This is a genomic window from Streptococcus cristatus, assembly GCF_003943815.1.
Classification (GTDB): Bacteria; Bacillota; Bacilli; order Lactobacillales; family Streptococcaceae; genus Streptococcus; species Streptococcus cristatus_F.
The window spans coordinates 173015-213867 of record NZ_RJNA01000002.1; the positions used below are offsets into that span (position 1 = coordinate 173015).

A 40853-nucleotide genomic window follows, 5' to 3' on the forward strand; every position below is an offset into this window, starting at 1 on the left:
GCCTTGTCCATGTAGGCAGGACCGATTCCCTTGATCGTCGTTCCGATTTTATTGTCGCCTTTAGCTTCCTCTTGCAGGCGATCCAGCTCGATATGGTAAGGCAGAATGACATGGGCACGGTCTGAAATGCGTAAATTATCTGTGGTAACACCTTCTTGGTGCAGATAAGCCAACTCCTTGACCAGAGATTTAGGATTGACCACCATCCCATTTCCGATCACTGAGATTTTTTCTGGGAAGAAAATTCCTGACGGAATCAAGTGCAATTTATATTTTTTCCCGTCAATCACAATCGTATGTCCAGCATTGTCACCGCCTTGGTAGCGGGCAATCACTTCAGCATTGGCCGAAAGGAAATCCGTAATTTTCCCTTTTCCTTCATCTCCCCACTGGGTTCCTACAACAACAACTGATGTCATAATTTCGTCTGAGCTACAAGAGCTCTTCCTTTCTTAATCTACAAGGCAGGAGTTTCACCTGCAAACGTATCTTACACCTTATTATAAGAAAATTTTGAATTTTTTTCAAGATCAGGTGTCTTTTAAATTTGGATTTTCACTTTTGAAAGCGAATAATTCTTTTTGAAATTTTCTATTTTCACGAAATATATCCAACAAATGGCGATAAAAGTTCGGGAATTCATAAAAAACGTAGTGAATAGTTGTTTTCTGGCCTTTTTTATAATAGACTGAAAGTACTATACTAAGGACGGAAAAACATGATGACTATTGATCGTTTACTTGAAAAGCTAGACCCTGCAAGCCCGATCTTACAGGCGACTTTTGGACTGGAGAGAGAATCCCTGCGCGTGACAGAGGCAGGTACACTGGCTTCAACTCCCCATCCCAGTTCTCTGGGTTCTCGGAGTTTTCATCCCTATATCCAGACGGATTTTAGCGAGCAACAGCTCGAATTAATTACGCCCATCGCCTCTTCAACTCAGGAGGCCCGTCGCCTACTGGGTGCCATCACCGATGTAGCTGGGCGCTCCATTCCCCAAGATGAACTCATGTGGCCCTTGTCCATGCCTCCCCAGCTCCGAGAAGACGAGATTGAAATTGCCCACCTCGAAAATGCCTACGAACTCCATTATCGGCAAGGTTTAGCAGAAAAATACGGCAAACGGCTCCAGACCATTTCCGGCATTCATTACAATATCGAGTTAGGAAAAGATTTGATGACGGCTCTCTTTGAGGCTAGCGACTTTTCTTCCTTCAAGGATTTCAAAAATGCTCTCTATCTCAAATTGGCTCGTAATTTCCTCCGTTTCCGCTGGTTCTTGACCTATCTTTATGGTGCAGCTCCACTGGCAGAAGCTGGCTTTTACGATGAGGCGGTTGAGGCTCCTGTCCGTTCACTCCGCAATAGCCATCATGGCTACGTCAATGACGAGCATGTCCATGTGTCATTTAGCTCGCTGGAAAGCTATGTCTCAGATATCGAGGCCTATGTCGAGTCTGGCGACTTAAGTGCGGAAAAGGAATTTTACTCGCCCGTACGCTTTCGCGGGCAAAAACGAAATCGAGATTACCTAGAACAAGGCATTACTTACTTGGAACTGCGCTGTTTCGATCTCAATCCTTTCGACGTTCTGGGCATCAGTCAAAAAACCTTGGACACAGTCCATCTCTTTCTCTTGGCTCTATTGTGGCTGGATGATGTGACAGATAGTGATGCGCAGCTACAAGCGGCTCATGCTCTCAACGATGCCGTTGCTCTGGCTCACCCCTTGACGCCTCTATCTCCAGAGGCCGACAGCTCTGCTATTCTCCAAGCTATGGAAAATGTGATCCAGCATTTCAATCTCCCTGACGCCTACCGTCAATTGCTAGCGCAAGTCAGAGCTACGCTGGCTGAACCCAAGCTGACTCTGGCAGGGCAATTATTGCCTCATATTGAAAAAAATTCCCTCTCAACATTTGGACTGGCAAAAGCACGGAAATATCGAGATTACGCCTGGACTGCACCCTACGCCCTCAAGGGCTATGAAAAGATGGAGCTTTCCACTCAAATGCTGATGTTTGACGCTCTCCAGAAAGGCCTCCATCTCGAAATACTAGATGAAAATGACCAATTTCTCAAGCTCTGGCATGATCACCATGTGGAGTATGTCAAAAACGGCAATATGACCTCCAAGGATAACTATGTCATCCCTCTGGCTATGGCCAATAAAACAGTCACCAAAAAGATTTTGGCCACAGCTGATTTTCCCGTTCCGGCTGGAGCAGAGTTTTCTTCCCTGGAGGATGGACTGGCCTATTACCCTTTGATTAAGGACCGACAAATTGTCGTCAAACCCAAGTCAACCAACTTCGGACTGGGCATCTCTATCTTTCAAGAACCAGCTAGTCTGGAAGCCTACCACAAAGCCTTGGAGATTGCTTTTTCAGAAGACGCCGCCGTCTTAGTAGAGGAATTTATCGCTGGAACGGAATACCGCTTCTTTGTCTTAGACGGTCAATGTGAGGCGGTTCTCTTGCGCGTGGCCGCTAATGTGGTCGGAGACGGCCAGCATACCGTGAGAGAATTGGTTGCCATCAAAAATGACAATCCCCTGCGTGGCCGAGATCATCGGTCACCGCTTGAAATCATTGAACTGGGCGACATTGAACTGCTCATGCTGGACCAACAAGGCTATGGACCAGATGATATCCTGCCTGCTGGAGTCAAGGTTGACTTGCGGCGCAATTCCAACATTTCTACTGGCGGCGACTCGATTGATGTGACTGAAAGTATGCACCCATCTTATAAGGAACTCGCTGCGAACATGGCACGAGCTATGGGAGCTTGGGCCTGTGGCGTTGATCTAATCATCCCTGACAGCTCTGCTATTTCCACCAAGAAAAATCCCAACTGCACCTGCATTGAGCTCAACTTCAACCCCTCTATGTATATGCACACCTATTGTGCTGAGGGGCCGGGACAAAGCATCACCCCGAAAATACTGGCCAAACTTTTCCCAGAAATGGACTGATAAAACGAGAATCGCAAGGAACACCCTGCGATTTTTGCTTGTCTACTTGCTATAAACAAAGAATCTTTCGCTTTCCAAACAAGGATCGCTTTCAGAAAAGAAAGCAAAGTTCTTTCTTGATGAGGCAAGCATTCTCAATAAATCTAAAAACATATCTGAATATAGAAAATCATTGCACTCTTTATCCTTCAAAAATCAGCTTTTATGTTAAAATAGAAATATCACATTGAGAAGAAAGAGAAAGTCCATGTCGAGAAGAAGGAATAATTCGAAGCAGCAGCCGGAATGGTTTAGCTGGATTTGGATACTTGCAATTATTTTTGGTTCTGGAGTGGTAGCCAGCTACCTGATCCCCATTGCTATTTTGGGAGGTATTGGCTACGGAATCTATCGCTACCAAAAGCAGAAAAAAGTTCGTATTGAAGCTAAGCAAGCCAGCATCGGCCGCATTGAAGATTTAAAGGCAGAGATTGGTCAGGCTGACCGCCGTATTAGAGAATTGGAAAGCTACCAAGAATACGGCAAGAAGGAGGCCTATCAGACTTTAGCTCTGCAAATTCTTCCCCAGCTCTCCTATATCAAAAGTGTTGCCGACAACCTTCAAGGGGAAATCCCTGCCTCTGTCTATCAGCGCATTCAGACTAAAATTACTACTGTAACCGAGGAAATTGATAAACAACTGCAAAAGATTGAACAAGAGAAAAGACAAAAAGAAGCACAGCCGAAGAAAACTAGCCTAGAAGAGCTAGCTCCAGAATTGGTCGCTACGGTTCGCAATATTCAGATTGACCACGAGGCCATTCTGCAAAAAATCTCTCAATCCGAAAGCAACAATAAGGAAGAGCTGACTGCCATTCATCAGTCCCAGATGGAGCACTACGAAGATATTTTAGAAGGCTACCTCAAAATCAAAGCTTCTCCCAAAGATTTTTACAATGCTGAGGAGCGGCTAGCCAAGGCCAAAGCAGCCATCGAGCAGTTTGACTTGGACCTAGACGAAGCGCTGCGCCAGTTAAACGAAGCTGATTTGAGGGATTTTGACATTAGCCTGCGTATCTTAGACAAAGAAAAGCAAACAGACACTGGCTTTTAAGCTAGATAAACCAAAGGAGAAACTATGAGCCAAGAATTTAATTTTGACATTGATAAAATTGCCAACAATGCCATTAGCAAAAGCGACAAAACAACGGAAATCATCGAGGCCAACACGACTCAAGGAAATGGTCAGCTAACTTTTCTGGAAAAGCTGACTCCTGAGCAACAGAGTGCGATTACGGCTAAAGCCCCGCAGCTTGTCGATAATTTCGTATCAGACCAGAATGCCTTGCTGGACTTTGGCCAATCTGCTGTCGAAGAAGTCAATAGCACCGTCAATCGTATCTTAGCCGAGCAGAAAAAATTACAAATTCCTCAGGTAGATGAGCTCTTAAAAAACACCAACAAAGAACTCAATGGCTTTGTCGCAAAATACAAGGATGCTCAAGTAGCGGAACTAGACAAGAAGCCTAATTTCCTGGAAAAACTCTTCAAACAGAGCAAAAACACTCTTCAAGAATTCTATTTTGACTCACAAAATATTGAGCAGAAAATGGACGGCATGGCCGCAACCGTCGTCAAACAAGAAGATGTTCTGGCTCGCAACATCGTTTCTGCTGAAATGCTGATTGAGGATAATACCAAATCGATTGAAAACCTAGTCGGAGTTATTTCCTTTATCGAAGCGTCTCAGCGAGAAGCTGGTAATCGAGCGCTCAAACTGCAGGATGAAGTGGCCCAGTTAGATATGACAACTGTTGACTACCAAGTCAAATCGCAAGAATTAGCCCGAATGACAGAGGTGGTCAATACCCTAGAGCAGCAACACACTGAATATGTCAGCCGTCTCTATGTGGCTTGGGCAACCACTCCTCAAATGCGTAATCTGGTCAAGGTTTCCTCTGATATGCGCCAAAAGCTCGGAATGCTCCGCCGCAATACCATTCCAACTATGAAACTGTCTATCGCCCAGTTAGGCATCCTCCAGCAATCCATGAAGTCTGGTCAGGTAGCTGACGCTATTTCAAATGCCAACAACGCTGCCCTGCAAATGCTCGCTGAAACCAGCAAGGAAGTCATTCCTCAGCTGGAGCGGATTTCCCAAAGCCCTACTATCGCTGTTGAGTCTGTCACTAAGCTGGCAGAAAGCCTCGTCGCTCAAAACCAAGGTATTATCGAAGCCATTGATAAAGGACGAGAAAAACGTGCTCTGCTAGAAGCTACCGTTATCCAGTCTGCAGAAACTATCAACAACTCTGTCAAACTGCGTGATCAAAAGATTATCCAAGCCCTGCTGGATCAAGGCAAGGAAGCCCAGAAAGAATTAACTTCAGAATAAGCCAAAGAGCCATCCAGGCTCTTTCAACTCGTAGACAAACGTCAAAACTGATGTTTGTCTTTTTATATTCTCCAAATTTTTTAGTCAAGAAGACAAAAATACACTCAACTCTTATGAAGAATTAAGTGCATTTTTTGAAAAAGTATATTTCTTTACAGACTTTTGACTGCTGCAATGGCTGCATCATAATCTGGCTCGGTATTGATATTGTCCACATATTCAGCGTAGGTCACAGTGTTATCTTCATCCAGAACTAGAACTGCGCGGGCTAAAAGGTGCCATTCATTGATGAGGACGGCATAGTCGCGACCGAAAGAATGGTCAAAGTAGTCTGATAGCATAACGGCATTTTCGATGCCTTCAGCAGCACACCATTTTCCTTGAGCGAAAGGCAAATCAACTGAAACCGTGATTACAACAGTATTGTCCAAATCAGCGAGTTCTTGATTGAAACGGCGAGTCTGAGTTGAGCAGACACCAGTATCGATAGACGGTACGATGCTGAGGACTTTCTTTTTGCCAGCAAAGTCAGCCAGAGTTTTCTTTGAAAGGTCAGTAGCTGTCAGGCTAAAATCGTGGGCCGTATCGCCGACTTGAAGTTGCTGACCTGTAAAAGTTACAGGATTTCCGAGAAAGGTTGTCATTAAAAGTCTCCATTCATGTTTGATAGCTCCATTGTACTGCGAATTGTGACTTTTTTCGAATAATTTGACCGAAAATTTGAGATCGACTCCATGTGAAACTTGTTCTTCAGAAATAAAGAGGTTAGGATTTTATCTTCCCAACCTCTTATTATTATTTAGACAGACCTTCTGCGATCTTTTCTAAGTTGTATTTCATCATGCTGTAGTAGCTATCTCCTTCTTCTCCTTTTTCTGCAACAGAGTCAGTAAAGATTTTAGCGTAGATTGGGATGTTAGTGTCTTTGGAAACTGTCTTCATCGGACGGTCGTCTACACTTGATTCCACAAAGAGAGATGGCACTTTCGTCTTGCGCAATTTTTCAACCAAGCTTTTAATTTGGTCTGGAGTCCCTTCTTCTTCAGTGTTGATTTCCCAAATGTAGGCTGATGGCACATTGTAGGCCTTAGAGAAGTACTTGAAGCAGCCTTCGCTGGTTACAATCATTTTCTTTTCTTCAGGAATGTTGTTGAATTTCTCTTTGGCTTCCTTGTCCAAATTACTTAGTTTTTCCACATAAGCTTTAAGATTTTTCTCATAAGTTTCTTTATTAGCTGGGTCTTTTTCGCTCAAACGTTTGGCAATATTTTGAGCATAGATGATACCATTTTCCAAGTTGAGCCAAGCATGAGGGTCTTCCTTCCCTTTTTCACTTTGGCCTTCCAAGTAAATCACGTCCACGCCTTCGCTGACAGCATAATAGTCCTTGTTTTCTTTCTTCTTAGCATTTTCTACTAATTTTGTGAACCAAGCATTACCACCTGTTTCTAGGTTGATCCCATTGTAGAAGATCAGATCCGCTTGGGAAGTCTTTTTGACATCTTCAGGCAGAGGCTCGTATTCATGTGGGTCTTGACCGACAGGCACGATACTGTGCAAATTGATCTTATCGCCAGCGATATTCTTTGTAATATCCGCAATAATCGAGTTGGTCGCAACAACATTCAATTTTGAAGAACCAGTCTCGGTACTGCTTTTTTGACTAGAGCAGGCTGCTAGGCCGACAAAAGCCAGCAAAAGCAGAACTAAGAAACGACATTTTTTCATTGGAAATCCTCCATAAATATATTATTTTACTTTTCTTTTTAAATACCGCTGCTTTGGTGCGATAAAAAATGAAACCAAAAAGATCAGGGCAGAGGTTAGAACGATACTAGAACCTGCTGCAACATTAAAACTATAACCGATGAAGAGACCTAAAACAGATGCACCAGCCCCCAAGGCAGATGACAATAAAATCATGGTCTTGAGACTCTTGGCATAGAGATAGGCTGTCGCAGCTGGTGTAATCAGCATGGCCACAATCAGAATCGTTCCGACACTTTGCATGGCTGTGACAGATACCAGAGTCAAGAGAATCATCAGTAAATAGTGGTAAAAATTCACCTTCATTCCCATAGCTTGGGCTAAGAGCGGGTCAAAGGAGGTCAGCAAAAGTTGCTTGAAGAAAATACTAATGAGCAGTAGCACTAAAATACCCACGCCAATACTAATCCACATATCAAGGTCCTGTACCGCCAAGATATTCCCAAAGAGAATATGGAAGAGGTCGGTCGAACTCTTGGCAACGCTAATCAAAATGATCCCCAGAGCCAGGAAGGAAGAAAAAGTAATCCCGATAGCCGTGTCACTTTTTATAATAGAATTGCCCTTGATGTAGGTGATAATGATGGAAGCTAGTAAACCAAAGGTAATGGCACCGATGAAGAAATTAATCCCCAAAATATAAGACAGAGCCACACCGGGCAGCACCGCGTGAGAGATGGCATCCCCCATGAGTGACATGCCCCGCAGAATGATAAAGCATCCAACGGCACCGGCCACCACTCCAATCACAACAGCTGTAATCAAAGCATTTTGCAGGAAATGAAAGTCATGTAAGCCTTGAATAAATTCCTGAATCATCCTAGGCACCTCCATTCATAAAGAGCTGAGAGCCGTAGGTCTTCTGCATATTTTCTTTGGTGAAGGTGCTCTCAGTTGATCCGAAAGCGACGACTCTTTTATTAAGTAGCAAGACCTGATCAAAATAAGCGACCACCTTGCTCAAGTCATGGTGGACAATCAAAATCGTCTTCCCGTCTTTTCTTAGCTGGCGGAGAGTCGCCATGATAATCTCTTCGCTGACCGAGTCAATCCCAACAAAAGGCTCATCTAGGAAAATATAGTCCGCCTCCTGAACCAAGCAACGGGCAATCAGGACCCGTTGGAATTGCCCACCAGACAACTGGCTAATCTGCCGCTCAGCAAAATCTTCTAAACCAACGATTTTCAAAGCCCGAGCAACCTTTTCCCAGTCAGACGCTTTGAGGCGTTGAAAGAGCTTGATCTTAGGATACAAACCCAGAGACACACACTCCTTGACCTTGATAGGAAAATTATAATCAATGTGAATTTTTTGCTCTACATAAGCAATCTCGCTTAATTCTTGCTTCATGGGTTTTCTGTCTAGAAAGGTCTGCCCCTCACTCTCAACAATTCCTAACATACCTTTTATGAGAGTTGACTTTCCAGCCCCGTTTGGTCCGATAATCCCTGTGATAGTCGGCCCTTTTATGGTTAAAGAAGTTGGTTCTAAGGCCAGCTGGCCTTGATAACTGACACTTAAATTTTTCATTTCAATCATTGTTACACCTCTTTTGTTTTAATATACATTAAAATGAAAATTAAGTCAAGTTAATTTTTAAAAAATCCTTAAAATCAATATAGGAAATATTTGAAAAAAGGAACTAATTTTGATAAGGTTATATCAAAAGCATGAAAGCGAGAATAAGATGACACGTTTACAAGATGATTTTTATGATGCCATTAACGGTGAATGGGCCAAAACAGCGGTTATCCCAGATGATAAGCCTGTAACTGGTGGTTTTACAGATCTGTCAGATGAGATTGAAAAGCTGATGCTCTCCACTACTGATCAATGGCTGCGGGGTGAGGAAGTTCCTGATGATACTATTTTGCAAAACTTTATCAAGTACCATCGTTTAGCTGCTGACTATGACAAGCGGGAAGAACTCGGTGTCAAGCCTGTTTTGCCTTTGATTGCGGAATACCAAGCACTCAACTCCTTTGCAGAATTTACCACAAAAATTGCCGAGTTTGAGCTGGCTGGCAAGCCCAATTTCTTTCCTTTCGGTGTGGCACCTGACTTTATGGACGCCCGTATCAATGTCCTTTGGGCAGATGCGCCAGGTACTATTCTCCCAGACACAACCTACTATGCCGAAGGCCAGCCTCAAAAGGATAAGCTCTTGAAGAAATGGCGCGAATCTTCCGAAGCTTTACTACAAAAATTCGAATTTTCAGCAGAAGAAATCCAAGATTTGCTGGATAAGGTTTTAGAACTGGATGCTCGAATTGCCAAAGTTGTTCTGTCACGGGAGGAAAGCTCAGAATATGCCAAGCTTTACCACCCTTACAAGTGGGAAGACTTCAAAGCCTTAGCACCGAATCTACCTTTAGATGCTATCTTCACCCAACTCATCGGGCAAATTCCTGACCAGATTATCGTACCAGAGGAGCGTTTCTGGCAGGCTGCCGACAAATTCTACTGTGAAGAGACTTGGCCTCTGCTCAAGGCCGTGCTTATCTTTAACGCTATCGCGTCAGCTGAAGCCTACTTGACTGACGAAATCCGTGTCCTAGCAGGCGCTTATCGTCGTGCCCTATCTGGAACACCTCAAGCTCAAGACAAGAAAAAAGCTGCCTTTTACCTAGCTCAAGCGCCTTTCAATCAAGCCATCGGGCTCTGGTATGCTGGACAAAAATTCTCCCCAGAAGCCAAGGCCGATGTCGAGCAAAAAGTAGCCAACATGATCCAAGTCTACAAGGAACGCCTCGCAAGCAATGACTGGCTGACACCAGAAACACGGGACAAGGCTATTGTCAAACTCAATGTCATCAAGCCTTATATCGGCTACCCAGAGGAGCTACCTGAGCGCTACGCGGACAAGCTTGTGGATGAAAATCTCAGCCTCTTCGAAAATGCTCAAAAGCTTCGACAAGTAGAAATTAAGTATGGTTGGAGCAAGTGGAACCAGCCAGTGGATTACAAAGAATGGGGAATGCCTGCCCATATGGTCAATGCCTACTACAATCCTCAGAAAAACCTGATTGTCTTTCCAGCGGCTATCTTGCAGGCACCATTCTATGACCTGCACCAGTCCTCTTCAGCCAATTATGGCGGTATCGGAGCGGTTATTGCTCATGAAATTTCTCATGCTTTTGATACCAACGGCGCTTCCTTTGATGAAAACGGCAGCCTCAACAACTGGTGGACAGAGCATGACTACCAAGCCTTTACCGAGCGGACTCAGAAAGTCATTGACCAGTTCGAAGGTCTAGATTCCTACGGTGCCAAGGTCAATGGCAAGCTGACCGTTTCAGAAAACGTAGCGGACTTGGGCGGTATTGCAGCGGCTCTCGAAGCAGCCAAGAAAGAAACTGACTTCTCTGCGGAGGAATTCTTCACCAACTTTGCCCGTATCTGGCGGATGAAGGGACGCGAAGAGTACATGAAGCTCTTGGCCAGCGTGGATGTCCATGCACCCGCTAAACTTCGGACCAATGTCCAGCTGCCTAACTTTGACGACTTCTTTACGACCTTTGATGTCCAAGAAGGAGACGGTATGTGGCGGAGTCCAGAAGAGCGCGTGGTGATTTGGTAAAGGACTTCAATAACATTTAATCAATCACAAAAAACCTGCTCAGGAAGGGCATTAGAGCCTTCCCGAACAGGTTTTTATAGTTCTTTGATTTCTTTCATATAGCCGGCCGTGATGATACCAGCGGGCAGAGCCACAATGGCGATTCCTAAAAAGGAGGAAATCATAGTAATAATTTTTCCAGTCGTTGAAACTGCATAAATATCACCATAACCAACTGTCGTCAGGGAAATGGTTGCCCAGTAGAGGGCGTCAAAAAAATTAGGAAATGTACTGGGCTCGACATTAAAAATGATAAGGGCAGAGATGAAGATATAGCCAAGAGCCAAAAGACCCACGATAATCAAACTGTCCTTCTGCTTTTTTAAGACATTGGTCAATATTTGAACATTTTTAGAATAGCGAATAAACTTAAAGACCCGCAAGATACGAAGCATGCGCAAAATCTTAAAGAGCCGCAAACTATTATTTAACAAAAAGAGAGAAGGCAAAATGCAGAGCAGATCAGCTAGCGCCATAAAGGTGAAAGGATAAAGTAGAAAAGAAAGCTTACCTTTTTCCAATTTATAATCGGCCGTTAGAAGTCGAAGAACGTAGTCAATAATAAAAATAACCGTTGACACAAAATCCAACCACATGAAGATTCCTGTGTGACTTTTTGTGGTCAGGGGGATCAAGCTGACAATAATAGTCGGGAACATAAAGACATCATAAGCTTTTTCAATCGCATTTCCCTTTTGATGGGGCTCAATAATCTGAAATAAAGTCTTCCTTGTCATCCTCAACCTCACTTTTTTAAACTTGCTTTAATTCTATCTGTTTTTTAAATAAGTCAAGGTCAAGCCGCAAAGATTTTCCTCATTCTCCTTCGTCGGTTGCTTTCAAAATCCCTTGAAAATGGTATAATAGATAGAAACGTGTCTAGAACACGGAAAAGATCGTTGGAGAGTAAATGATTATGGCAACTTACAATCACAAAGAAATCGAGCCCAAGTGGCAGAAATACTGGGCTGAGCATCACACATTCAAGACAGGTACGGACAAGGGCAAGCCTAACTTTTATGCGCTGGACATGTTTCCTTACCCATCAGGAGCTGGTTTGCACGTAGGACACCCTGAAGGCTACACAGCGACAGATATCCTCAGCCGCTACAAGCGAGCTCAGGGCTATAACGTCCTTCATCCTATGGGCTGGGATGCCTTTGGTTTGCCGGCTGAGCAATACGCTATGGATACAGGCAATGACCCAGCTGACTTTACAGCGGAGAACATTGCTAACTTCAAACGTCAAATCAATGCGCTTGGTTTTTCTTACGACTGGGATCGGGAAGTCAATACCACTGACCCCAACTACTACAAGTGGACTCAGTGGATTTTTACCAAGCTTTACGAAAAAGGCCTGGCTTATGAAGCTGAAGTGCCAGTAAACTGGGTTGAAGAGCTGGGAACGGCTATCGCTAATGAGGAAGTTCTGCCAGACGGCACATCTGAGCGCGGTGGCTATCCAGTCGTCCGCAAGCCCATGCGTCAGTGGATGCTGAAAATCACAGCCTATGCAGAACGTTTGCTCAATGACTTAGAGGAGCTGGATTGGCCTGAGTCTATCAAGGACATGCAGCGCAACTGGATCGGCAAATCAACCGGTGCCAATGTAACCTTCAAGATTAAGGACACAGACAAGGACTTCACCGTCTTTACCACTCGTCCGGACACCCTTTTTGGTGCAACCTATGCTGTTTTGGCTCCAGAGCATGCGCTCGTTGATGCCATTACAAGTGCCGAACAAGCCCAAGCAGTTGCAGACTACAAACACGCAGCCAGCCTCAAATCAGACCTAGCTCGGACTGATTTGGCTAAGGAGAAAACTGGTGTCTGGACAGGAGCTTATGCCATAAATCCTGTCAATGGCAAGGAAATCCCAATCTGGATTGCCGACTATGTGCTTGCAAGCTACGGAACAGGAGCTATCATGGCCGTTCCTGCACACGATGAGCGCGACTGGGAGTTTGCTAAGCAGTTTGATTTGGAGATTATTCCAGTTCTAGAGGGCGGCAATGTTGCTGAAGCTGCTTATACAGAAGACGGGCCGCACATTAACTCTGGCTTCCTAGATGGCTTGGACAAGGCTGCTGCTATTGAGAAGATGGTAGCTTGGCTGGAAGCAGAAGGTGTCGGAAATGAGAAAGTCACCTATCGCCTGCGCGACTGGCTCTTTAGCCGTCAGCGCTACTGGGGTGAGCCAATTCCAATCATTCATTGGGAAGATGGTACTTCAACGGCTGTTCCTGAAAATGAATTGCCGCTAGTCTTGCCTGTAACCAAGGATATCCGCCCTTCTGGTACTGGTGAAAGCCCTCTGGCCAATCTGACTGACTGGCTGGAAGTGACTCGCGAAGACGGTCTCAAAGGACGCCGCGAAACCAATACCATGCCTCAATGGGCTGGTTCTAGCTGGTATTACCTGCGTTACATTGACCCCCACAACAATGAGAAATTAGCAGACGAAGATCTGCTCAAGGCTTGGTTGCCAGTTGATATTTATATCGGTGGCGCGGAGCACGCGGTGCTCCACCTCCTCTACGCTCGTTTCTGGCATAAATTCCTCTATGATATCGGAGTGGTGCCGACCAAGGAGCCTTTCCAAAAGCTCTTTAACCAAGGGATGATTCTGGGTACTAGCTACCGTGATCACCGCGGAGCTCTTGTGGCGACAGATAAGGTGGAAAAACGTGATGGTTCTTTCTTCAACATCGAAACGGGAGAAGAACTGGAGCAAGCACCAGCCAAGATGTCTAAATCTCTGAAGAATGTGGTCAACCCAGACGATGTGGTAGAGCAATATGGTGCTGATACGCTTCGTGTCTATGAAATGTTCATGGGGCCGCTGGATGCATCCATCGCTTGGTCAGAAGAAGGTCTGGAAGGTAGCCGCAAGTTCCTAGATCGTGTCTACCGTTTGATTACAAGCAAGGAAATCGCTTCGGATAACAATGGTGCTCTCGACAAGGTATACAACGAAACAGTCAAGTCTGTCACAGAGCAGATTGAGGAGCTCAAGTTTAACACAGCTATTGCCCAGCTCATGATCTTTGTCAATGCGGCCAACAAGGAAGAAAAACTCTATGTCGAATATGCTAAAGGTTTCATTCAATTGCTGGCGCCTTTTGCACCGCACTTGGCTGAAGAACTCTGGCAGGCAGTAGCTCAAACTGGCAAGAGCATTTCCTACGTAGCTTGGCCAACTTATGACGAAAGCAAGCTGGTTGAGGCAGAGGTCGAAATCGTCGTTCAAATCAAGGGTAAAGTTCGTGCTAAGCTTGTCGTAGCCAAAGACCTGAGCCGTGAGGAGCTGCAGGAAATCGCTCTAGCAGATGAGAAAATCAAGTCTGGAATCGCTGGTAAAGAAGTTGTGAAAGTCATCACTGTGCCGAATAAACTGGTTAATATTGTAGTGAAATAATTAGTTTGATTTAGCATTATAGTAATTATAAAAAAAGAGGCTGGGACAAAAATCCTAGCCTCTCTATTGTCTTTGGATTGTCGAGCAAGTCGCAGTGGTCGAGTGGGCTCTACTAGGCTGATTTCATCAGCTTTTACAGCCCTACGCAACTGTGCGGAGGTGGGACGACGAAATCGAATTCTAACGAATTACCGATTTCTGTCCCACTCTCTTTTTTAATAGGAATTTTCCCTTAAATCATCGGACTTTTCTCATTTTCCCACTTTCACTTGCTATCCTCATTCTTTTTATTTATAATTATTATAAATAAAGAGAAAAGAGAAAAGTTTCAGAATGGAAGAACATGAGATTGACAAAAATTTTAGCGGACGCCTGAATATTTTGCGGGCTGGAGTTTTGGGGGCCAACGACGGTATTATTTCTATCGCAGGGGTGGTCATCGGGGTGGCCAGTGCGACGGAAGATGTTTGGATTATCTTTCTGTCTGGTCTGGCTGCTGTCTTTGCAGGCGCCTTTTCTATGGCTGGCGGGGAGTACGTATCCGTCTCCACTCAGAAAGACACTGAGGAGGCTGCAGTGGCTAGAGAGCGAGAACTCTTAGAAAACCGATATCGCCAGACAGTCCCTCTACGCCTCCTACGTCCAAAATGGTGAGTGCGAGACTTCTGCCCAACTCTTGACCAATCGCGCCTTCTTGCAGGATCCGCTCAAGGCCTTGGTGGAGGAAAAGTACGGCATTGAGGTCGAAGAATTCACCAATCCTTGGCATGCAGCCATATCCAACTTTCTAGCCTTTGCCATAGGTGCAATTTCCCCTATGCTGACCATCGTTCTGCTTCCGGCTACCTATCGGATTCCAGCGACCGTCCTTGTTGTAGCTCTTTCCCTCTTGGGAACTGGCTATACTAGTGCAAAATTGAGACAGGCACCCATTAAAAATGCCATGATCCGTAACTTCACTATCGGATTTTTGACCATGACTGTCACCTATCTCGTAGGCCAGTTCTTCTCAATTTAAAAGAAAAACTATTCAGGCCAGCATAATAAAAAGATTGAAAAGAAATGATTTCTCTTCAATCTTTTTTTGTTATAAACTTAGATTAGTTTTGGCCAAGAGCAGCTGCCATTGTTGCTGCAACTTCTGATTCGAAGTCGTTAGCTGCTTTTTCAATACCTTCACCAACTTCAAAGCGAACAAACTCAACTACTGAAGCATTCACTGAATCAAGGTAGGCTTCAACTGTCTTGCTGTCATCCATGATGTAAACTTGTGCAAGAAGTGTGTAAGCTTGGTCAACTTTAGTGTTGTCAAGCAAGAAGCGATCCATTTTACCTGGGATGATCTTGTCCCAGATCTTTTCTGGTTTGCCTTCAGCAGCCAACTCAGCTTTGATGTCAGCTTCAGCTTGTGCAATCACTTCGTCAGTCAACTGAGCTTTTGAACCATATTTCAAGTGTGGAAGTGCTGGCTTGTCAACCATAGCGCGGCTTTCATTGTCTTGATCGATAGCGTGGTTCAATTGTGCCAATTCATCTTTAACAAATTGCTCATCCAATTCTTTGTATGAAAGAACAGTTGGTTTCATCGCTGCGATATGCATAGAAATTTGTTTCGCAAGAGCGTCATCGCCACCGTCAATCACTGAAACAACACCAATACGGCCACCATTGTGTTGGTATGCGCCGAAGTGTTGAGCATCAGTCTTTTCAATCAAAGCAAAACGACGGAATGAGATTTTTTCTCCGATAGTCGCAGTTGCAGATACGTATGCAGCTTCAAGAGTTTCACCTGAAGGCATTGTCAATGCAAATGCTTCTTCGTTGTTAGCTGGCTTGCCTTCTGCGATAACTTTTGCAGCAGCATTTACCAATTCAACGAATTGAGCGTTTTTCGCAACAAAGTCAGTTTCAGCGTTGACTTCAACGATAGCTGCAACGTTACCATCTACGTAAACGCCTGTTAAACCTTCAGCGGCAACACGATCAGCTTTCTTAGCTGCTTTTGCCATACCTTTTTCGCGAAGCAATTCAATCGCTTTTTCGATGTCACCATCTGTTTCAACCAATGCTTTCTTAGCGTCCATGACACCAGCACCAGATTTTTCGCGCAATTCTTTTACAAGCTTAGCTGTAATTTCTGCCATTTTTCTTCTCCTATGTTTACTATTTTTAAATAAAGGGGCCGGGCTGAGCCCCGCCCCTTTAGGTTAATTGACTTATGAAAATTATGCGTTGTCGCCTTCTACAACTTCAACGATTTCTTCGATTGAGTCTGCTTGAGTTTCAGTTGCAGCAAATTCTGCTTCAACAGTCGCTACAGCGTCCTCACCTTGACGACCTTCGATAACAGCGTCAGCCATTTTCGCAGTGATCAATTTAACGGCACGGATAGCGTCGTCGTTAGCAGGGATAATCACATCGATATCGTCTGGATCAGTGTTTGTGTCAACCATCGCAACTACTGGAATACCAAGTTTCTTAGCTTCCTTAACAGCGATTTGCTCTTTATGAGGGTCAACGATGTACATTACATCTGGGATGCGAGGCATATCTTCGATACCACCCAAGAATTTTTCAAGACGAGCACGTTGTTTGTTCAAAAGTGCTACTTCTTTCTTAGGAAGAACTTCGAAGATTCCTTCTTCTTCCATACGCTTGATTTCTTTCAAACGAGCAACACGTTTTTGGATAGTTGTCCAGTTTGTAAGAGTTCCACCCAACCAACGGTGGTTGATGTAGTATTGACCAGCTCGTTCTGCTTCTTCTTTTACAGCTTCAGCAGCTTGCTTTTTAGTACCAACAAACAAGATAACTGCATCGTTTGCAGCTGCATCACGCATGAAGTCATAAGCTTGATCTGCGTATTTTACAGTTTGTTGAAGGTCGATAACGTGGATACCGTTACGCTCAGTGAAGATGTACTTAGCCATCTTAGGGTTCCAGCGACGAGTTTGGTGACCAAAGTGAACACCAGCCTCAAGAAGTTGTTTCATTGAAATTACTGCCATGAGTAAATTCTCCTTTTTGTTTTTTCCTCTTTTAGATTTCAGCTCGCAGAGCTACCAATCGGCAACGGCTCCACAATTCATCTAGAATGAGTATTTCTGCCGTTTAAACGGCATCTACAATCATATCAAATTTTCTAGCTTTTGACAAGTCTTTAGACACTATTTTCTCGCTTTGATTCAGCCCATCTGCTAGCTATCCTTCAAGAAATTCTCACTTAAGTCGGGTCAGGCTCTTGACGAACAGGCCGTTTTAAGGTAGAATAGTAAGAGTTGTGGCGGTATAGCCAAGTGGTAAGGCACGGCTCTGCAAAAGCTTGATCGTCGGTTCAAATCCGTCTACCGCCTTTTTTATCGGTTTAAATCCGACTTTATACTAACCAAGAGGCTGGGACAAAAGTCCTAGCCTCTCAATTGTCTTTGGATTGTCGAGCAAGACGCAGTGGTTGAGTGGGCNCTACTACGCTGATTTCATCAGCTTTTACAACCCTACTCAACTGTGCGGAGGTGGGACGACGAAATCGAATTCTAACGAATTACCGATTTCTGTCCCACTCTCTTTTTTGTTTGTCTTTTTTACGTCATTGGTCAAGTTTAATGAATTTCAATGAGACCAGAATGACCAGCTTTTATCTAAAATCTCAGCGCTGCTAACAAAAGAAGAGAGGAAAATGCTTTCCGACTCCTTTTCATGCATTCAAAAATTATAATTCAGCAATTTGGCTGAGGTTGACTTCTGCAACCGTGTCATTTCCAAACATAGAGATAATCATCTTGACCTTATTATTGTCAATTTCCGTGATTTTGCCAGTATAGTTAGCAAAGGCACCGTCAATGATGCGAACTGTATCGCCCACCTTGACATCCAAGTCAAATTCTTGAACCGTTTGTCCCATAGAAATCAGAATGCTGCGGATTTCTTCTTCCAAGAGCGGAGTTGGTTTCGAACGATTTCCGTGTGAACCTACAAATCCAGTTACGTTTGGTGTATTCCGCACGACAAACCAAGCTTCGTCCGTCATGACCATCTCAACCAATACATAACCTGGGAAACGGTTTTCTTCTACTTCCTTGCTCTTGCCGTTTTTCTCTACTTGTACGGTCTGAGTAGGAATTTCCACGCGCAGGATATTTTCCAGCATATTATAGGTCTGAGCACGTTGCAAGAGATTTTCCTTTACCTTATTTTCATAGCCTGAGTAGGTTTGCAGTACAAACCAGCCTTTATCAAAACTGTCCATGTTTTGTCCTTTCCTAAATAAAAAAGCCTAGGGCTTCTGCTTGATATCTAGCCTTATTATACCATAAAATCTAAAATTACAAAGCATTTTGGTAAATATTTTACAGACAAATGAGAGTGGGACAGAAATCGGTAATTTGTTAGAATTCGATTTCGTCGTCCCACCTCCGCACAGTTGAGTAGGGCTGTAAAAGCTGATGAAATCAGCGTAGTAGNGCCCACTCAACCACTGCGTCTTGCTCGACAATCCAAAGACAATTGAGAGGCTAGGACTTTTGTCCCAGCCTCATCTTTCTTATGAAAACATGTTGATTATGCGGAAGAGACCGCTGGCAACTACCTTATCAAAAATATAGATGACAACAGCAAAGAATGCTGTGTATTCCATGACGGAAAGGAAATCAGTCCATCTTTCTTTACGGGTAGGCCAAGTTGTATCTCGTAGCAAAACGAAAACATCTTTAATGAATTTCACAACTATCTCCTATCTGGTTTCTTTATGCAGCGTATATTTACTGCAGTGTTTACAATATTTATTCACTTCTAGACGCGTAGGTTTTGGAGTGCTACTAAGTTTGATTGAGTAGTTTCGTGACCCACAAACTGTACACGCTAGACTCGCTTTTTTTAATGCCATGACGCCTCCATTCCCCTTATTATAGCAGTTTTCTACTTCTTTGACAAGCTGTTTGGATGATTAATGGAACCAGCCAGTAATGGTATCCCATAGATTTTTGGCTTTCTCAGTAATTCCAGACTCATCGATAGCTTTCTTGGCATCATCTACCAGGTTTTGGGCACGCTCCTGGACATCTTTCAGGAAGTCTTTATTTTCGCTAGTCGTATTCGTTTGACCAGTACCGTAGGTATCGACTGGGGAAATTCCATTTTCAGCATAAGCATTTTTCTCACCAGAGAAGGACGTTCCTTCTGTATAAGGCAGGATGGTGTTGGCGACATTGCGGAAAATAGCCGAAGCTTCATTGGCACTTGTACCAGTCAGATAGTGAGTCTCATCCGTCTTAGGGAAGCCCAGCCATTGGCTGATAACCACATCTGGTGTGTAGCCGATGACCCACTGGTCTCCTGACAGATCAGGGTTAAAGTCAGTCTCTGTTGTTCCTGTCTTTCCAGCCATTGTATAGCCATACGGAGCTGCATAGACTCCCGTTCCGTTTGAGAAAGTTCCCAGCATCATGCTGGTCATCTTTTCTGTGGTTGAGCGATTGAGAACGCGGGTAGAAGTCTGCCGGTGGGTTTTGACAACCTGACCACTAGCATTTTCTATCTTGGTGATAAGATGGGCGTCATTCATAACTCCATCATTCGCAAAGACTGAATAGGCTTGGGCCATCTGAAGTGGATTGGTCGTCACGCCGCTTCCCAAAGCCACACCTAGATTCTGTTCTACCTTATCCATATTAAGACCAAACTTTTTGCCGTACTCAAAGGCCTTGTTCACGCCTAATTCATCCACTGTTGAAACCGCGGGAATATTGAGGGATTCAGCCAAGGCTTGATACATTGGAACCGTCGGTGAACTTTGGATATTGCCATAGTTATTAACTTTATAATCACCAAAAACTGTCCGACTATTATCTAGTTCCTTATCCGTTGACCAACCGGCTGCTATTGCTGGGCTGTAGGCCACCAAAGGCTTGATGGTCGATCCTGGACTGCGAGCAGACTGAGTCGCGTAGTTGAAAGTCCGAAAAGCAGAGCCATCAGCACTGTTGACACGGCCAACCAGAGCCCGAACACCACCCGTCTTAGGATCTAGCGCTACGCTTCCTGACTCGGCCCGCGTCCCGTCTTCAGCCAGTGGGAAGAGATCGACATTGCTATAAATAACCTGCATGCTGGCTTGGTAATTTTGGTCCAATTCGGTGTAAATCCGATAGCCGTTGTTGACGATTTCTTCTTCCGTCAGACCGTAATCATTGACCGCTTCATTGATCACCGCATCAAAATAAGACGGGTAGCGATAGTCTTCTGACTTGCCTTCGTAGGCATCGACTAGCTGGCCTCCAATGCCAACCGTCGCAGCCTGATCCGCCGTCGCCTGATCAATGTAACCTGCCGCCACCATATTTTGAAGAACGGTGTTACGACGGTTGGTCGCATTCTCAATCGAATACAGGGGATTATATAGCTCTGGTCCTTTGAGCATACCAGCTAGAACCGCTGATTGATCTAAACTGAGCTGGCTGGCAGATACACCAAAATATTTCTTGCTGGCATCTTCCACTCCCCAAACGCCATTTCCAAAATAAGAGTTATTGAGGTACATGGTCAGGATTTCCTGCTTGCTGTATTTTTTGTTAATTTCTAAAGCTAGGAAAAATTCCTTAGCCTTCCGCTCAATTGTCTGATCTTGAGAGAGATAGGCATTCTTGGCCAGCTGCTGCGTGATGGTCGAACCACCACCCGAACGCCCCGCAGTCAAAATGGCTAGAAAGAAGCGACTATAGTTAATCCCGCCATTCTTATAAAAGGATCGGTCTTCTGTCGCAATCACAGCGTTCTGCAAGTCCTGACTAATCGCATCCAATTCGACATAGGTTCCCTTTTGCCCAGACAAGCTGCCCGCTTCATTTCCATCCTTATCATAGATCAAGGTCGTGGCTTTAAGAGCATTCTGCAAGTCTTTGACATTGGTCGTCTTAGCTACATAAAAAAGATAGCCACCAACTACCAGACCAAAGGTCAAGCCGAGAATCAAGAATATCTTGGTCAGATGAAACCTGCGCCAAAAGCGACGGAAAGGATGTTGAGACAGGGGCTTCTTCCGACTCTTGCCTGAGCGACTGTATCTAGGTTCAGGCGTCTCGCCCTCCAGCTCCTCAGCAACCTTCTTCTGAGGATGATCCATTTTAAACATATTGACTAATTTTTCAAATATATCATTTAATTTCTTCATAAAACATATTTTATCACCTTATCCATGCAGACACAAGGCACGACTCCGCTACTTTCTACTCCTTTTAGCTTTCTTTAAGGAAATAACAGATCTGCTTTCCTCTTTCCAACGAAGCATTTCCAAATGGGCTAGTTTTTGCTACAATGAAAACATGAAATTTACTATTACCATCCCCACAAGCCTGCCTCCGATGACTGTCAAAGAACTGCTAGAAGAGCAGCTGCTCATCCCACGAAAGATTCGTCACTTTCTCCGAACCAAGAAACACATTTTGGTCAACGGTGAGTCCATCCATTGGCAAACTTTGGTCAAGCCTGGTGACAGCATTCAACTGACCTTTGACAAAGAGGATTATCCAGAAAAAGAACTCCCCGCTGGTCAGCCTCATCTGGTCGAGGAGCTCTACCAGGACGAGCATCTCATCATCGTCAACAAGCCAAACGGCATGAAAAGTCACGGAAATGAACCGACAGAGGTCGCTCTGCTCAACCATGTGTCAAGCTATGTCGGACAGACCTGCTATGTCGTCCACCGACTGGATAAAGAAACAAGCGGCGCCATCCTGTTTGCTAAAAATCCCTTTGTCCTCCCCATTCTCAACCGACTCTTGGAAAACAAAGAAATCGCCCGCGAATATTGGGCCCTTGCTCAAGGAAAATTTCCCAGCAAAACTATCGTCTATAAAGATAAAATCGGACGCGATCGCCATGACCGAAGGAAACGACTCGTTGATCCGAAAAAGGGCCTCTACGCTGAAACTCATGTGACCCGACTCAAGGACTTTGGCAACACGACTCTGGTCAAATGTCAATTGAAAACCGGACGGACTCATCAAATCCGCGTCCATCTCGCCCATCACGGCCATCCTATCGTCGGTGACCCCCTCTACCATCCTCAGCCCCAAGGTCGCCTCATGCTCCATGCCCACCGCTTGACATTGACTCATCCATTCACCCTAGAAACCATCAGCGTAGAAGCACCATCAGAGAGTTTTGAAGCAGAAATCAAACGGCACAAAAGCAAGACTAAAAAAGGATAGCTTGCCTGATTTCCGAGGCTCCAAGGCTAGCACTCCACATCGACAACTAGCCACAATTCTTTCAAAAAACAGATTTTCCCCAAAAAGACGATTCCCTACCGGACATCGTCTTTTTCTTCTCCTCTATCTAGCAACTTAGCATGCCAGATATCAACAAGCAGCAATCTTATCTTGATAGGTCATCTGCCTTATGCCAAATTGCTCCCCAGTCCATCTTTGACTACTAGCACCTCCACCTCGTTTTGAATCATCCTATCTGACCAGAGAATAATCACAAAGCCACAAGAAAAAGCTCAGCCTAGCCGAGCTTTTGATTATTGATTTTTAAAACGTTCTACATCACGCGCAATGACTAACTCTTCATCTGTCGGGATAACCAGAACTCTGACTTTAGCAGCTTCTGTTGAAATATCTCCTGTAGCACCAAAGAAATTCTTCTCTGGATCGACATCGCAGCCAAACCAAGAAATTCCTTCGATAACCATGCGACGGATAGTCACAGAGTTTTCACCGATACCAGCTGTAAAGATAATGGCGTCTGCTCCATTTAAAACAGCTAAATACTGACCAATGTATTTTTGAATGCGATCCACAAAAATTTCATTTGCCAATTGTGCCTTTTCATCACCTGCACGCATAGCTTCGTGAATATCGCGCATATCACTTGATTTCTCAGAAACGCCCAACAGTCCAGATTCACGGTTCAGAATTCGACTGATATCTTCTGGCGTGTTAAAGTCATCTGTATGTTGCATCAAGTATGGAATAATCGCTGGATCGATGTCACCTGTACGTGTTCCCATCATAACCCCACCAAGAGGAGTGAAGCCCATAGAAGTATCCACTGAGCGCCCCTTATCAACTGCTGTAATAGAAGCACCGTTTCCGATATGGCAAGTGATGAGTTTCAATTCTTCAATCGGTTTACCCAAAAGTTTCGCAGCTTCGTGAGCCACATACTCATGGCTGGTTCCATGTGCTCCGTATTTACGAACCTTATTTTCAGTGTAATACTTGGTTGGCAATGGATAGCGATAAGCCTTTTCTGGCATAGTTGTGTGGAATGATGTATCAAAAACAGCCACACTGGTAATGTCTGGAAGAAGTTGCTTGAAAGCACGGATACCGTCAGCATTGGCAGGATTGTGCAAAGGAGCCAATAGAGACAACTCTTCAATCTTTTCCAACACATCGTCAGTCACAAGAGCTGATTCTTTGAAATACTCGCCTCCAGCTACGACACGGTGCCCAACACCTGTGATTTCATCGTAAGATTGAATAATTTCAAACCGTTTCAAATCATCCAATAAAATTTTCACAGCTTGTGTATGATCAGCAATATCTAAGGTTTGGCGTTCAGAACGACCATCAAATTTAACCGTAGAGATTGAGTCCTTGAGACCAATCCGCTCAATCAAACCTTTAGCCAGCACCTTTTCTTCTGGCATTGAATAAAGTTGCCATTTTACACTCGAACTTCCAGCATTGATAGAAATAGTTTTTGACATCTCGTCACCTCTTTAAGCGTTTTCAAACTATTATATCAGAAATTTGTTCGAATTTCACTAACTTTGACCCAGTTTTGAAAACTTTCACGAAACTTTAAGATTTCATCCTGACTTTGCAAGTCCTGCAAAGGGTAGATAAACGGCTGAATGTCTGATTCGCCTTGTTTTCTCAGGACAAATATCGTCTTAGCATTCTGCCGGCTCGCGAAAATCTTTTCTGGCAGGGAAATCATTGCCAAGAGCTGAGCGCTAGACAGTAGCCATTTTTTCAGCAGGTGACTTTGTGGGCTCGTCAGCAGATTATTTGGGGCGAGAAAGATAGCATAGCCCCCCGGTTTTAAATATTTTAACGATTGTTCCATCAAGAGATGATGAGCATAAGTATGCTCCTCTGGACTGGCAACCTCATAACGAGCCGCCACGGCATCATCTGGATAATAGCCCACTGGCAAATCACTGACAATCAAGTCGCTTTCTTTCAGAACCTGAGGTCGCACCGCATCTCCTTGAGCAAAGTGTGCCTTAGAATTCATAACTTCGGCAATGCTGGCAGACAAATCAATCAGCAAATCGTCAATTTCTAGACCCAGATAATCCATGTTTTTTTGTGTGTGGTTAAGCAGAGTCTCCGCCAAATTGCCTGTTCCACTGCCGATCTCCAGCAAATCAACTCTCTCGTCTTGGGCCAACTGGTCGATCAAAAAACTCAGCAAGAAGCCGACCGAATCAGGTGTGAACTGATGATTGGCTTGTAGCGGCTCTGTCTGAGAAGCCTTCATAAAAATAAACTGATAAGCCCGACGCCACTCTTCCTTGGTCAAATGCAGGGCACGGAGTTTCTCATTATTTTTCAGAATTTCTTGTAATTCTGTATCTCCGTCCAGATAAATCCCATTCTGCTCAATCAAGGCATCATAGAAATTAGTTCCCAGCACATTTTGGATATTTTGCACGTTTTCTAAAAGTAGATGAAAAGCTCGTTCTATTTTTTCAAATTTCATGGCATCCTCCGTTGTCTTATGATACCAAAAAGAAGCCCTCTTTCCAAGGGCTATCGGATTACAAATCTTTTACATTTATATTAGTCGCTTCTCTTGTCAGTTGAAGGAGAGGGCGCTTTACTTTTTTTAGTATCTTTGGAGTCTTTAGCTTCTTTGTCCTTCTTCTCTGGCTCCTTTTTGCTCTCAAAATAGAAAGAATAACTCTTCTGATTGGCAAGTTGGCTGCTGACTTCCAGCATATTTCCCTGCCTGCGATAATGGGTGCTCCCTTTGTCAAAGGCTAACTGCCCGTTCTCCTCTGTGGCAGTCTCCTTGGTCAAAACAGCCAAGGCATAGGCTTCTGCCCGCTCCCGATTGGCTTGAAAGAGACGCTGATTGGCCACCTGCCGATTCAGATAAAACTGCAAGAGCAAGCTAAAGACAGCTGCCATAAAGAGGGCATAAAGCAAGATGCCTGCCTTAACTTTTATCTTGAACACGATAGATGTACTCTCTTTCTAAATTATTTTCAAACCGGAAGCGAAAGCGAACAAGGTCTCCCTCCCGACTGATCGGAGCAGCTTTAAGTCCATAGATCATGGGTTGATAGCCACGTCCCGAAGCATCCGTCTTGCGAAAATCATCACTCCGAGATTTGCCCAAAGCTATATGTTTGCCATCCTGTTTGACATAGATTTTATCGTTTTCGACTCGATCAAATTGGCTGCGCGATAGCTCCGTCTCCAACTGATCGACAAATAAGAGCCATTCCTGCTGCTTATTTTCCTGTTGATGTCGCAGTTCAAAAGCCAGAAGCTTGGTCATCGACTGAAAGACTAATATGCCACCGCTCAAGACCAGCAGGGCGACTAGAGTCTCCAAAAGTGTAAAAGCTTTGATTTTAACGTTTTTTAACACTGAGCACCTTCTCCTCTTGGTGGTAGATGGTTAATTGCTGGTCGGTCTTGATCTGGCGGACTGTGATGCCGTTGACTGTCAGATTTTCCTGTCCCGTCTGCATGGCCATCCGAGCAACCCGTAGGACTTCCTCCTCCTGCAATAAACGAGTCTGCTCCTGCCGCGACTGACTAATCTGGCCAAGCAGGAGGCTGGCAATAGCCGCAAAAACCGCCATTGCCACCAGAGCCTCCAGCAAAATGCTAGCCTCCATTCGTCGTCTTTTTAAATTTTCCATTGCCCATATAAAGCTGGTAAACAACCTTTTTATCCTCCGTTTGAAAAACAATTTTGCTGAGCGAAGAATTCCCGCCAGCCTGATCAAACTGAATGGTCTGAGGAGCATGTTCCTGCAAGGTCTTGGGAAATTCTACTTGCTGGTAGCCGTTGGAGATATTGCGCTCCGAAATGGTCAATTTAATCTTTTCATGTCCAGCCACACTTAGCTTTTGACTCTCCTGATAAAGATGCTCAAATTCTAGGAAAAACAGCTGCTCCTGCACTTGATTGAAACCAGCCTGAACAGAGCCAGATAAACCTAATAAAATGAAACTGACCACAAATAAAGCCAGGAGACTTTCCAGTAGTGTAAAAGCCTTAATCCGCAACTGCACGAGCTTCACTGCTGTTTTTTCCATAGTAAGCCTTATAGGATGCCACCTGCTTCTCGGTAATCCGACCATCAGCAACCAATTTCCCTAGAGTGGCTTTTTCATTAACATTCTTCAATTCATAAAGCTCAGCCTGACTTTCTACGACCTTGACTACGGCCGCATTGCCCGTATCTGAAACAGCATCCTTCTGCTTAGTCAAATTCGGGACAAACAAGAGCATCAAGACGCTGATGATGAGAAGGACGACTAACATTTCCACCAAAGTAAAGGCTTTAACCTTCAAAGTTTTTAATTTTTTCATAATTGAATCTCCATATTCTGATAAATTGGCAGCAACATGGCTGCATAAAGTAAAACGATAACAAGGGCGACAAAGACAAAGACGAGAGGCTGAATCAAATTCATGGCACGATTGATTCTCAGGAAAAACTCTTCCCAAGTCTTTTCAGCATACAGCTCCAATTCGTCACCCAACTTAGACTTGACCTCGCCGTATTCAATGATTAAGGCCAGCTCTTTCTTAAAGAAGGGGTAGGTGCCAACCTTCTCGGCATAGCCCTGACCTGCGCCTAGAGCCGTCTCCAAGTCTCGTCCTAGCTCCTGAAAGAGCTGAGAAGGTTGGTCCTGCATGATGAGAAAGATCTGGCTTAATTCCAGCCCTTGCCCAATCATATTGCCCCATTCACGCGCATAGTAGGCCGTCAGATAGGCCCGCACTAAGGCGCCAACAAAAGGAAACTTAGCCAAACGGCTGAAAAATCTCATCTTAGAGCTCTTGCGATAATAGAACCAGCCACCGCAAATCAGCAAACAATTCACCAGAACGCCTCCCAGAAAGATCTGCGGTAGATAATGAATGAACTGAGTGGCCATATTTTGACTGTCCAGCTGAGGCAGAAGGTAGCTGCGCAAGCCTAGCATAATCAGTACTAAAAACCCAAGCAGCATCAAGGGATAAGTCCCCACCTCAATCAATTTCTTACGGACCTTGGATAGATTTTCCAGATAATCTTCGATTTTACCCAAACTAAGATTTAGATTTCCGTGCAACTCAGACAAAGATAGCTGGGTGACCACATTATCGGAAAAGCCCAAACGCTTCATAATCTGGGAAAATGACTGACCCGCAGCCAGACCCGAACGCATTTCCGCGACATAGGCCTCCTCTAAAAGGGCACTCCGCCGTAGGAAATCAACAATCTCCGCCAGATGAAAACCGCTGGTAAAGAGGTTGCGGAACAGCTCGATAATCTTCTTTTGCTTAGGCGTAGATAATTTTTTCCGCCTGCCTTTGATCAGCTGTGATATGTCCATCTGCAAAAAGCTGGTCAATCTGCTGGTTCCAGAGACTGGCTTCGTGCTGTTGATAGTCTTGGTTGACAAAGTCGATCACACCTCCTCCCCCGATTAAGCGCTGATAACAAACGCCCTGTAACACCATGCGCAGCTCATCCTCACTGACACCCAGCTCTAGCAGGCGCTCATACACTCCGCGAATGCTCTTAGCATGAATAGTTGAAAAGACCGTAGCCCCTGTCAAACTAGCCCTTACCACCGCTCGGGCCGTTTCTTGGTCGCGGATTTCCCCGATAATCAAGAGATCCGGCCTGTGGCGCAGAGACAGCTTGATGAGGCTGTCATAGGTCATCCCGATCGTTTCATTCAGCTGAAGCTGGAGCATGTTTTCCTGCTTGATTTCCACAGGGTCTTCGATAGACATGACCTGTTGTTGGCCAAATCTCATCTGAGCCAGCTGGTGCATCAGCGTCGTCTTTCCACTACCAACTGGTCCTGAAAAGAGATAAAGGCCGCGAGAATTTACTTTTTTACGAAGATCAGGCAGATTGTCAAACCAGAAACGCAGCTCACGCTCCTCATCGTGTAAAAGTCGAATCACCAAGCTCTCATAGCCACGGTAATCGCCGACGGTTGACAGACGGAGCGAGACCGTCACATCTCCACAATCATAATCGCAGGAACCTAGCTGGCTGCGCCTCTTCTCCCCGACATTCATGCCTGAGACAAACTTAAAATGGCTGATGACTGCCGATAATAAATCAAAGTCATAGGTCTGAATGAAGCGCCGCTCATCTCCCACCCGCATATAAAGCTCATAGCAGGAGCTCTTGGGAATCAGATAGATATCTTGGGCCGCTTCCTGCCTGGCCAATTGAATCATTTCCTTTGCAATTTTTTGAACCATAAGTCCTCCTCACCTTACTATTCGCACAAAATGAGGAAAAATAAAAAAAGAATGAAGAAATTTTCTCCATTCTTTGACTTTTATCCTACCTAGCCCGCACTTTAATTTTGCAAATACGGTGTTTTTCAGTAGCATTTTGCTTACGGTAGCCTGGACGATACTTGCTCTTGGGGACCTTACTTTCATTTTCTAACAAAAGCAGGGAGTGGTATTGCTGAATATCTTCATTGCACTCCTCACACCAACGTTGATCGGTCGGATCCCAGAAAATCGTCATCAGATCACTGCGACTTTTATAAAGTGGCGATGCTTCAGACATCTCTAACCAGCGGTGTTTATAGTATTTGAGAGCGGTGTAATAATCATCGAAATACCTTTTTTCAATGATATCATCCTCCCAACCATCTAAAAACCACCAGGGCTCATAATCGCCATACATTTCTATTACGCTGTACATACCTGTCCCCTTTTGTATCCTATATTATATATAAAATTCTTTGATAATGAAACTATTTTGCTCGTAGGCTCTATAATAGTTCGTTTTTCAACAAAAAAAAGCAAAGAAACAAAAGGAAGTGTCCTTTTCTGTGCTTAATTCCAATTCAGATGCACATGCTCTTTCATTTCCTTATAGGCCGTATCAATCCGATCTTTGGTCGCCTGATCCAGCTGATTGCGATATTTTCCCCCCTCAATGAAGTCTTCTAAGATAAGGGTTTGATAAGTATAAAGCGGATAACCCTCTGGTGAATAAGTTCCCTTTTCCACACGGCTGACCCAGCTTGGATGTGCCTGAGCTTTTTTGATAATGGTCCCCTTATCCGTCTTTTCAATGGTCACATCCATCAAGACTCCACGCTCGGTCCACTCAGCCGTATCCACACCAGCCATGGTTTCAATCCGCTGATTGGAGATAAAATTCCCCATGGAATAGATAATCAACTTCTTCTGCCCATCTTTTTCAAGAATTTCTGAAGGTTGCACCACGTGCGGATGCCCACCAAAAATGATGTCCGCTCCCCAGTCCACCATCTTATGATAAAGCTCAACCTGCTCCTCATTTGGCTCCAGCTGATATTCGATCCCCGTCTGTGGCATGACTACTGTGATGTCCGCTTCTTTCTCCGCCTGCTTAATCTCCGCCTTCATCTTATCCTCATCAAAGGTGGATAGGTGATGATCCATCTCCTTCTGACTGAGATTGGACTCCAAGCCATTAAAGCCATAAGAATAAGCCAAAATAGCAATCTTGATACCTTTTACCTCTTTGATCAGAATGGGCGCTTTATCCCTATTTTTGTGAGTATAGACGCCGACTGGGCTAATCCCGTGATTTTCAAAGGCTTTGGCAGTCGTAAAGACTCCCTCAAGCCCTGAGTCTAGGATGTGATTATGGGCCAGGTCCACCACTTGGTAGCCAGCATCTTTGATGGCGGGGACAACAGCCTCCGGAGCATTGAAAAGCGGATAGCCTCCCAAAGGATAGTCCGAGCGAATGGTTCCTTCAAAATCCCCTAAGACCAAGTCACCTTGCTGGAGCCAGTCCTTGACATAGGTGAAATTTTCCGAAAAATCATAGCTACCATCGGCCTTTTGAGCGCTCATATAAAGCCCATCGTGGTACAAAAGGTCGCCATTAGCCATAATGCGAACCGTTTTCGAGTCATCCTTCTTTCCTGCAACCGAAGAGGACTTGGGAGCATCTTTAGCAGCATTCCTACCGCTTCCCTTAGGCATCCCCATAATGCTTTGGAAGAATAAAATTGCTGCCGCTGATACAAATACCGCTCCCAGCAAGACAAGGATAAAAGTACGATTACTTACTGCTGCTTGTCGCTTGATTTCAGATCTTTTCTCCATTTTGCCAACCTCCATATTACTTATATTTTATCATAAATTATCCTCCCAAGGGAATAAAAAAGAGTCTGGGACAAAAGTCCTAGCCTCTCAATTGTCTTTGGAATGTCGAGCAAGACGCAGTGGTTGAGTGGGCTCTACTACGCTGATTTCATCAGCTTTTACAGCCCTACTCAACTGTGCAGAGGTGGGACGACGAAATCGAATTCTAACGAATTACCGATTTCTGTCCCACTCTCTAAATATCAGGCCGAGCTCAGCATCAAGGACTGCAAATACCAGCGGTAAGCCGCCCGATAATGATAGGCATTAAAAAACTTCATCTCCCCGATATCATAGCGCATCAAATAGTAAATCAGATAGCGCAGATGCAGGCTTTCCCACTCCGTGCTAGCCTTTTGACAATGAGCATACTCAGCCTCAAGCTCTCCATAGTAATCGCTGAATCGTTTATAAATTTCTTGAATTTCCATTATAGCTCCAATCTTTTTGCTTTAACACTAGTTTAACGCAAAAAGAAGAGGATTAGGGGCAAGAATCTTAACTTGTCTCATTTAAGAGCTAAAAGGTAGGGGTAGTCACTAGAAAATGACATTTCAGGGAATATTTTTGACATTTGGGGGTTAGGGGGTAAGCCTTTGATAATCNTTTACGATTTAATACTCTAAATTTAAAACTCAACTTGAATAGTTTACACTAAACTAAACAAAAATTATAAAGGGTTCTACATTAAAGGAATAAGAAAATTTTATGTTTAGAAAACCACGTCGCATTTTTGCAGATGACTTCAAACAATAGATCATTTCCCTTTATACTACTGGGAAAAAGGATAGTAACGTTATTATGGAATATGATCTTACCCCTTTAACTTTCTATAATTGAGTCAAACAAGCCAGAACTACTAATTCATTTAAAACTATTAATAATTTTACGGATGAACAGTGAGAATTCATTACTCATAGAAAGGGTAATAAAGAACTTAAAATGCAGATTGATATCCTAAAAACAAGCAACAGTGATGTTGGCAAAAAGGAGAAAAATAACTGCTAACAAGGATGATACAGCATTTCTACCATGTGTAGATTCCTAAAAAACAAGAAATTTAGCTTTCACGACGTCTAATCCATCGAATCATGAAGAGATTAAACTTGATCTAAGCGTATCAGAAAGCAAGTTTCAACACCCATTAAAAAAGAAAAAATGAAACTCCAGCTCCAATCATGTAGACAGAGAATTCGACAACTACAAGTCCTTAGAAGTGTTGGTAACTGATTTGACTTATGTCCGAGTTGGGATACGTTGAATCTATGTCTATTTTATCATCTATCTCTATAACCTAGAAATTATAGAGTTATCCGATGGCTAGCCCAAGACAAATGACTTAATCAAAGAAGCTTTACGGAGCATTCCTTATGCTTTAACTGAGGTCTATCTCTTTAATTCTGGTAGGACAAAAGAGTTTGACAATGCTTCAATTGATGAAATACTTCAATCTTTCAATATTGCTCATTCACTGAACCAATCTGATTGTCCCTACGACAATGCTTTAGCTGCAAGTACTTAACATGCTTTCAAGCTTGAATTACTCAATCAAGAGAGTATTCAAGCTTAAAAATAATTAACTATTAATTAAGACAAGAAATTATGTCCACTAGTGAAATATTCACCGGTTTCATGACAATCTTAATTATCAAACACCCATGACAATGAGGTTAATGAGTTAAATCAATACACTTTATAAATTTTGTACAGCAAACTGTTGCCTTTTCAACAACATCTCAGCCGTGCTATGAGCCGTGTTCGTGTTCAAATCATGAATCAATTGGATCGAAAATCGCACGAGTATAAGGCACTGAAACGCTACTGGAAACTCATCCAACAAGATAGTCGCAAACTAAGTCATAAACGCTTTTATCGTCCGACTTTTCGTACGCATTTGACAAACAAAGAGATTCTGGAAAAGCTGCTCTCTTACTCTCAAGAATTCAGAGAACATTATGAAATCTACCAACTCTTGCTTTTTCATTTTCAAGAGAAACAATCTGAACATTTCTTTGGACTCATTGAAGATACAATTTCTTGTATAAATCCTATCTTTCAAACTGTTTTTAAGACTTTTCTTAAGAACAAAGATAAAATTATCAACGCCCTTTCCAACGCCAAACTAGAAGCAACCAATAATCTCATTAAACTCATCAAACGCAATGCCTTGGGTTTTCGGAACTTTGAAAATTTCAAAAAGCGTATTTTTATCGCTCTAAACATCAAAAAAGAAAGGACGAAATTTGTCCTTTCTCGAGCTTAGCTGACTTCAACCCACTACAGTTGACAAAGAGCCACAAAAATCATTTTTCTTCTTTTTTTCTTGCTATTAATCCTAAAGAAGTAGTTGCTGCAATAATCGCAAATACAATTGATAATTTTGAATTTTTCATACCTGTCGTAGGAAGTTTTTGGTTGCTCCCTTTATTAACAGCCAGTTGATTTACTTTCGGTGCCATATAAACTACTTGAGATTTTGAAACTGCTTGATTAGTTTTGCCTTTAATATCATCTCTAGGAACAACTGGTTGAACTGGTAAATTCTCTTTCTTGGTACCTACCAGAATGATTTCGTCAACAGGTTTCTCTAATACCTCTTCACTATCAACTATACGACCAACTTCTTCTCCAGAAGATTTAAAGACTATAGTCTTAACTTTTTTACGACCATTTATACCTTTAAGTTTAACAACACGCTCGCCTTCTTTAAGTGATGAGTCTAATTCTTCCACAATATTAAACTTGATGTCTTCTTCTTTAACTTCTTCATAAAAATTTAATTCAGGATTTTCAGGTTGAGTCAAAGTAGAAATATATTGTTTTAGAAGTTTTTTATACTCTTCTTCAAATTTAACTAGCTCAGTTTGTTTCTCAGCTAAGGATTTATGAAGTTCTTCAACCTTGGCATCCGCATTTTTTTTAGCTACTTTAGCAAGTTCCAATGCTTTTGCTGCATTTTCAAGAGAACGTACTAATTCTTCTGCTTGATCTTTAGCAGCTACTTTAGTCATCACTAGAGAAGCAGTAGCCTGAACATCTTTTTCAGCTTTAGCTAATTTAGTTTGAGCAACAGTAAGAGTCGCCTTCGCTTTTTCAGCAGCCTGCTTAGCAGTTGCTAACGCTGCTTTAGCCTTATTAAGCTCGTCAGCTCTATTAGTCGCATCTTGACGTAAGTTGTTTAATTTAGCTTCAGCGTCAGTAAGAGCTTTTTCAGCAACTGTAAGTTTATTAGTTGCATCAGTAAGAGCTTTTTCAGCAGCTGGTAATTGTGCCTTGTATTGCTTCGCAGTCTCTAAGTTGTTTTGTGCTTTAGTAACATCAGCTTTAGCATCATTAACTGCTTTTTCAGCTGCTTGCTTTTTCGCACTATATTCTTTTGCAGCTGTTGGATCATTTTTGATTTCAGTTGCATTGAATTTAGTTGGATCAGTTACAATACTATTTGTATCTTGTCCAGGTTCTTTATTTTCTCCAGCTGTTTGGAAGTTGTGGACAAAGATTTCAAGGTTGTTAAAGTATCTATAAGCCTTATATCCATTACTATAAACAGGATTTGGATTAAATTTAACAGATGCAGTAACACTTGTTGCATTGTATTCAGAAGCTTTACGCCCTAGTTTGTTTCCTGTCCCATCTTTACGGAAAGCGATACTTCCACCAATAGATAGTGCATTTTCCCATGCACGGTGAGAATTTGCACCAGTATAATCTTCGTTGTTAGTGAACATTTTACTATTATATGCCTCGAAGATATACTCTTTTAATTGTCCCATTGTCATAATAGGTCTACGAGTGTTTTCTTTCATAACTTCTTCGATAGACTTAGGTATTTGACCTTTAGTAGCAGGAATTAATGTTTTATTATCTTCCGTATTTTGCCATGTTTTAGCATTTGCAAAAATTATATCACTTTGGTTTTGATTCTCACCAGTTTTGTACGACAAACCATTTGCTTTTGCTGCAGCATTAATTCCAGCGTAGTCAGGTTTAGCATAAGTTTCTTTTACTTTTGCATATTTTTTGTTACGAGCATCAGCAGCTTCGTTAGCGAATTTTTCCATACCTACAGTTGTTTTAACTTTAGGGTTTCCTAGTTGTTCACGGATTTGGTTAACAATGTGAAGACCGAATAAGTTAATTTCTCTCTTCTGATCAGCTGTTAAGTTCCAAATATCAACTTTACGTGTGTCAGTTGTATTAGTGTAGGTATTTTTAGCCATATTAGTTTTTGCTAATTGTTTTAATTTTTCAGCATTAGCAGTTACTTCAGCTTGGTTTCTTGTGCTAAGTTCGTTGGCACGTCCATCACCAGTGTTATTTGGATCATTTTCACCCATTAATTCAGCACGTTTATTTAATGCAGCTGCAAAATCAGCTCCTAAGTTAAATTTAACATCAGAGAAATTGTATGCTTGTGGCTTTTCTCCAAGATCTTTAAGCGCTTTTTCTTTATCTGCTAAAGTTTGTTTTTTTATAGTTAAATCGTTTTCTTTAACAGCCAGATTCTTAGCTGCAGCTTCATCAGCTGCTTTAGCTGTATCTTTTGCTTTCTCCGCAACTTCTTTTGCTTTTTCAGCTTTTGCTCTTTCAATAGCAGCTTTTGCTTTAGCCTCTTCAGCTGCAACTAGAGAAGGAACTCCATTTTCTAAGTCTTGTACTTTTTTAGTAGCAGCTTGTACACCTGCATTCGCTTTTTCGATTTCTGATTGTTTTGTTGCTACATCTTTAGCAAGAGCATCTCGAGTAGCTTTTTTTGCATTTATATCAGCCTTAGCGATATCAGTATCAATACTAGCTTTCGTAGCATCAACTTTAGCTTTTTGGATGTTTGCTGGAGTTGCTTCTTTTGCTATCTCCGCCGCAGCTTTTTCATTCTCTATCGCTTGTTTTGCATCAGCTTCTGCCTGCTTTAAGCTAATTTCTTTTTGCTCGATTATTTCTTTAGTCTCTGTTACTTTTTTCTCAGCATCTGAAACTTGCTTATCAGTAACTGGCTTAAAAGATTCTGATTCTGTAGCCTCGTTACCAACTAGTTGATTGCTTGTTTCAGCCGCACTTACTTGGTGAGCAGAGAATGCCATTAAAGCCGCCGTAGTTGACACCAATGCTGTTTTAATTTTCTTATCCATTAGTTTATAGTCTCCTAGAAATTTTATGTATAATCAATATTAATTATATCATTTTTTTGATTCTTTTCAACTTATTTATTCATATAGTACAATAGGGTAAAAAGGAATAAATCCGTTATAGTGAAATATTACTAGAAAGAAATTTATTCCTATGTCCCCGTTTACCACAGGGTCGCTTCACTCCCTAGCCCAAAAACAAAATATCAGCGAATTTTTCTGTTCTTCCATTGAAACAGCTATGAATGATCTACTTCAAGCAGAATCATCCACCTTTTGAGATATGAACTTTATGATGAGAAGTTTATAATATCGGTAGCAGTCGCAATGGAGCTTATTCAAAAAAATTTTAAAACTAAATATGGCAAGATTCATCTGACCATCCCTAGAGATCGAAATGGGAATTTTAGTCCAGCTTTAATACCAGCTTATGGACAGCCTGATGATTATTTATAAAATATAATTATTAAATTTTATCAGATAGGGATAACGACTTGGGAGATCAGCGATATCCTAAAGCGCATGTACGGTCATCACTATAGTCCAACCACGATTTCCAACATCTCAAAAGCAACTAAGGAGAATGTGGCTGTTTTTCATGACCGAACATTAGAAGCTAATTATCTGTCTTATTTCTTGACGGAACTTACCTTCCATTAAGACGAGAAAATATCAGTAAAGATGGCACTTGTAACCACACCATAAGGACCGAAAACTATTCTAGGTTACGAGATTGCCCCAAATAAAAACAATGCTTCTTAGTCAGATCTTCTGGATAAGATTCACAAATACGGGAGCTAGCTAGTTTCCCCTGTGGCGATAAATGGATTTAAGGGACTTGACCAGATTATAGGAAGGCCTATCCATTAGCCAAGTAACAGTATCGGTTGATTCATGTCAGTCGCAATCTAGCTAGTAAAGTGAAACGAACCGATAAAGCAGTTATTCTGATACAGTATAAGAGGATTTATCGTTTGAATACGCCGAAAGAGGCAGAATAAGCCCTAGATACCTTTATCATCGAATGGAAACCCAAATACGGGAAAGCAAGGGAGAATCTAGAGTTAATGGACGTTCTTTTAACTCTTTATCAGTTGCCCCATCAGATTTGGTTTAGTATCTACTCAACCAATCTCATTGAATCACTCAACAAGGAAATCAAATACCAAACGAAGAAGATTTTCCCCTAATGAGAAAACTCTGGAGCATTATTTGGTGACCTTGTTTGAAGATTACAATTCAGGCAAAGTTAACGAATATCGAATATATAGAGGAATTGGGCAATGTTCTGGCACGCTGGAAAGCCTATTAATTAACATTCCTCAGCTCTACTTAAGTGTTTACGCAAAATTATTGATAGAATCTATATTACACTACATTATTCTCTATTTTTGTTTTTTTAAATATTTCATTGGGTAAAATACAAAATCTCCATAAGGTATTTTTTTAGCTACATAAAGTATGATAATCGAACCAAACCAACCCATTAAGAGTCCCAAAATTACATGAAGGAAGACATTCCCAACACCTAACTTCAATAAAGTTATTCTAGTTACAGAAACTATTGGGGCATGTAACAGATAAATTACTAAACTATCTTTTCCTATCTTTCGGAAATATTCGCCAAAACCTTTTACCGTATTCAAAATCGGATAAGAAGCCATAGCTAAAATTACAGAAAATGGAAAAATAAACCCTTTAACCCCTGGTCTGTCATAAGAAACATAGAAAGTCGGAGAAGTTAATTGCCAACATATTAAGAACACCGCAATAGAAATAATTGTAATACAGCTAACCAATTTCCATCTATTTACTAGCCGCTTCCAAATACCCGAGTGTTTAAGCCAAGAACCTAATAAAAAGAAGAAAGCCCAGAGTAAAATTTTCTGCACCACATAGATATTTACAGGTGTAAAAATAGAAATAAAATAAGCAACAATGCTAATGATAAATAAATGACGGTAGGATTTTATCCAAATAGAAAGGAAGGCAACGACTAGGTAAATCCACCAAAGAACATAGAGATACCAGGATACACCAAGTGGTGTTTGATAGATATTTACTAAATCCCAAAAAGAAGCTGCATTTCTTACCGTTGCACCACCTATTTTTTGAAGGATAAACTGTACAATTGAATAAAACAAATACGGAATTCCTAAGATAATTGTTTTTTGTTTTACAAATTTCACATAGCTCTTCAAGTCCGCAACTGGTTTAAAGAAAAATCCTGACAAGGCATAGAATACCGGAATATGGAACAAATAAAAAACCTGCGTCACAAATAATAACCATTGATTGCTATCCTCAAATCGTTTAGATTCAAATAACCCTAAAACAACATGTCCAAAGACAACCATTAAAACTGTTAAACCTTTCCCAAAATCTATCCATTCGATACGTTTAGGATTCTGTTGACTATAAGCATTCATTTCTTTCTCTATCTCCTATTAAGATTAATAAAATGAGGAAAAGAAGTATTTCCTCATTTTAACATCAAATCTTTAGCTACCAAACTCTTTTTCTACTACATTAAGTGCTCGCTCAATAACCACATGCATATCATAATATTTATAGTCCGCTAAACGTCCACAGAAGATAACCTTATCATTCTTTGAAGCTTCCTCTTGGTACTTAGCAAACATAGTATTATTTTTCTCATCGTTAATCGGATAGTAGGGTTCATCCCCACGTTTCCAGTCAGCCGGATATTCACGCGTGATAACTGTCTTTGGTTGCGTTCCATATTCGAAATGCTTATGTTCGATAATACGAGTATAAGGAATCTCACGCTCTGTATAGTTCACTACAGCATTCCCTTGATAATTTTCCTCGTCCAAAGTCTCATGTTCAAATCGAAGGCTACGGTATTCTAACTCTCCGTGTTTGTAGTCAAAATATTGGTCGATCATTCCTGTGAAGACAACTTTCTTAGCAGATGCTTCCAACTCTTCACGGTGAGCAAAGAAATCTACTCCAAGTTCAACTTCTACGTCTTTAAGCATGTTTTCAATAATCACATTATAACCACCAATAGGAATTCCTTGGTAACGGTCATTAAAATAGTTATTATCAAATGTTAGACGAACTGGAAGGCGTTTAATGATAAATGGAGGCAGTTCTGTCGCTGAGCGGCCCCACTGCTTTTCAGTATAACCCTTGATCAACTTTTCATAGATATCCGGACCAATCAACTTGATAGCTTGTTCTTCCAGATTTTTCGGCTCAACATCCTTCATATCAGCTGTCTGCTCAGCAATCTTATCCTTCACTTCCTGTGGAGTTTTTGTGCCCCACATAGCATAGAAGGTGTTCATATTGAAAGGAAGATTATAAAGACTTCCTTTGTAGTTTGCGACAGGTGAGTTGATATAGTTGTTAAACTCAGCGAATTGATTGACATAGTCCCAGACTTCTTTATTAGAGGTATGAAAGATATGGGCACCATATTTATGAACATTGATATCTGCAACATTCTCACAGTAGATGTTCCCACCTATGTGATCACGTTTATCAATCACTTTTACTTTTTTACCACGTTTTGTAGCTTCGTGTGCGAAGATTGCTCCAGACAAACCAGCTCCAACGATTAGATAGTCGTACATATTACACTCCATTACTTTTTATGATTTGTTTTAATTCTTTCACATCTATTACTTTCATAGATAAAATTTCAAAAAGATAAATGATTCCACCAAGCACTGCAAATGCTAGAACATTTATAGTCGGCGAAAAATGTATAAATGTTTTTGAACCTAGCAAAATGCCATACATAATAGCGGATGCTAGGACAATTTTTGTCATAGATCCAATAATAGGAACTTCTTTTAGATATACGCGGGTGAAAAATAATTGGATTCCCCATACAAGAGCTTCTGTCAACACTGAGACAATCGCTGCCCCTATATAACCAAGCTTAGGGAGAAATAACAAGTTCAAACCAACACTGAGAATCGCAGGCACAGTTGTTGAAACCATAAATTCCTTATTTTTATTGTGTGGAATCAAAATTTGAATTCCCATAATATTGGTCCAACCGATAAAGAACATGCGGAAAATCATAATAGAAATTGCATAGCGTGCATCTTGAAAGTCCTTCCCAAGGAAAAATTGAACAAAATCATCATTGACAATTAAGATTCCAGCTATAATTGGAAAAATAACTAAATTATAAATCAAGAAAGCTAGCTCATGCATCTTGTTCACAGCTTTATGATCACCCTTTGATAATAGACTAGATACTCGTGGCAACATGACACTCCCTAGTGAAGTTACTAAGGTCAATAAAATATTCACCAATTTCAAAGCTTGATCATAAATTCCCACATCTCTTGTAGAAGCTAGCGCTCCTAACATTGTACGATCTAAAGTCACATAAAGCGAGATAGCAATCTGCGGTAAGAATAGCAAAATAATAGGCTTCAAATGATGTTTGGCGTATCCTAAATCAAAATGTGGTTTTCCAATAAATTCACGAGCTGGGACCCACATACTTAACTGACCTAACAATTCAAATGCTGTTAGAAGAAAAACATACAAGTATAAATCACTCGCTGATTTTATAAACAAGAAAATAGCACTTACACCAACAAGCTTCACTGTGATATTCCTTGCCGTAATCTTACGAAAATCTTCTAACCCTTGAAACAGCCATGAAATATCTAGGCCTTTAGAAACCAAACTCAATCCCAATATATACGCCACTGGATTTTGCATTGTAGAGATCCCCATGCACAAGAGAATATATAAGAGAATCGATAATAATGCTGCACCAAATTGTAGGGTGTATATACCCCAGAAATTTTTTTTGATTTCCTTTCGGTTACCTGAAATCTCCTTAGTCCCATAGTTAGCAACCCCTAAAGTCGCTAACAAGATGAAATAGGTAACAATAGAATTAAAATAGCCATATATCCCCAAATCATCTGAGCTAAAGACTCTAGTAACATAAGGTGTGGTTATTATTGGTAGAATAATAACCAATAATTGATATGAGAGATTATATGCGTAATTTTTTAGAACTTTCATTATTTTCTACTTCTAAACATATTTCTATTAATCTGCAAATTTACAATTCAAAACTTGATTTATCAGGGAATTTAGATTGAAATGCTTGATGTATTTTTTGATCATATTCAGAGAATTTCCCATCTTCATCCGTATCGTTGATACAAATAATTTTGTATTTCTCATTTTGAATAGCTTGCTGTAT

The 40853-nt window shown here is 42.2% G+C and carries 35 protein-coding genes, 1 tRNA gene and 4 pseudogenes (1 of these 40 cut by a window edge); 11 read left to right on the top strand and 29 right to left on the bottom strand.

Annotation, left to right across the window (positions count from 1 at the left end):
* A protein-coding gene (locus D8872_RS02135; RefSeq protein ID WP_048792129.1) for an adenylosuccinate synthase crosses the window boundary here: on the bottom strand, positions 1-419 show its 5' end (the start). Its footprint begins 874 nt before the window's first position; 419 of the gene's 1293 nt are visible here — the first part of the coding sequence; it begins with the start codon at positions 417-419; its stop codon lies beyond the left edge, outside the window.
* A gap of 302 nt (positions 420-721) precedes the next feature.
* Here D8872_RS02135 and gshAB point away from each other — a divergent pair, with 302 nt between their 5' ends.
* From gshAB to D8872_RS02150, 3 genes are all read left to right on the top strand, one after another.
* A complete protein-coding gene (gene gshAB, locus D8872_RS02140) occupies positions 722-2974 on the top strand; it encodes a bifunctional glutamate--cysteine ligase GshA/glutathione synthetase GshB (RefSeq protein WP_185761367.1) in 2253 nt (750 codons plus the stop codon).
* Positions 2975-3221: 247 nt separating this feature from the next.
* Complete coding sequence (locus D8872_RS02145) at positions 3222-4067, top strand: coiled-coil domain-containing protein (protein ID WP_125389769.1); 846 nt, start codon at positions 3222-3224, stop codon at positions 4065-4067.
* 24 nt (positions 4068-4091) lie between these two features.
* Positions 4092-5348, top strand: coding sequence for a toxic anion resistance protein (locus D8872_RS02150; protein WP_125389770.1), 1257 nt, complete (start codon positions 4092-4094; stop codon positions 5346-5348).
* Positions 5349-5500: 152 nt separating this feature from the next.
* Here the strand turns inward: D8872_RS02150 and tpx are convergent, their stop codons facing one another.
* From tpx to D8872_RS02170, 4 genes are all read right to left on the bottom strand, one after another.
* The gene (gene tpx, locus D8872_RS02155; RefSeq protein WP_125389771.1) at positions 5501-5992 is read right to left on the bottom strand and encodes a thiol peroxidase; all 492 of its coding nucleotides are present in this window, start codon (positions 5990-5992) and stop codon (positions 5501-5503) included.
* Positions 5993-6143: 151 nt separating this feature from the next.
* A complete protein-coding gene (gene scbA, locus D8872_RS02160) occupies positions 6144-7076 on the bottom strand; it encodes a metal ABC transporter substrate-binding lipoprotein/adhesin ScbA (protein ID WP_125389772.1) in 933 nt (310 codons plus the stop codon).
* Between the two features lie 21 nt (positions 7077-7097).
* Positions 7098-7934, bottom strand: coding sequence for a metal ABC transporter permease (locus tag D8872_RS02165; protein WP_312023908.1), 837 nt, complete (start codon positions 7932-7934; stop codon positions 7098-7100).
* Position 7935: 1 nt separating this feature from the next.
* On the bottom strand, positions 7936-8655 hold the full coding sequence (locus D8872_RS02170) for a metal ABC transporter ATP-binding protein (protein ID WP_125389774.1): 720 nt from the start codon (positions 8653-8655) through the stop codon (positions 7936-7938).
* 148 nt (positions 8656-8803) lie between these two features.
* On the opposite strand from D8872_RS02170, the gene D8872_RS02175 reads away from it, so the two are divergent.
* The gene (locus D8872_RS02175) at positions 8804-10696 is read left to right on the top strand and encodes a M13 family metallopeptidase (RefSeq protein WP_125389775.1); all 1893 of its coding nucleotides are present in this window, start codon (positions 8804-8806) and stop codon (positions 10694-10696) included.
* A 74-nt stretch (positions 10697-10770) separates the two neighbouring features.
* Here D8872_RS02175 and D8872_RS02180 read toward each other — a convergent pair whose 3' ends face one another.
* A complete protein-coding gene (locus tag D8872_RS02180) occupies positions 10771-11472 on the bottom strand; it encodes an ion transporter (RefSeq protein ID WP_125389776.1) in 702 nt (233 codons plus the stop codon).
* A 179-nt stretch (positions 11473-11651) separates the two neighbouring features.
* Between D8872_RS02180 and leuS the strand changes: the two genes are divergently transcribed.
* Together leuS and D8872_RS02190 are read left to right on the top strand one after the other, a co-directional pair.
* On the top strand, positions 11652-14153 hold the full coding sequence (leuS, locus tag D8872_RS02185) for a leucine--tRNA ligase (protein WP_125389777.1): 2502 nt from the start codon (positions 11652-11654) through the stop codon (positions 14151-14153).
* Positions 14154-14486: 333 nt separating this feature from the next.
* Positions 14487-15171, top strand: a pseudogene (locus D8872_RS02190) (VIT1/CCC1 transporter family protein).
* Between the two features lie 82 nt (positions 15172-15253).
* Here D8872_RS02190 and tsf read toward each other — a convergent pair.
* Positions 15254-16297: a translation elongation factor Ts gene (tsf, locus tag D8872_RS02195; protein ID WP_125389778.1), complete on the bottom strand. Its 1044-nt coding sequence runs from the start codon at positions 16295-16297 to the stop codon at positions 15254-15256.
* Between the two features lie 81 nt (positions 16298-16378).
* Entirely contained in the window at positions 16379-17161 is a 783-nt protein-coding gene (gene rpsB / locus D8872_RS02200; protein ID WP_015605907.1) for a 30S ribosomal protein S2, read from the bottom strand.
* 274 nt (positions 17162-17435) lie between these two features.
* Here rpsB and D8872_RS02205 point away from each other — a divergent pair.
* A tRNA-Cys gene (locus D8872_RS02205) sits at positions 17436-17506 on the top strand.
* Positions 17507-17862: 356 nt separating this feature from the next.
* On the opposite strand, the gene nusG is transcribed toward D8872_RS02205, so the two are convergent.
* The 4 genes from nusG to pbp2a all read right to left on the bottom strand — a co-directional run bounded on the left by nusG (position 17863) and on the right by pbp2a (position 21318).
* Complete coding sequence (gene nusG, locus D8872_RS02215) at positions 17863-18399, bottom strand: transcription termination/antitermination protein NusG (protein ID WP_005591544.1); 537 nt, start codon at positions 18397-18399, stop codon at positions 17863-17865.
* A 294-nt stretch (positions 18400-18693) separates the two neighbouring features.
* Positions 18694-18873 (bottom strand): preprotein translocase subunit SecE, encoded by a 180-nt coding sequence (secE, locus tag D8872_RS02225; RefSeq protein WP_005592084.1) that lies wholly within the window; start codon positions 18871-18873, stop codon positions 18694-18696.
* Between the two features lie 9 nt (positions 18874-18882).
* Entirely contained in the window at positions 18883-19035 is a 153-nt protein-coding gene (rpmG, locus tag D8872_RS02230; protein WP_015605910.1) for a 50S ribosomal protein L33, read from the bottom strand.
* A gap of 60 nt (positions 19036-19095) precedes the next feature.
* Positions 19096-21318, bottom strand: coding sequence for a penicillin-binding protein PBP2A (gene pbp2a, locus D8872_RS02235; RefSeq protein WP_125389780.1), 2223 nt, complete (start codon positions 21316-21318; stop codon positions 19096-19098).
* A 151-nt stretch (positions 21319-21469) separates the two neighbouring features.
* Here pbp2a and D8872_RS02240 point away from each other — a divergent pair, with 151 nt between their 5' ends.
* A complete protein-coding gene (locus D8872_RS02240; RefSeq protein WP_125389781.1) occupies positions 21470-22357 on the top strand; it encodes an RluA family pseudouridine synthase in 888 nt (295 codons plus the stop codon).
* 314 nt (positions 22358-22671) lie between these two features.
* Here D8872_RS02240 and D8872_RS02245 read toward each other — a convergent pair whose 3' ends face one another.
* The 12 genes from D8872_RS02245 to comW all read right to left on the bottom strand — a co-directional run bounded on the left by D8872_RS02245 (position 22672) and on the right by comW (position 30949).
* Positions 22672-23865 (bottom strand): acetate kinase, encoded by a 1194-nt coding sequence (locus D8872_RS02245; RefSeq protein WP_125389782.1) that lies wholly within the window; start codon positions 23863-23865, stop codon positions 22672-22674.
* A gap of 35 nt (positions 23866-23900) precedes the next feature.
* Positions 23901-24866: a class I SAM-dependent methyltransferase gene (locus D8872_RS02250; RefSeq protein WP_125389783.1), complete on the bottom strand. Its 966-nt coding sequence runs from the start codon at positions 24864-24866 to the stop codon at positions 23901-23903.
* 80 nt (positions 24867-24946) lie between these two features.
* A complete protein-coding gene (gene comGG / locus D8872_RS02255) occupies positions 24947-25345 on the bottom strand; it encodes a competence type IV pilus minor pilin ComGG (RefSeq protein WP_125389784.1) in 399 nt (132 codons plus the stop codon).
* Positions 25326-25763: a competence type IV pilus minor pilin ComGF gene (gene comGF / locus D8872_RS02260; RefSeq protein ID WP_125389785.1), complete on the bottom strand. Its 438-nt coding sequence runs from the start codon at positions 25761-25763 to the stop codon at positions 25326-25328. The genes comGG and comGF overlap by 20 nt, the downstream gene beginning before the upstream one ends.
* Entirely contained in the window at positions 25747-26040 is a 294-nt protein-coding gene (gene comGE, locus D8872_RS02265) for a competence type IV pilus minor pilin ComGE (protein WP_185761366.1), read from the bottom strand. The genes comGF and comGE overlap by 17 nt, the downstream gene beginning before the upstream one ends.
* Positions 26006-26440 carry a competence type IV pilus minor pilin ComGD gene (comGD, locus tag D8872_RS02270; RefSeq protein WP_125389787.1) on the bottom strand — a complete coding sequence of 145 codons (435 nt, stop codon included), beginning with the start codon at positions 26438-26440 and terminating at the stop codon, positions 26006-26008. Before comGD ends, comGE begins: the two co-directional genes overlap by 35 nt.
* A complete protein-coding gene (gene comGC, locus D8872_RS02275) occupies positions 26400-26717 on the bottom strand; it encodes a competence type IV pilus major pilin ComGC (RefSeq protein WP_125389788.1) in 318 nt (105 codons plus the stop codon). Before comGC ends, comGD begins: the two co-directional genes overlap by 41 nt.
* Positions 26714-27730 (bottom strand): competence type IV pilus assembly protein ComGB, encoded by a 1017-nt coding sequence (comGB, locus tag D8872_RS02280; RefSeq protein WP_125389789.1) that lies wholly within the window; start codon positions 27728-27730, stop codon positions 26714-26716. Before comGB ends, comGC begins: the two co-directional genes overlap by 4 nt.
* A complete protein-coding gene (comGA, locus tag D8872_RS02285; RefSeq protein WP_125389790.1) occupies positions 27678-28619 on the bottom strand; it encodes a competence type IV pilus ATPase ComGA in 942 nt (313 codons plus the stop codon). The genes comGB and comGA overlap by 53 nt, the downstream gene beginning before the upstream one ends.
* Positions 28620-28704: 85 nt before the next feature.
* Positions 28705-29076: a DUF1033 family protein gene (locus D8872_RS02290; RefSeq protein WP_125389791.1), complete on the bottom strand. Its 372-nt coding sequence runs from the start codon at positions 29074-29076 to the stop codon at positions 28705-28707.
* 134 nt (positions 29077-29210) lie between these two features.
* Positions 29211-30479 carry a CapA family protein gene (locus tag D8872_RS02295; protein WP_125389792.1) on the bottom strand — a complete coding sequence of 423 codons (1269 nt, stop codon included), beginning with the start codon at positions 30477-30479 and terminating at the stop codon, positions 29211-29213.
* A gap of 242 nt (positions 30480-30721) precedes the next feature.
* The gene (gene comW, locus D8872_RS02305; protein ID WP_125389793.1) at positions 30722-30949 is read right to left on the bottom strand and encodes a sigma(X)-activator ComW; all 228 of its coding nucleotides are present in this window, start codon (positions 30947-30949) and stop codon (positions 30722-30724) included.
* Between the two features lie 325 nt (positions 30950-31274).
* Here comW and D8872_RS02310 point away from each other — a divergent pair.
* A pseudogene (locus D8872_RS02310) lies at positions 31275-32200 on the top strand (transposase family protein).
* A gap of 47 nt (positions 32201-32247) precedes the next feature.
* Positions 32248-32781, top strand: a pseudogene (locus D8872_RS02315) (transposase); the annotation flags it as partial.
* A 40-nt stretch (positions 32782-32821) separates the two neighbouring features.
* Here the strand turns inward: D8872_RS02315 and D8872_RS02320 are convergent.
* Entirely contained in the window at positions 32822-35647 is a 2826-nt protein-coding gene (locus D8872_RS02320) for an SEC10/PgrA surface exclusion domain-containing protein (RefSeq protein WP_125389794.1), read from the bottom strand.
* A 151-nt stretch (positions 35648-35798) separates the two neighbouring features.
* Here D8872_RS02320 and D8872_RS02325 point away from each other — a divergent pair.
* A pseudogene (locus D8872_RS02325) lies at positions 35799-36958 on the top strand (IS256 family transposase); the annotation flags it as partial.
* 71 nt (positions 36959-37029) lie between these two features.
* On the opposite strand, the gene D8872_RS02330 reads toward D8872_RS02325, so the two are convergent.
* The 4 genes from D8872_RS02330 to D8872_RS02345 all read right to left on the bottom strand — a co-directional run bounded on the left by D8872_RS02330 (position 37030) and on the right by D8872_RS02345 (position 40853).
* On the bottom strand, positions 37030-38073 hold the full coding sequence (locus D8872_RS02330; protein WP_125389795.1) for an acyltransferase family protein: 1044 nt from the start codon (positions 38071-38073) through the stop codon (positions 37030-37032).
* Between the two features lie 72 nt (positions 38074-38145).
* The gene (glf, locus tag D8872_RS02335) at positions 38146-39246 is read right to left on the bottom strand and encodes a UDP-galactopyranose mutase (protein WP_125389796.1); all 1101 of its coding nucleotides are present in this window, start codon (positions 39244-39246) and stop codon (positions 38146-38148) included.
* Position 39247: 1 nt separating this feature from the next.
* A complete protein-coding gene (locus D8872_RS02340) occupies positions 39248-40669 on the bottom strand; it encodes a flippase (RefSeq protein ID WP_125389797.1) in 1422 nt (473 codons plus the stop codon).
* A gap of 40 nt (positions 40670-40709) precedes the next feature.
* A complete protein-coding gene (locus D8872_RS02345; protein ID WP_312023910.1) occupies positions 40710-40853 on the bottom strand; it encodes a hypothetical protein in 144 nt (47 codons plus the stop codon).

Bases quoted from the DNA above. Each gene is read 5' to 3' on its own strand.
- gshAB (WP_185761367.1), top strand. From the start codon at position 722: ATGACTATTGATCGTTTACTTGAAAAGCTAGACCCTGCAAGCCCGATC.
- D8872_RS02145 (WP_125389769.1), top strand. From the start codon at position 3,222: ATGTCGAGAAGAAGGAATAATTCGAAGCAGCAGCCGGAATGGTTTAGC.
- D8872_RS02150 (WP_125389770.1), top strand. From the start codon at position 4,092: ATGAGCCAAGAATTTAATTTTGACATTGATAAAATTGCCAACAATGCC.
- tpx (WP_125389771.1), bottom strand. From the start codon at position 5,992: ATGACAACCTTTCTCGGAAATCCTGTAACTTTTACAGGTCAGCAACTT.
- scbA (WP_125389772.1), bottom strand. From the start codon at position 7,076: ATGAAAAAATGTCGTTTCTTAGTTCTGCTTTTGCTGGCTTTTGTCGGC.
- D8872_RS02165 (WP_312023908.1), bottom strand. From the start codon at position 7,934: ATGATTCAGGAATTTATTCAAGGCTTACATGACTTTCATTTCCTGCAA.
- D8872_RS02170 (WP_125389774.1), bottom strand. From the start codon at position 8,655: ATGATTGAAATGAAAAATTTAAGTGTCAGTTATCAAGGCCAGCTGGCC.
- D8872_RS02175 (WP_125389775.1), top strand. From the start codon at position 8,804: ATGACACGTTTACAAGATGATTTTTATGATGCCATTAACGGTGAATGG.
- D8872_RS02180 (WP_125389776.1), bottom strand. From the start codon at position 11,472: ATGACAAGGAAGACTTTATTTCAGATTATTGAGCCCCATCAAAAGGGA.
- leuS (WP_125389777.1), top strand. From the start codon at position 11,652: ATGGCAACTTACAATCACAAAGAAATCGAGCCCAAGTGGCAGAAATAC.
- tsf (WP_125389778.1), bottom strand. From the start codon at position 16,297: ATGGCAGAAATTACAGCTAAGCTTGTAAAAGAATTGCGCGAAAAATCT.
- rpsB (WP_015605907.1), bottom strand. From the start codon at position 17,161: ATGGCAGTAATTTCAATGAAACAACTTCTTGAGGCTGGTGTTCACTTT.
- nusG (WP_005591544.1), bottom strand. From the start codon at position 18,399: ATGGACAGTTTTGATAAAGGCTGGTTTGTACTGCAAACCTACTCAGGC.
- rpmG (WP_015605910.1), bottom strand. From the start codon at position 19,035: ATGGCATTAAAAAAAGCGAGTCTAGCGTGTACAGTTTGTGGGTCACGA.
- pbp2a (WP_125389780.1), bottom strand. From the start codon at position 21,318: ATGAAGAAATTAAATGATATATTTGAAAAATTAGTCAATATGTTTAAA.
- D8872_RS02240 (WP_125389781.1), top strand. From the start codon at position 21,470: ATGAAATTTACTATTACCATCCCCACAAGCCTGCCTCCGATGACTGTC.
- D8872_RS02245 (WP_125389782.1), bottom strand. From the start codon at position 23,865: ATGTCAAAAACTATTTCTATCAATGCTGGAAGTTCGAGTGTAAAATGG.
- D8872_RS02250 (WP_125389783.1), bottom strand. From the start codon at position 24,866: ATGAAATTTGAAAAAATAGAACGAGCTTTTCATCTACTTTTAGAAAAC.
- comGE (WP_185761366.1), bottom strand. From the start codon at position 26,040: ATGGAAAATTTAAAAAGACGACGAATGGAGGCTAGCATTTTGCTGGAG.
- comGD (WP_125389787.1), bottom strand. From the start codon at position 26,440: ATGGAAAAAACAGCAGTGAAGCTCGTGCAGTTGCGGATTAAGGCTTTT.
- comGC (WP_125389788.1), bottom strand. From the start codon at position 26,717: ATGAAAAAATTAAAAACTTTGAAGGTTAAAGCCTTTACTTTGGTGGAA.
- comGB (WP_125389789.1), bottom strand. From the start codon at position 27,730: ATGGACATATCACAGCTGATCAAAGGCAGGCGGAAAAAATTATCTACG.
- comGA (WP_125389790.1), bottom strand. From the start codon at position 28,619: ATGGTTCAAAAAATTGCAAAGGAAATGATTCAATTGGCCAGGCAGGAA.
- D8872_RS02290 (WP_125389791.1), bottom strand. From the start codon at position 29,076: ATGTACAGCGTAATAGAAATGTATGGCGATTATGAGCCCTGGTGGTTT.
- D8872_RS02295 (WP_125389792.1), bottom strand. From the start codon at position 30,479: ATGGAGAAAAGATCTGAAATCAAGCGACAAGCAGCAGTAAGTAATCGT.
- comW (WP_125389793.1), bottom strand. From the start codon at position 30,949: ATGGAAATTCAAGAAATTTATAAACGATTCAGCGATTACTATGGAGAG.
- D8872_RS02320 (WP_125389794.1), bottom strand. From the start codon at position 35,647: ATGGATAAGAAAATTAAAACAGCATTGGTGTCAACTACGGCGGCTTTA.
- D8872_RS02330 (WP_125389795.1), bottom strand. From the start codon at position 38,073: ATGAATGCTTATAGTCAACAGAATCCTAAACGTATCGAATGGATAGAT.
- glf (WP_125389796.1), bottom strand. From the start codon at position 39,246: ATGTACGACTATCTAATCGTTGGAGCTGGTTTGTCTGGAGCAATCTTC.
- D8872_RS02340 (WP_125389797.1), bottom strand. From the start codon at position 40,669: ATGAAAGTTCTAAAAAATTACGCATATAATCTCTCATATCAATTATTG.